Annotated in this window: 55 protein-coding genes (1 of these 55 running past the window's edge); 29 read left to right on the forward strand and 26 right to left on the reverse strand. The window is 67.8% G+C overall.

What is annotated here, in order from left to right; genetic code table 11:
- The 7 genes from RTO53_RS00005 to proC form a co-directional block, all read left to right on the forward strand.
- Positions 1–1,410, forward strand: a 1,410-nt coding sequence (locus RTO53_RS00005; RefSeq protein WP_312235860.1) for a TonB-dependent receptor, incomplete at its 5' end; no start/stop codon positions are given.
- 22 nt (positions 1,411–1,432) lie between these two features.
- The gene (locus RTO53_RS00010) at positions 1,433–2,968 is read left to right on the forward strand and encodes an amino acid permease (RefSeq protein ID WP_312235861.1); all 1,536 of its coding nucleotides are present in this window, start codon (positions 1,433–1,435) and stop codon (positions 2,966–2,968) included.
- Positions 2,965–4,404, forward strand: a complete 1,440-nt coding sequence (locus RTO53_RS00015; protein ID WP_312235862.1) for an amidase family protein — start codon at positions 2,965–2,967, stop codon at positions 4,402–4,404. The genes RTO53_RS00010 and RTO53_RS00015 overlap by 4 nt, the downstream gene beginning before the upstream one ends.
- Positions 4,404–5,033 carry an FMN-binding negative transcriptional regulator gene (locus RTO53_RS00020; protein WP_312235863.1) on the forward strand — a complete coding sequence of 210 codons (630 nt, stop codon included), beginning with the start codon at positions 4,404–4,406 and terminating at the stop codon, positions 5,031–5,033. Before RTO53_RS00015 ends, RTO53_RS00020 begins: the two co-directional genes overlap by 1 nt.
- Positions 5,030–6,022 (forward strand): alpha/beta hydrolase, encoded by a 993-nt coding sequence (locus tag RTO53_RS00025; RefSeq protein ID WP_312235864.1) that lies wholly within the window; start codon positions 5,030–5,032, stop codon positions 6,020–6,022. The genes RTO53_RS00020 and RTO53_RS00025 overlap by 4 nt, the downstream gene beginning before the upstream one ends.
- Complete coding sequence (locus RTO53_RS00030; protein WP_312235865.1) at positions 6,019–8,019, forward strand: S9 family peptidase; 2,001 nt, start codon at positions 6,019–6,021, stop codon at positions 8,017–8,019. The genes RTO53_RS00025 and RTO53_RS00030 overlap by 4 nt, the downstream gene beginning before the upstream one ends.
- Positions 8,016–8,837, forward strand: a complete 822-nt coding sequence (proC, locus tag RTO53_RS00035) for a pyrroline-5-carboxylate reductase (protein ID WP_312235866.1) — start codon at positions 8,016–8,018, stop codon at positions 8,835–8,837. Before RTO53_RS00030 ends, proC begins: the two co-directional genes overlap by 4 nt.
- A 6-nt stretch (positions 8,838–8,843) precedes the next feature.
- On the opposite strand, the gene RTO53_RS00040 is transcribed toward proC, so the two are convergent.
- From RTO53_RS00040 to RTO53_RS00050, 3 genes are all read right to left on the reverse strand, one after another.
- The gene (locus RTO53_RS00040) at positions 8,844–9,845 is read right to left on the reverse strand and encodes an aldo/keto reductase (protein WP_312235867.1); all 1,002 of its coding nucleotides are present in this window, start codon (positions 9,843–9,845) and stop codon (positions 8,844–8,846) included.
- Positions 9,846–9,895: 50 nt separating this feature from the next.
- Positions 9,896–10,900 (reverse strand): TIGR03571 family LLM class oxidoreductase, encoded by a 1,005-nt coding sequence (locus RTO53_RS00045; RefSeq protein WP_312235868.1) that lies wholly within the window; start codon positions 10,898–10,900, stop codon positions 9,896–9,898.
- A gap of 117 nt (positions 10,901–11,017) precedes the next feature.
- Positions 11,018–12,526, reverse strand: a complete 1,509-nt coding sequence (locus RTO53_RS00050; RefSeq protein ID WP_312235869.1) for a YifB family Mg chelatase-like AAA ATPase — start codon at positions 12,524–12,526, stop codon at positions 11,018–11,020.
- A 235-nt stretch (positions 12,527–12,761) separates the two neighbouring features.
- On the opposite strand from RTO53_RS00050, the gene RTO53_RS00055 reads away from it, so the two are divergent.
- Together RTO53_RS00055 and yidA are read left to right on the forward strand one after the other, a co-directional pair.
- Positions 12,762–13,502 (forward strand): hypothetical protein, encoded by a 741-nt coding sequence (locus RTO53_RS00055; protein WP_312235870.1) that lies wholly within the window; start codon positions 12,762–12,764, stop codon positions 13,500–13,502.
- Between the two features lie 181 nt (positions 13,503–13,683).
- A complete protein-coding gene (gene yidA, locus RTO53_RS00060; RefSeq protein ID WP_312235871.1) occupies positions 13,684–14,523 on the forward strand; it encodes a sugar-phosphatase in 840 nt (279 codons plus the stop codon).
- Positions 14,524–14,530: 7 nt separating this feature from the next.
- On the opposite strand, the gene RTO53_RS00065 is transcribed toward yidA, so the two are convergent.
- Both RTO53_RS00065 and RTO53_RS00070 read right to left on the reverse strand, forming a co-directional pair.
- The gene (locus RTO53_RS00065) at positions 14,531–14,914 is read right to left on the reverse strand and encodes a hypothetical protein (protein ID WP_312235872.1); all 384 of its coding nucleotides are present in this window, start codon (positions 14,912–14,914) and stop codon (positions 14,531–14,533) included.
- A 70-nt stretch (positions 14,915–14,984) separates the two neighbouring features.
- Positions 14,985–15,263 carry an accessory factor UbiK family protein gene (locus RTO53_RS00070; protein ID WP_312235873.1) on the reverse strand — a complete coding sequence of 93 codons (279 nt, stop codon included), beginning with the start codon at positions 15,261–15,263 and terminating at the stop codon, positions 14,985–14,987.
- 124 nt (positions 15,264–15,387) lie between these two features.
- On the opposite strand from RTO53_RS00070, the gene RTO53_RS00075 reads away from it, so the two are divergent.
- On the forward strand, positions 15,388–15,726 hold the full coding sequence (locus RTO53_RS00075) for a P-II family nitrogen regulator (RefSeq protein ID WP_038685739.1): 339 nt from the start codon (positions 15,388–15,390) through the stop codon (positions 15,724–15,726).
- 20 nt (positions 15,727–15,746) lie between these two features.
- Here RTO53_RS00075 and RTO53_RS00080 read toward each other — a convergent pair whose 3' ends face one another.
- Complete coding sequence (locus tag RTO53_RS00080) at positions 15,747–16,400, reverse strand: RIO1 family regulatory kinase/ATPase (RefSeq protein WP_312235874.1); 654 nt, start codon at positions 16,398–16,400, stop codon at positions 15,747–15,749.
- 495 nt (positions 16,401–16,895) lie between these two features.
- Here RTO53_RS00080 and RTO53_RS00085 point away from each other — a divergent pair, with 495 nt between their 5' ends.
- Positions 16,896–17,801 carry an aspartyl/asparaginyl beta-hydroxylase domain-containing protein gene (locus RTO53_RS00085; protein WP_312235875.1) on the forward strand — a complete coding sequence of 302 codons (906 nt, stop codon included), beginning with the start codon at positions 16,896–16,898 and terminating at the stop codon, positions 17,799–17,801.
- 195 nt (positions 17,802–17,996) lie between these two features.
- Here RTO53_RS00085 and speE read toward each other — a convergent pair whose 3' ends face one another.
- Positions 17,997–18,851: a polyamine aminopropyltransferase gene (speE, locus tag RTO53_RS00090; RefSeq protein ID WP_312235876.1), complete on the reverse strand. Its 855-nt coding sequence runs from the start codon at positions 18,849–18,851 to the stop codon at positions 17,997–17,999.
- A 191-nt stretch (positions 18,852–19,042) separates the two neighbouring features.
- Here speE and speA point away from each other — a divergent pair, with 191 nt between their 5' ends.
- Both speA and RTO53_RS00100 read left to right on the forward strand, forming a co-directional pair.
- A complete protein-coding gene (gene speA, locus RTO53_RS00095; protein ID WP_312235877.1) occupies positions 19,043–20,932 on the forward strand; it encodes an arginine decarboxylase in 1,890 nt (629 codons plus the stop codon).
- Between the two features lie 187 nt (positions 20,933–21,119).
- On the forward strand, positions 21,120–21,443 hold the full coding sequence (locus tag RTO53_RS00100) for a DUF6122 family protein (RefSeq protein WP_312235878.1): 324 nt from the start codon (positions 21,120–21,122) through the stop codon (positions 21,441–21,443).
- 86 nt (positions 21,444–21,529) lie between these two features.
- Here RTO53_RS00100 and RTO53_RS00105 read toward each other — a convergent pair whose 3' ends face one another.
- From RTO53_RS00105 to RTO53_RS00115, 3 genes are read right to left on the reverse strand one after another with little or no spacing between them, the layout of a single operon-like run.
- The gene (locus RTO53_RS00105) at positions 21,530–22,855 is read right to left on the reverse strand and encodes a HAMP domain-containing sensor histidine kinase (protein WP_312235879.1); all 1,326 of its coding nucleotides are present in this window, start codon (positions 22,853–22,855) and stop codon (positions 21,530–21,532) included.
- Positions 22,852–23,514 carry a response regulator transcription factor gene (locus tag RTO53_RS00110; protein ID WP_312235880.1) on the reverse strand — a complete coding sequence of 221 codons (663 nt, stop codon included), beginning with the start codon at positions 23,512–23,514 and terminating at the stop codon, positions 22,852–22,854. The genes RTO53_RS00105 and RTO53_RS00110 overlap by 4 nt, the downstream gene beginning before the upstream one ends.
- On the reverse strand, positions 23,514–23,756 hold the full coding sequence (locus RTO53_RS00115; protein ID WP_312235946.1) for a PepSY domain-containing protein: 243 nt from the start codon (positions 23,754–23,756) through the stop codon (positions 23,514–23,516). The genes RTO53_RS00110 and RTO53_RS00115 overlap by 1 nt, the downstream gene beginning before the upstream one ends.
- A gap of 178 nt (positions 23,757–23,934) precedes the next feature.
- Between RTO53_RS00115 and RTO53_RS00120 the strand changes: the two genes are divergently transcribed.
- Positions 23,935–24,369, forward strand: a complete 435-nt coding sequence (locus tag RTO53_RS00120; RefSeq protein WP_312235881.1) for a PepSY domain-containing protein — start codon at positions 23,935–23,937, stop codon at positions 24,367–24,369.
- A gap of 76 nt (positions 24,370–24,445) precedes the next feature.
- On the opposite strand, the gene RTO53_RS00125 is transcribed toward RTO53_RS00120, so the two are convergent.
- The 3 genes from RTO53_RS00125 to RTO53_RS00135 form a co-directional block, all read right to left on the reverse strand.
- A complete protein-coding gene (locus RTO53_RS00125; RefSeq protein WP_312235882.1) occupies positions 24,446–24,952 on the reverse strand; it encodes a hypothetical protein in 507 nt (168 codons plus the stop codon).
- Between the two features lie 105 nt (positions 24,953–25,057).
- Positions 25,058–26,269, reverse strand: a complete 1,212-nt coding sequence (locus RTO53_RS00130; protein ID WP_312235883.1) for an FAD-dependent oxidoreductase — start codon at positions 26,267–26,269, stop codon at positions 25,058–25,060.
- Between the two features lie 4 nt (positions 26,270–26,273).
- Positions 26,274–26,768 (reverse strand): lipocalin family protein, encoded by a 495-nt coding sequence (locus tag RTO53_RS00135; RefSeq protein ID WP_312235884.1) that lies wholly within the window; start codon positions 26,766–26,768, stop codon positions 26,274–26,276.
- A gap of 179 nt (positions 26,769–26,947) precedes the next feature.
- Here RTO53_RS00135 and RTO53_RS00140 point away from each other — a divergent pair, with 179 nt between their 5' ends.
- Together RTO53_RS00140 and RTO53_RS00145 are read left to right on the forward strand one after the other, a co-directional pair.
- The gene (locus RTO53_RS00140; protein WP_312235885.1) at positions 26,948–27,196 is read left to right on the forward strand and encodes a hypothetical protein; all 249 of its coding nucleotides are present in this window, start codon (positions 26,948–26,950) and stop codon (positions 27,194–27,196) included.
- A 144-nt stretch (positions 27,197–27,340) separates the two neighbouring features.
- Positions 27,341–29,737, forward strand: a complete 2,397-nt coding sequence (locus tag RTO53_RS00145) for a DUF3772 domain-containing protein (RefSeq protein ID WP_312235886.1) — start codon at positions 27,341–27,343, stop codon at positions 29,735–29,737.
- Between the two features lie 82 nt (positions 29,738–29,819).
- Here RTO53_RS00145 and RTO53_RS00150 read toward each other — a convergent pair whose 3' ends face one another.
- Complete coding sequence (locus RTO53_RS00150; RefSeq protein ID WP_312235887.1) at positions 29,820–31,922, reverse strand: phosphoglycerol transferase I; 2,103 nt, start codon at positions 31,920–31,922, stop codon at positions 29,820–29,822.
- A gap of 265 nt (positions 31,923–32,187) precedes the next feature.
- Positions 32,188–33,876 (reverse strand): AarF/UbiB family protein, encoded by a 1,689-nt coding sequence (locus RTO53_RS00155; RefSeq protein WP_312235888.1) that lies wholly within the window; start codon positions 33,874–33,876, stop codon positions 32,188–32,190.
- Positions 33,877–34,009: 133 nt separating this feature from the next.
- On the opposite strand from RTO53_RS00155, the gene RTO53_RS00160 reads away from it, so the two are divergent.
- The gene (locus RTO53_RS00160) at positions 34,010–34,948 is read left to right on the forward strand and encodes a DUF808 domain-containing protein (RefSeq protein ID WP_312235947.1); all 939 of its coding nucleotides are present in this window, start codon (positions 34,010–34,012) and stop codon (positions 34,946–34,948) included.
- 237 nt (positions 34,949–35,185) lie between these two features.
- Here the strand turns inward: RTO53_RS00160 and RTO53_RS00165 are convergent, their stop codons facing one another.
- The 3 genes from RTO53_RS00165 to RTO53_RS00175 all read right to left on the reverse strand — a co-directional run bounded on the left by RTO53_RS00165 (position 35,186) and on the right by RTO53_RS00175 (position 38,006).
- Positions 35,186–35,854, reverse strand: a complete 669-nt coding sequence (locus RTO53_RS00165; RefSeq protein WP_312235889.1) for a hypothetical protein — start codon at positions 35,852–35,854, stop codon at positions 35,186–35,188.
- 10 nt (positions 35,855–35,864) lie between these two features.
- A complete protein-coding gene (locus RTO53_RS00170) occupies positions 35,865–36,380 on the reverse strand; it encodes a sigma-70 family RNA polymerase sigma factor (protein WP_312235890.1) in 516 nt (171 codons plus the stop codon).
- Between the two features lie 63 nt (positions 36,381–36,443).
- Positions 36,444–38,006, reverse strand: a complete 1,563-nt coding sequence (locus RTO53_RS00175) for a GGDEF domain-containing protein (RefSeq protein WP_312235891.1) — start codon at positions 38,004–38,006, stop codon at positions 36,444–36,446.
- A gap of 150 nt (positions 38,007–38,156) precedes the next feature.
- Between RTO53_RS00175 and RTO53_RS00180 the strand changes: the two genes are divergently transcribed.
- From RTO53_RS00180 to RTO53_RS00210, 7 genes are all read left to right on the forward strand, one after another.
- Positions 38,157–38,789: an NAD(P)H-binding protein gene (locus RTO53_RS00180; protein WP_312235892.1), complete on the forward strand. Its 633-nt coding sequence runs from the start codon at positions 38,157–38,159 to the stop codon at positions 38,787–38,789.
- Positions 38,790–38,799: 10 nt separating this feature from the next.
- A complete protein-coding gene (locus tag RTO53_RS00185; RefSeq protein WP_312235893.1) occupies positions 38,800–39,507 on the forward strand; it encodes a YafY family protein in 708 nt (235 codons plus the stop codon).
- A gap of 56 nt (positions 39,508–39,563) precedes the next feature.
- Complete coding sequence (locus RTO53_RS00190; protein WP_312235894.1) at positions 39,564–39,950, forward strand: VOC family protein; 387 nt, start codon at positions 39,564–39,566, stop codon at positions 39,948–39,950.
- A 200-nt stretch (positions 39,951–40,150) separates the two neighbouring features.
- Positions 40,151–41,029, forward strand: a complete 879-nt coding sequence (locus RTO53_RS00195; RefSeq protein WP_256777584.1) for a tryptophan 2,3-dioxygenase family protein — start codon at positions 40,151–40,153, stop codon at positions 41,027–41,029.
- Between the two features lie 242 nt (positions 41,030–41,271).
- On the forward strand, positions 41,272–42,774 hold the full coding sequence (locus RTO53_RS00200) for an oligopeptide:H+ symporter (RefSeq protein ID WP_312235895.1): 1,503 nt from the start codon (positions 41,272–41,274) through the stop codon (positions 42,772–42,774).
- 8 nt (positions 42,775–42,782) lie between these two features.
- On the forward strand, positions 42,783–43,391 hold the full coding sequence (locus RTO53_RS00205; RefSeq protein ID WP_312235896.1) for a thioredoxin family protein: 609 nt from the start codon (positions 42,783–42,785) through the stop codon (positions 43,389–43,391).
- Positions 43,392–43,974: 583 nt separating this feature from the next.
- Positions 43,975–45,111, forward strand: coding sequence for a hypothetical protein (locus tag RTO53_RS00210; RefSeq protein WP_312235897.1), 1,137 nt, complete (start codon positions 43,975–43,977; stop codon positions 45,109–45,111).
- A 30-nt stretch (positions 45,112–45,141) separates the two neighbouring features.
- On the opposite strand, the gene RTO53_RS00215 is transcribed toward RTO53_RS00210, so the two are convergent.
- Positions 45,142–45,633: a MarR family winged helix-turn-helix transcriptional regulator gene (locus RTO53_RS00215; RefSeq protein ID WP_312235898.1), complete on the reverse strand. Its 492-nt coding sequence runs from the start codon at positions 45,631–45,633 to the stop codon at positions 45,142–45,144.
- Positions 45,634–45,761: 128 nt separating this feature from the next.
- Between RTO53_RS00215 and hppD the strand changes: the two genes are divergently transcribed.
- The 3 genes from hppD (at position 45,762) to RTO53_RS00230 (ending at position 49,031) form a co-directional block, all read left to right on the forward strand.
- Positions 45,762–46,877, forward strand: coding sequence for a 4-hydroxyphenylpyruvate dioxygenase (hppD, locus tag RTO53_RS00220; RefSeq protein WP_312235899.1), 1,116 nt, complete (start codon positions 45,762–45,764; stop codon positions 46,875–46,877).
- Positions 46,878–46,965: 88 nt separating this feature from the next.
- A complete protein-coding gene (gene hmgA, locus RTO53_RS00225; protein WP_312235900.1) occupies positions 46,966–48,267 on the forward strand; it encodes a homogentisate 1,2-dioxygenase in 1,302 nt (433 codons plus the stop codon).
- Entirely contained in the window at positions 48,231–49,031 is an 801-nt protein-coding gene (locus tag RTO53_RS00230) for a pentapeptide repeat-containing protein (RefSeq protein WP_312235901.1), read from the forward strand. Before hmgA ends, RTO53_RS00230 begins: the two co-directional genes overlap by 37 nt.
- A gap of 33 nt (positions 49,032–49,064) precedes the next feature.
- Here the strand turns inward: RTO53_RS00230 and RTO53_RS00235 are convergent, their stop codons facing one another.
- A complete protein-coding gene (locus tag RTO53_RS00235) occupies positions 49,065–49,598 on the reverse strand; it encodes a hypothetical protein (RefSeq protein ID WP_312235902.1) in 534 nt (177 codons plus the stop codon).
- 132 nt (positions 49,599–49,730) lie between these two features.
- Between RTO53_RS00235 and RTO53_RS00240 the strand changes: the two genes are divergently transcribed.
- Positions 49,731–50,351: a hypothetical protein gene (locus RTO53_RS00240; RefSeq protein ID WP_312235903.1), complete on the forward strand. Its 621-nt coding sequence runs from the start codon at positions 49,731–49,733 to the stop codon at positions 50,349–50,351.
- A gap of 120 nt (positions 50,352–50,471) precedes the next feature.
- Positions 50,472–51,428 (forward strand): sodium:calcium antiporter, encoded by a 957-nt coding sequence (locus RTO53_RS00245; protein WP_312235904.1) that lies wholly within the window; start codon positions 50,472–50,474, stop codon positions 51,426–51,428.
- Positions 51,429–51,543: 115 nt separating this feature from the next.
- Here the strand turns inward: RTO53_RS00245 and RTO53_RS00250 are convergent, their stop codons facing one another.
- The 6 genes in view from RTO53_RS00250 to RTO53_RS00275 are tightly spaced (each overlapping or abutting the next) and all read right to left on the reverse strand, a layout consistent with a single transcriptional unit that may run on beyond the window.
- Complete coding sequence (locus RTO53_RS00250) at positions 51,544–51,921, reverse strand: Na+/H+ antiporter subunit G (protein ID WP_256776541.1); 378 nt, start codon at positions 51,919–51,921, stop codon at positions 51,544–51,546.
- Positions 51,918–52,202 (reverse strand): K+/H+ antiporter subunit F, encoded by a 285-nt coding sequence (locus RTO53_RS00255; RefSeq protein ID WP_312235905.1) that lies wholly within the window; start codon positions 52,200–52,202, stop codon positions 51,918–51,920. Before RTO53_RS00255 ends, RTO53_RS00250 begins: the two co-directional genes overlap by 4 nt.
- Positions 52,199–52,705, reverse strand: a complete 507-nt coding sequence (locus tag RTO53_RS00260) for a Na+/H+ antiporter subunit E (RefSeq protein ID WP_312235906.1) — start codon at positions 52,703–52,705, stop codon at positions 52,199–52,201. Before RTO53_RS00260 ends, RTO53_RS00255 begins: the two co-directional genes overlap by 4 nt.
- Complete coding sequence (locus tag RTO53_RS00265) at positions 52,702–54,237, reverse strand: monovalent cation/H+ antiporter subunit D (protein ID WP_312235907.1); 1,536 nt, start codon at positions 54,235–54,237, stop codon at positions 52,702–52,704. The genes RTO53_RS00260 and RTO53_RS00265 overlap by 4 nt, the downstream gene beginning before the upstream one ends.
- Positions 54,234–54,623: a Na+/H+ antiporter subunit C gene (locus tag RTO53_RS00270; protein ID WP_312235908.1), complete on the reverse strand. Its 390-nt coding sequence runs from the start codon at positions 54,621–54,623 to the stop codon at positions 54,234–54,236. The genes RTO53_RS00265 and RTO53_RS00270 overlap by 4 nt, the downstream gene beginning before the upstream one ends.
- A protein-coding gene (locus RTO53_RS00275; protein ID WP_312235909.1) for a monovalent cation/H+ antiporter subunit A crosses the window boundary here: on the reverse strand, positions 54,623–55,685 show its final stretch. Its footprint extends 1,766 nt past the window's final position; 1,063 of the gene's 2,829 nt are visible here — the last part of the coding sequence; its start codon lies beyond the right edge, outside the window; it ends in the stop codon at positions 54,623–54,625. The genes RTO53_RS00270 and RTO53_RS00275 overlap by 1 nt, the downstream gene beginning before the upstream one ends.

The following is a 55,685-nucleotide window of genomic DNA, read 5'->3' on the forward strand; positions in this document are numbered from 1 at the left end:
ATCGTTGGCCTGGGTGACCTGGAGCGCAAGACCGCGCTGCCCGAATTCACCAACACCAAGGTGGCCGTGCACAGCCTGCGCCTGGACCAGGACCTGGGCTTTGCCGACCTCACCGCGTTGCTGTCCTACCAGAAGAAGCAGCAGGACTGGCGCTTCGACTACACCCCGGTGCGTGGCGCCTACAACGCCGATCTCGGCCTGGACCTGACCGCACCGCTGTACATCGCCTCCGGTGGCGAGAGCCATGGCAAGAGCATCGAACTGCGCCTGTCGTCCAAGCCGGGTGGCCGCATCGACTGGCTGGTGGGCGGCATGTATTTCGATTCGGACAAGCGCCTGTACGAGAAGCTCGGCGCGCAGGGCGCGGCCGCTGCCTTCGACCGCTCGCCGCTGTATGGCCCGGGCAGCGGTGCGGTAATTGCGCCGGACGGGGAGATTTTCAACGCGTTCGGCACGCAGTTGAGTGGCTCGGAGGCGGCGCTGTTCGGTGAAGCCAGCCTGCACTTCAACCAACAGTGGAAGCTGACCGTGGGTGGTCGCCTGTTCCGCAACAAGGTGCGCACGACCACGACGCAGGAAGGTTTCTCGACCTATCCGGGCGCGCCCATCGTGTCCACCCAGCAGACCGAGGAAGACGGGTTCAATCCCAAGGTGTCGCTGACCTGGCAGGCGAGCGATGATGTGATGGTGTATGGCCTGGTGTCGGAGGGCTTCCGCTTCGGCGAGCCGAACACGGCCGGCCTGAGTACCTACCCGGTGCCGTCGGGCTCGAAGAGTGACAGTCTGATCAACTACGAGCTGGGCACGCGCACCCGCTGGGCCGGTGGCCGCCTGCTGCTGGACGCCACGCTGTTCTACGTGGACTGGAAGGACATCCAGCTGCGACTGCAGACGCCGGACTTCTTCAACTACGCCAGCAACGGCGGCAAGGCCTACAGCCGTGGCGTCGAGCTCTCCGCGACCTGGCGCCCGGTGGACGCGTTCGACTGGCAGGCCTCGGCAACGTGGCAGCACGCGCGGCTGGATGAAGACCTGCTGATTCTCTATTACGGCACCGCGCCGGCCGGTTCGCAGCTGCCGGGCTCGGCCGACTGGACGGTGAGCAACCTGCTCACCTACCACTTCGACGCGCGCTTCGATCCCACGCTGTCGCTGTCCCACCAGTACGTGGGCGGTGGTATCAGCGATCTGAACTCGGCCGTTCCGGGCGTAACGCCGAACCGGCAGGGCAACTACAACCTGTTCGACCTGCGCTACCGGATGACCTTCGGTACCACGGACGTAACCCTGTTCGGCAGCAACCTCACCGACAAGCGCGGCATCACCCGCAGCGTGACTGAAACCAACGGCGTCGGCGAAGGCCTGGTGCGGCCGCGTACCTACGGCGTCACCGTGCATTGGCGTTACTGACACCATGGACGGGAGGGTTCGGGTGGACGAACGTTCGATCGGACGCTGGCAGCTTGCGGCCCGTCGCAAGACGCTGGAGTCGGTGGTGGCCGATGGCGAGCGCGCCGGCCTGCACCGTCGGCTCGGCGCGGGCAGCCTGCTGGTGCTGGGGGTGGCCAATATCCTGGGGGCGGGCATCTACGTGGTGACCGGGACGGCGGCGGCCAGTTTCGCCGGCCCGGCGGTGCTGCTGGCGTTCGTGCTGGCGGCGCTGGCCTGTGGATTCACCGGGTTGTGCTACGCCGAGCTGGCCTCGGTGATTCCGGTGTCCGGCTCGGCGTACTCGTACTGCTATGTCACCCTGGGCGAAGGCGCGGCATGGGCGCTGGCCTGGATGGTGATCCTGGAATACCTGCTGGCCGCCGCCGCGGTGGCGGCGGGGTTCTCCGGCTATCTGACCAGCCTGCTCGGCGATCTGCACGTGCAGGTCCCCATGGCCCTGGCCACCTCCAGCGTGATTGCCAGCCAGCTGGGCGGGCACACGCAGTTGTCGTTCAGTGGTGGCGCTAATGTGGTAGCCGCGCTGGCCGTGCTGGCGGCTGCGGCGGTGCAGATCGCCGGGGTAGGGCGCTCGGCGTTCGCCAACCTGGTGCTGGTGCTGATCAAGATCGCGGTGCTGCTGGCCTTCATCGGGGTCGGCGCGCAGTTCATCGACACCGCCAACTGGCATCCGTTCCTGCCGGTCAATGAAGGCGGGTTCGCCTACGGCTGGCCCGGGGTGATGCGCGCGGCGGCGATGCTGTTCTTTGCCTATCTCGGCTTCGAGACGGTGTCGATGGCAGCGGCCGAAGCACGCAATCCGCGTCGGGATGTGCCGGTGGGCATTCTGGGCTCGCTGGTGGTGTGCACGGTGCTGTACATCGCCGCCGGTGCGGTACTGACCGGGTTGGTGCCGTTCCGCGAACTCGGCGTGCCCGATCCGGTCGCGCTGGCGGTGGACCGCATCGGCTGGCCGGGCTTTGCGGTGCTGATCAAGGTGGGGGCGCTGACCGGGTTGGGCTCGGTGCTGCTGGCCAACGCGTATGGGGCATCGCGGATCAGCCTGAGCATTGCCCGCGATGGGCTGCTGCCGGCCTTTTTCACCCGCGTGCATCCGCGCCTGGGTACACCGTGGCTGGCCAGCGTGGTGTTCGGCACGGCCAGCGCGCTGCTGGCTGCGTTGCTGCCGATCGGCATCCTCGGCGACCTGATCTGCCTGGGCATCGCCTCGGCCTTCATCGTGGTGTGCATCGCGGTGATGTGGCTGCGCTCGACCCGCCCGGACCTGCGCGGTGGCTTCCGCGTGCCGTTGGGCGGGGTGTGGATCGGGCGCACCTGGATCGGCGTGGTGCCGGTGCTGGGCATCGTGATGTGCCTGGCGATGATGGCCCCGGTCCTGGGTGACATGGCCGCGCAGGTGCGCCGTGGCGACACGTTGCCGGCCACCATTCTGCTGGTCTACGTATTGACCGGCGCCTTCCTCTATCTCGGTTACGGCCAGCGCCGCGCGCGCCGGCATGTGCAGGACGCCAACGCATGACGCTTGATGATTTTCCCCTGACCCACGCGCTGCAGCTGGGTCGGCTGGACGCGCTCGACCAGCACGCGTTGGTGCGCCGTGGCGAACTCTCGCCCGCCGAACTTGCCGCTGCCGGCATCGTCCGCGCCCGCCATCTGGACCCGGCGCTGGGTGCGCTCAGCCATGCGGATTTCGATGCGGCGCTGATGCGTGCCGCGCAGGTGGATCGCAATGCGCCGATGGCCGGTGTGCCGTGGCTTCCGAAGGATTCGCTGCGCTATCCGGGCATGCCCACGCGGGGCGGCTCGCGCTCGCGCAGCGGCGTGGCGGCTACCGATGCCTCGCCGTTCGTGCAGCGCTTCGATGCGGCCGGCCTGGTAGCCATCGGCAAGAGCTGCATGCCGGAGTTCGGCTTGATGGGCTCGACCGAACCGCTGCTGGGCCCGGTCACACGCAATCCCTGGGTGCCCGCGCACTCGCCGGGCGGTTCCAGCGGCGGTGCCGGTGCGGCGCTGGCGGCGGGTATCGTGCCGCTGGCACATGGCAGTGATGGCGCCGGTTCGATCCGGATTCCGGCCTCGGCCTGCGGGGTGGTCGGATTGAAACCCGGCCGTGGCACCACCGTGGCGGTGCGTGGACGGCACGCGATCGAAGACCTGATCGTGGCCGACAGCCTGATGTCGCGCAGCGTGCGCGATACCGCCTGGGCGTTCGCCGCCGCGCATCCGCTGGGCGGCCTGGATCTGGATGCAGTGGCACGACCGCCCGCACGCCTGCGGATCGGCGTGGTGAGCGGCGCGCTGCCCGGGCTTGCACCCGATCCGGCGGTGGCCGCGGTGCTCGCCGACGTGGTCGAGCTGTGCACGTCGCTGGGCCACCAGGTGCAGGCCACCGACTATCCGCTGCCGGGCGAAGCGGTGTGGCAGGCGCTGTACACGCTGTGGTCGCGGCTTGGACAGGACGCGGTGGAACTGGCTGTCGCGCAGGGGGGCGAGGACTTCGCTGCGCTGGCGCTGGAGCCGTGGACGCACGGGCTGGCGCGCTACCACCGCACCCACTGCGATGTGGTCGCGCTGGAGCAGGCGTACGCGGTGCTGGCGGCACTGCCAGGGGCGTTCAATCGCTTCCACCAGCGTTTCGATGTGCTGCTGACGCCCACGCTGCGCACGCCACCGCCATTGCTGGGCGAACTGGCGCCGGACCGCGATTTCGACGCGCTGATGCCGGCGGTGTTCGAGTGGATCAGCTACACGCCGTTGCAGAACCTGGCCGGCACGCCGGCGATCTCACTGCCGCTGGGCCAGGCCGGCGCCCTGCCGATCGGCGTGCAGTTTGCCGCCGACCGCGGGCAGGAGCCGCTGCTGCTGCAGCTGGCGGCCGAACTTGAACAGGCCGCGCCCTGGCGCGACCGCTGGCCGATGGTTTCCGTGGCCACCGCATTGAAGGAGATGGACTGATGGGACACGCCCGCGACAGCCGCTACGCCGCACGCAGCCAGGATGACGTACTGCGCCTGCTTGCCGCCCAACCCTTCGCCTGGCTGGTGTCGGCCGGTGGCGACGATGCCGCTTCCACGCCCTTGCCGCTGCGCGCCGAATGCGATGCCAACGGCCAGCTGGTCGCCTTGCGCGGGCATCTGGCGCGGCGCAACCCGCACGTGGCGCGGCTGCAGCGCGACGGTCGTGCGCAGGCGCTGGTGATGGGGCCGCATGCCTATGTGTCGCCCAGCTGGCTGGACGACCGTACCCAGGCGCCGAGCTGGAACTATGCCGCCGCCGTGTTCGACCTGGACGTGGCGGTCAGCGAGGAGGCGCAGGACGTCCGCGCCGAGTTGGATGCGCTGGTCAGCCAGATGGAAGCCGGCCGCGCGCGCGCCTGGGCGCTGGACGAGATGGGCGAACGCTATGCGCGGCTGGCCACCGGAGTGAGTTCGCTGCGCGGGGTGGTGCGCGAGGTGCGCGCCACCTTCAAGCTGGGCCAGGACGAGGCGCCGTTCGATTTCGCGCAGTTGTTGCTGGGCCTGCAGGCCGATGGCGAACATGCGCTGGTGGACTGGATGCGCGATTTCGCCGGGGAGCGCGCATGAGCCGCAGCCTGGATGCGCTGGACCCGCAGATTCGCGGCTTCATCGAGAGCGTCTGCCGCGAAGGCGCGCGCCTGCGTGGCGGACGCGAACTGGGGTGGCCCGAGCGCCGGGTGATCGCTGCACAGGCCCGCGAGCCCTGGCGCACCGGCGGGCCGCAGATGCGCGAGGTCATCGATGTGCGGCTGGCCTCCGCGCATGGGCCGTTTGGCGTGCGCGTGTTGTTTCCGCAGGAGGTGGCCGCCACGCCCTCGCCCACGCTGGTGTATCTGCACGGTGGCGGCTGGTGCCTGTTCGGGCTGGATACGCACGACCGCCTGCTGCGCGAATATGCCGCCGCTGCCCGCATGCCGGTAGTGGCGATCGACTACAGCCTGGCACCCGAGCATCCGTACCCGGCGGCACTGGACCAGGCGCTGATCGCGCTGGATTGGTTGCGCAGCCACGGCGCGGGCATCGGGATCGATCCCGATCGGCTGGCGCTGGGCGGCGACTCGGCCGGTGCGAATCTCGCCGTCGCCACTACGCTGCGCCTGCGCGAGCGCGATGAGCACACTCGGGTGCGGGCGCTGGTGCTCAACTACGGCGCATGGACGCCGACGCTGTCCGACACCGCGCGGCAGACCCTGGGTGGGCCGGACGACATGCTCAGCGGCGCAGAGATGGATGAGTTCTGGACCGCCTATCTCGGGCCGGACGCCGCACACGCAACCGATGCGCTGATGGCGCCGCTGCACGCGCCGCTGCACGCGCTGCCGCCGGCGCTGCTGCTGTGGGGCGATCGCGATGTGCTGGCCGAGCAGAATGCTGCGATGGCGCAGCGTCTGGCCGAGGCCGGTGTGCAGACGCGCGCGCGGGTGTATGCGGGCGCGCCGCACAGCTTCATCGAAGCGATGGCCGTCTCCGACACGGCGCGCGATGCCATCGCCCGCGGCGCAGAATGGGTGCGCCAGCATCTGCTGCTGCCCACCCTGCAAGGACATCCCGCATGACGCCGACGCTGCATCGGACGCTCGCCGCCTTCCTGTGCCTCGCCGCCTGGCTGCCGGCCCTGGCCGCCGCGAAAGGGACACCACTGGCGCCGACCCCGGCCCAGATCATGGCGCTGCACACGGTTGCCGACCCGCAGATCGACCGCGATGGCGCGTGGATTGCCTACACGGTGGGCACGCCGCAGGCCGAGGGCAAGCCGCCGCGCAGCCGGATCTGGCGGGTCGCGGCAAGCGGCAAGGCGCCCGCGCACGAACTGATCGCCCCCGACGCTGTGAGCGACGAGCATCCGCGCTGGAGTGCCGACGGGCATCTGGATTTCATCTCGAACCGGCCGCTGCCGCCCGCCGACGCACATCCCGGCCTGGCCGATACGCAGGTGTGGCGCATCGATGCGCGCGGCGACACGGCCACACCGATCACCCGCGCCAGTGGTGCGGTGAGCGCCTTCGAGGTATCGCGCGACGGCACCCGGGTGGCCTACCTGGCGGCGGACGCGGACGATGCCGCCACTGTCGCCGCCCGCGCCGCCAAGGACGATGCGACGGTGGTCGAGCGCCCCACAGCGTTCACCCGGGTGTGGCTGCGCGACCTGCGCAGCGGCGACACCCGCGCACTGACCGCACCCGGCCTGCAGGTCCACGACCTGGCCTGGTCACCGGATGGGCGCACGCTTGCGCTGCGGGTGTCCGATGGCACCACCCTCAACGACTACTGGTACCGCTCACGCGTGGTGCGGGTCGATGCCGCCACCGGCACGCTGGGGCAGGTGCTGGAACCGCGCGCTTCGGCCCATCCGCTGCAGTGGTCGCCCGATGGCAGCCGCCTGCTTTACGGGCATCTGGGCGAGCACGGCATGGTCGCCGACGTGACCGTGCACGAGATCGCCACGGGCAAGCGCGTGGTGCTTGGCGCGGACTGGAAAGGCACGTTGTGGCTGGCGCGCTGGCAGGATGATCGCCACCTGCTCGGCCTGGGCCAACGCGGCGTGCGCGGCGCGTTCCTGCGCCTGGATGCGGCGACGGGGCACTGGCGGGAAATGGCGCGCCCGCAGATTCCGTACGCCGCGTTCACCACCACCGTCAGCGGCCGCAGCGCATACATCGGCATCGGCGATGCGCAGCCGGCGGAGGTGTGGGTGCAGAACGGCGACACGTTGGCCGTACGCACCGATCACCATCCGGAGGTGGCCGGCTGGGCGCATGGACAGGTGCGCGAGCTGGCCTGGACATCCTCGCGCGACGGCCTGCCCATCACCGGCCTGCTGGTCACTCCGCCGGGCTGGAAACGGGGCACGCCGCTGCCCACCCTCGTGCAGGGGCATGGCGGCCCGGCGTGGGCGTGGTGGTCGGGCTGGCTGGGCTCGTGGCACGACTGGGCACAGCTGCTGGCCACGCACGGCTACGCCGTGTTCCTGCCCAACCCGCGTGGCTCCGAAGGCGCCGGCCATGCGTTCACCGAGATGGCGCGCAACGATTGGGGCGGCGGCGATTTCCAGGACATCCTGGATGGCGTGGACATGCTGGAAAAGGACGGCGTGGTCGACCCGCAACGGCTGGCCATCGGCGGCTGGAGCTACGGCGGCTACATGGCCGCGTGGGCAGTCACCCACAGCGACCGCTTCAAGACCGCGATCGTTGGCGCCGGCGTGATCGACATCGGCGCGATGGCGCTGACCACCGATACCCCCGACTACCTGCCCGGTTACTTCGGCGACCCGCTGGCCAACCGCGCCGCCTATGACGCGCACTCGCCGATCCGCTACGCCGACCGGGTCAAGGTGCCGGTGCTGATCCTGCACGGCGAGCAGGACCGGCGCGTGCCGCTCTCGCAGGGGCAGATGTTCCATAGCGCGCTGCGTTTCAACGGCACGCCGGTGGAGATGGTGACCTATCCGCGCGGGCCGCACTGGTTCTTTGAAACCGCGCATGGGCGCGATGTGCAGCAACGCGTGCTGGACTGGCTGGATACGCAGCTGGGCGCGGAGCGGCCGCAGTGACTGCCGCCGTGGAGATCGCCTTCATCGGTGGCGGGCACATGGCGCGCTGCCTGATCGAGGGTTTGCTTGCGCAGGGGCGTGCGCCGTTGCAGATCGCAGTCGCCGATCCCGTACCGGGCATCCGTCAGTCGCTGGCGGAGGATCTGGGCGTGCGCGTCTTCGAGCACGGCGGAGAAGCTGCGGCGGTCGCACCGTTGTGGGTGCTGGCGGTGAAGCCGCAGGTGGCGTGCGCGGTCTGCGAAGCGCTGGCTGGGGTGGCCGCGCAGGTGCGCCCGCTGGTCGTCTCCATCATGGCCGGCATCACCCACGCACAGCTGCAGCAGTGGCTGGGCATCGATACGCTCGTGCGCAGCATGCCCAACCAACCGGCCGCGATCGGCGCGGGCATCACCGGGCTGCATGCGGCAGCAGCGCTCGGCGACGAACAGCGCGCGCAGACCGAAGCGGTGTTCATCGGTGCAGGCGCCACCGTGTGGCTGGAGCACGAGTCGCAGATGGACACCGTCACCGCCGTGGCCGGGAGTGGCCCGGCGTATCTGTATCTGCTTGCCGAAGCGCTGGAGCAGGCCGCCTGCGCGCGTGATCTTTCGCCCGCGGTCGCCCGCGCCCTGGTGGTGCAGACGTTGCTGGGGGCCGCGCGCATGCTGCAGGTGTCCGCGGAGGCTCCTGCGCAGCTGCGGCAGCGCGTAACCTCGCCGGGAGGCACGACGCAGGCGGCGATCGAGGCGCTTGAAGCGGGTGGATGGCACGGCTTGGTGGACGCGGCGGTGGAGGCCGCCAATGCACGTGGCAGGGCACTGGCGGTCCAGCCTGGCTGAGGCCCGTCAGCCTCCCTGCGGCAGCGGCGCGTCCTGTGCGATCAATCCCCGCTTGCGCAGTTCCTGCCAAAATCCGGCCGGAATCACCGCAGCGGCCAGCGCCAGGTTCTCGGCGATGCGGCTGGGCTGGCTCGCCCCGGGAATGACCGCCGCCACGGCCGGATGGGCCAGCGAGAACTGCAGTGCGGCCGCGCGGATGTCCACTTCGTATTCGGAACAGACCTGGCGCAGTGCTTCCACGCGGGCGAGGATGTCCGGCGTGGCCTGCTGGTACTCGTAATGTGCACCGCCGGCGAGGATGCCCGAGTTGTACGGCCCGCCCACGACGATCCCCAGCCCCCGCGCGGCGCTGGCCGGCATCAGCGTCCTGAGGGCGTCGGCATGGTCGAGCAGCGTGTAACGCCCGGCGATCAGGAAGCCGTCGGGATCGGACTGCTCCAGCGCCATCTCGCACGGCTCGACCCGGTTCACGCCCAGGCCCCAGGCCTTGATGACGCCTTCCTCGCGCAGGCGGGTCAGTGCCTTGGCGGCGCCGTTCATTGCAACGTCGAACACCTCACGCCAGGCCTCGCCGTGGAAATCCCTGGCCGGGTCGTGGATCCAGACGATATCCAGGCGATCGGTCTGCAACCGCTTCAGGCTGGCCTCGATCGCGCGCAGGGTACCGTCGGCGGTGTAGTCGTAGACGATCTTGTTGGGCAGCCCGTATTTAAACAGGCCGCCCTTCTCGCCGAGGTCGCGCTGGGTGGTGTCTTCCACCTCGTCCAGGATCAGGCGACCGACCTTGGTGCTCAGCGCATAGGCGTCGCGCGGATGCTGCGCCAGCGCCTGCCCGAGGCGGATCTCGGCCAGGCCGGCGCCGTACATGGGCGCGGCATCGAAGTAGCGGATGCCCTGCTGCCAGGCGGCTTCTACGGTATCCAGCGCTTCCTCGGTGGGGATGTTGCGGTACATGTTGCCCAGCGGGGCGGTGCCAAACCCCATCGGGGTGGGAACGGAAATGCGCATGTGGGATCTCGATAGGGGGGAAAGAGGGAAAGACGCGCTGGCGCGCTGGATTACGCTGCTGTCGGCGACGCGCTCGGTGCGTCGACTGCTTGGCAGGTTGCAGCCGGGGTATGGAAGATCGGCAGCACGACCTCGGCGATTTCGTGCAGCGTCTCCTCGAGCGGGCGCTGGTTGCGGCGCAGGTGCAGGCCGATGTGATCGACGCCGGCGGCACGCATCGCCTGCAGCTCGGCGATCAGCGCGTGGCGACCACCACTGAAACCGAACCGCCAGCGCTGCATCGGCGCATCCGGACGCGCGTCCAGCTCCAGATGGATGAAGCTGGCGTAGGGCTTGTTCCCGGCGACGGCACGCCATGCGGCGACGCGCTGCGCGTGGGTTTCCGGCGTGCCGGGAAACGCCAGGCTCCCGTCCATGTGCTGGCCGATCCACGCGGGCGTCTGCTGGGCCAGGCCGGCCACCAGCAGCGGCAGCGATGATGCCTGTCGGGGCAGCAGATCAAGCGACTCGGGCAGGCGCGCACGCGCGTGGTCGCGCAGCATCACGACCTGATCGCGGAAGTTGCTGCCGCGGTTGGCAAAGTCGCGTCCGAAAAGCGGGTATTCCACCGGCCGGTCACCGCTGGCCACGCCGAGCAGAAGACGGTTGCCACTGAGCTGCTGCACGGTCGCGGCCGCCTTGAGGGTGAGCAGCGGTTCGCGGATCGGCAGGACCACCGCGGCGGTGCCAAGCAGGATGTCGCGGGTGGTCCCGGCGAGATAGCCGAGATAGGCGAACACCTCGAACACCTGCGCCGCATCGCCGAAGGACGGGTCGTAGACCGGCACGTCGCGGATCCACAGCGCACGGAAGCCCAGCCGGTCCACCAGGCGGGCGAGCTCGGCATGCCGTTGCATGTCCGGCTCGCCGGGAAGGCGGCCGCTATTGCGGCGTGCCACCTCGCCGCCGGGTGTCCAGTCATTGTCCAGCGGCGCTTCCAGGCCGATGCTGAAGCCACCGGCGGTAAGGCGGGCAAGGGCAGGGGGCGTGTCGAGGTGCAAGGGCGCGATGCTCAAAGGGAAATCCAGTCGGGGGAGACGGCGGCAGGTGCCGGTCTTACGGCAGGCGCACAGTCTGTTCCGTGGACTCATGCGGAGTAATGGGCCCATCCACAAATTTCCTTTGCCGCTGGATCAACAATGGAGCCCAGTCCCCCTATCCAATTGGCGATAGCCGATCGCCTCGGCCACATGGGAGGTGGCGATGTCTGCCTGTCCATCCAGATCGGCCACGGTGCGGGCGACGCGCAGGATGCGGTGCATCGAGCGGGCTGACAGCTGCAGGCGTTCGACCGCCTCTTCCAGCAGCGCCCTGTCGCTTCTGGACAGACGGCAGTGCTGCGCAAGCTCGGCCGGAAGCAGCTGCGCATTCGGTTTCCCGCTGCGGGCCAGCTGCACCCTGCGCGCGGCAACCACGCGCGCACGCACGGCCTTGCTGTCCTCGCCGTGCGGTTGCTCATCGCGCAGTTCATGAGGGTCCAGTCGTGGCACCTCCACGTGCAGGTCGATGCGGTCCAGCAGCGGGCCGGAGACGCGGCTGCGATAGCGCTGGATGCTGTCCGCCGCACAGCGGCAACGTCCGCTTCTGTCGCCGGCCCAACCGCAGGGGCACGGATTCATGGCCGCAACCAACTGGAAGCGTGCCGGGAATACCTCGGTGCGCGATGCCCTTGCGACGACGACCTGCCCGCTTTCAAGCGGTTCACGCAGGACCTCCAGCGTGTGTCGGCTCCACTCGGGCAGTTCGTCCAGGAACAGCACGCCGTTGTGGGCCAGCGATATTTCTCCGGGGCGCGGGTAGGTGCCGCCCCCCACCAGTGACGCAGCGCTGGCGGTGTGGTGAGGCGACCGGTAGGGCCGCTGCCGCCAACGCGCGGCGTCGATGCCATGCCCACTGCAGGCGCTCACGGTGGCCGTCTCCAGCGCTTCGGCATCGGTGGCATCAGGCAGGATGCCGGGCAGCCGCGACGCCAACAGGGTCTTGCCGCAGCCAGGCGTGCCGATCAGCAGCAGATGGTGGCCACCGGCTGCGGCCACTTCCAATGCGCGCCTGGCCAGCGGCTGGCCGCGTACATCGCGCAGGTCCGCCATCGGCGAACCGGCAATGTCCACCGGCATGGCGCGCGGGAGCTCGCGTTCGCCCAACCCGGCGCACACTTCCAGCAGGGTACGCGCCACGCGCACGTCGGCATGCCCGGCCAGCCCGGCTTCGGCTGCGTTCTCCGGCGGCACGATCAGCGTGCGGTCCAGGCGTGCAGCGGCCAGCGCGGCGGGCAGCACGCCGTTGACCCCTCGCAGTTCACCGGTGAGGGCCAGCTCACCCAGGAACTCATAGCGCGACAACACCTGCGCATCGATCTGCCCGCTGGCGGCGAGGATGCCCAGTGCGATGGCGAGATCGAAACGGCCACCTTCCTTGGGCAGGTCAGCCGGCGCCAGGTTGATGGTGATGCGCCGCTGCGGGAACTCGAACTGCGAGCAGACGATGGCCGCGCGCACCCGGTCGCGCGATTCGCGCACGGCGGTTTCCGGCAGGCCCACCATCTGCGTGTGCGGCAGCCCGCCGGAGAGCAGCACTTCGATACGGACCGCGGGCGCGTTGACGCCGGCGCGGGCACGGCTGTGGACGAGCGCCAGGCTCATGCGGTTTCCAAGGTGACTGATGGAGCTGCCAATGATGGGCGCTGATCTCATCGGGGTATGTAGGTGTAACCCGTCCCTGCCGTGGGTGCTCCACCTCCATCGATCACCAGCAGATGCCGCGCGCTCTGAGCGCTCAAGGTGTCAACTCCTCCCAACTTTCTTTCTATGGTGGTAGGTTTGCCGGCAATCGACAGGCAGGATCGCCTGGTGAATGTTTGCCACAGGGGAAAAAACCATGAAACGCGTTGTAGCCACCGCTGTCGTCTGCCTGATGCTGGCAGCCTGCTCGAATCCGAAGAACACCGAAGTTCCGCAGGATCCCGCCCAGTTGGAATCCATCAAGCCGGCCTTGGACAAGCTCACACCTGAAGAGCGCGCCTTGGCAACTGGCTACATCGTGCGACACACGGTTGGTGCCAAAATGGCCGGGATGTTCGGCGGAAAGGAAGGGCCGGGTATTCCGCAGGGAATGACCTTGGGCAAGGCGATCGAAGAACAGGGCAAGTTCCTGGCGGACCGAAAGGCGGAAGAGTCGCGTCAGGCCGCTCTGAAGGCGCAGTTGGAAGCGCAGCGTGAGGCCGCCATCAAGCCCATGCGCGAGGCCGTCACCGTAACGCTGTTGTCCAAATCCATCGAGGAAGAACGCGGCATGAGTGGCATGTTGCTCGATGAGAACCTGCATGTGGTGTTCGGTTACAAGAACAACACCACCAAGGACATCTCAGGCGTCAAAGGATACGTCTCCGCGCGCGATCTTTTCGGCGATGAGCTCTCTGGATTTGCCATCTCCAACGACACGTCAATCCCGGCTGGCCAGAGCGTTACCTGGGCCGGCAGCCGTTCGGTAAAGTTCTCCATCGGCGATAATAAGGACCGCAAGCTGGCGGAGCTGGACGATAGCAAGTACAAGGTTGTCTGGGAGCCGCAGGTGATCGTGTTTGCTGATGGCACCAAATTGGAGCTGCCGAAGGAATAGTTCGATGGGTCGAGCCGCCAACAATGCGGCGGTTCGATTGTGCACGGGCTGATACCTGACACCGCTCTCCGACCCAATGGTGGAGGAGACGACCGATAGGCGACTTGCGGGCCCTCCGGGTTGTTTCGACTCGGCTACCGCTAGACTGGACGCCCCACGCGCACGCCCTCTGCTCAACGCCATGGATATTCAACACCCCCACGCTCCGGTCGAACTCATCGCCATCGACATGGACGGCACCCTGCTCAACCCCGCGCACAAGCTCACGCCTCGGGTGAAGCAGGCCATCGCCGATGCACGCGCGCGCGGGGTGCAGGTCGTGCTGGCCAGCGGTCGCCCGGTGTCGGGGCTGGCACCGTTCCTGGACGAGCTGGGCATCGATGGCGATCAGGAATTCTGCATCGCCTGCAATGGCGCGGTGGTGGAGAACCTCGGTACCGGCCAGCGCGTGGTCGAGTATCCGCTGAGCTTTGACGACTTCCTGTTCTGCGAGCGTGTCGCGCGCGAACTGGGCGTCCATTTCCAGGCGCTGGATGGTCGGCGCATGTACACGCCCAACCAGGACATCAGCATCTATACCGTGTCCGACTCGCATCTGTCGCACGTGCCGCTGTCCTACCGGCGGGTGGAGGACATGGACCCGGCCATGCAGTTCATCAAGCTGATGATGATCGACGCGCCGGAGCTGCTGGATGCGGCCATCCAGCGCCTGCCGTTCGAGCTGACCGAGCGTTTCGCGGTGCTCAAGAGCGCGCCATTCTTCCTGGAGGTGTTCGACCACCGTGCGGGCAAGGGGCCGAGCCTGCAGAAACTGGCCGAGCACCTGGGCGTGGATGCGGCCAATGTGATGGCGCTGGGCGACCAGGAAAACGACCTGAGCATGCTGCAGTTCGCCGGCACCAGCGTGGCGATGGGCAATGCGATCGAGGCGGTGAAGCAGACCGCGCGCTTTGAAACCGCGACCAATGCAGAGGACGGCGTGGCGTTGGCGATTGAACGGTTCGTGCTACGGGACGCCTAGGGGCGCTCTATCCGATTGCGCGGGTGAGGCGACGCTTCGCGCGCGACAAGGGCAATGCCAACATCAACGCGAACGCGAGCAGGCTTGGCAGGGTGAAGACCCACATGTAACCGCCGCCGAGGTTGGTACCGACGGCGAGCAGGCCGTACCCGCCCAGCTCCAGCGCGGCAATGGACGTCGTGTTGTACGCGAGCACCGGCACGCAGGCGATGAACGGGACGGGCAGCACGCCGTGGCCAGCGACAATCAGCGTCGGCGCGAGCAGTCCAGCCAGCACGGAGAAGATGACGCGGTACACGCTGCGGCCAAGCGCACCGTCGATCCGGATGAAGCGCATCAGGCACAGGGCGACGATCACTGCCACGAGGCTGATACCGGCGATCGCCAGCATATGGGCATCATGTTGACGCATTGGACATCCTTTTCGCCCCACGGGGGAGAGGCCGGCAGCTACCGACCTGTCAGGTCTGCGGTACTGCCGGCTCGCCAGGCGTGTTGTTCCCGCGTGCTTCCAGCTCGGCCACCACCTTCTCCAACGCCTCCAGCTTCTCGCGGGTCTTGAGCAGCACCGCGCGCTGCACGTCGAACTCCTCGCGCGTCACCAGGTCCAGCTTGCCCAGGCCAGCCTGCAAGGCGGTCTTGAAGGTGGCCTGCAGTTCTTCGCGTGACTGGCGCAGGCCCGGCGGAACCATGTCGCTCAGGCGGCGGGCCAGGTCATCCAGGTGGTTGAGGTCGATCATGCTGTGCTCCGCGGGGTATACGCTAAGGATAATCCCCGGCGCGGCTGCCGGCACGGGCCGGGTGCATCGCGTTCACCGGCCGACAGGCGTTATCCTCGCTCGCGCGATTACAGGAGCCAAGCAGATGAAGATGGTCATGGCGGTGCTCAAGCCGTTCAAGCTCGACGACGTGCGCGAAGCACTGGCCGAGCGCGGCGTCACCGGGATCACGGTGACCGAGGTCAAGGGCTTCGGGCGGCAGAAGGGTCATACCGAGCTGTATCGGGGGGCCGAATACGTGGTCGACTTCCTGCCCAAGGTGAAGATCGAAGTGGCCGTTACCGATGGCCAGGTCGAGGAAGTGGTGGAAGCCATCGTCAAGGCCGCCGGTACCGGCAAGATTGGCGACGGCAAGGTGTTTGTGTACGACCTGGGCAGCGTGGTGCGCATCCGCACCGGTGAACTGGACGCCGACGCGCTGTAGGCGCGCCGGCGTGGCCACGCTCAGGCGTGGCCCTTGAACCAGCGGTAGAAGCGCTTCCAGCCCACGCGCACGGCCGCCACCCAGCGCGGGTCGGCCACCTGCGCGGCCTCCGATGCGCTGGGGCGCTCGCCGGTCAGGCGCTGGCGCATCTTGAGCAGGTTCTTCATGTCGCTGCGGCGCAGCTGGCGCGAGACCGGGTGCACCGGCAGCCAGCGCGGGCTGCGCCAGGCCGAGGTGAAGTCCACCAGCACCGGCACCCCGCCGCTGACCATCACGTTGGTGCCGTGCAGGTCGTTGTGGGTGATGCCGGCCGCATGCAGGCGAGTGAGCGCGTACTGCAGCTGTTCGAACACCTCCACGCCAACCGACTGGGCCGCGCTGAGGGTCTGGCCGGGAATGAATTCCATGCCCAGGGCGAGCCCGCCGATGGTGCCGAGCAGTGCAGGCGCGTGCTTCCAGCCGCTCAGGCGCTCCAGGATGCGCGCTTCGCGGCGGACCAGCAGGCGCGCGAGCGGCGACAGCGGGGTGCCGCGGTAACGGGTGTAATCCTTGACCACCGCCGGCTGGCCGTTGAGGCAGGTGCGGTAGACATCGGGTTCAAGCAGGCGTTCGCCGCGCTTGAGCAGCTCGGCGGGGGCGGTGTCATCGACACACGGGGCAACGATAGTGTTCATAGGGGTCTGTGCGACCCGGCGGTCGGCGCAATGCGTCAGGCGTACCGGTGCTGCTGATAGGTGATTACTAAGATTTCGTTAATTTTAGTACTCGCCGGTACACCAATCCAGAGTTTGTCGGAGAAATGTCGTAACCGGCCGTGGAACAGTTCGTCACAAATAATCGGACAATCCTGTCTCACTCGATATGATTTCGTAGAGAATCAGGCGGTTGCGTAGCCTTTCCAGGGGCGGTGGCCCTTGCGGAGCGGCGGTCCCATCATCGGACGGCCCCCGGTCGGTACCGGTCACCATCGCCCCTGGACGCCATTCGGCAATGAACATGACCGGATGCGCGCTTGACCCCGGCGCGGGCGCTGCCGACCATACGCTGTTGATCGCGACATCGGCGGCCGCCCCCTTCGGCACGTCCCCGCCCCCTGCCGCCCTACCGATGCCGGTCCGTGCCGTGCATCGCCCCCACCACTCGGGTCCGGCGCTGCCGGAGGAAGACTGATGACCAAGATCGTGCTGGCAGTGCTGTTCATCGCCTGCGTGCTGTACATCCATTACCGCGGCAAGGTGCGCGCGCGCTGGTCGCGCCAGTTGCTGGACCACTCCAGCTTCATGGCCCCGATCAACGTGATCATGTACGCCTTCTCCAAGGTGCCGACCACGCCGTTCCTGGACCCGGGCAAGGAATTCCCGCAGCTGGAGCCGCTGCGCCAGAACTGGCAGATGATCCGCGACGAGGCCCTGGCCCTGCGCGATGCGGACAAGATCGCCGCGTCCAGCACGTTCAACGATGCCGGCTTCAACTCGTTCTTCCGCCGCGGCTGGAAGCGCTTCTACCTGAAGTGGTACGGCCCCTCGCACCCGTCGGCCAAGGCACTGTGCCCGCAGACCACCGCGCTGCTGGAGTCGTTGCCGGACGTGCGCGCGGCGATGTTCGCCCAGTTGCCCTCGGGCAGCGAGCTGCGCCCGCACCGCGATCCGTTCGCCGGTTCGCTGCGCCTGCACCTGGGCCTGGCCACGCCGAACGATGATGCCTGCTACATCGAAGTGGACGGCATCCGGAAGAGTTGGCGCGATGGCCAGTGGATGATGTTCGATGAGACCTATATCCACCATGCGCACAACGAGACCCCGGACGACCGGGTGATCCTGTTCTGCGACATCGCCCGCCCGCTGCGCTTTGGCCTGCCGAGCCTGTTCAACCGCGCGGTGGCGTCCACGCTGCTGGCTGGCGGCGCCTCGCCGAACCTGCCGGGCGATCCCACCGGTGGGGTCAACAAGGCCTTCGGCAGCGTCTACAAGGTGCGGTTGAAGGCCAAGGCGCTGCGCGAGCGCAGCGTGGTGGCCTATCAGGTGATCAAGTGGGGCCTGGTGCTGGCGGTGATCGCGGGTATCTGGGCGCTGTGAGCCGGGGTACATGAGGTTGCCGGCCAGCGGCCGGCACTACCGGAACAAAGAAAACCCGCGCTGTTGCCAGCGCGGGTTTTTCTTGGCTGCAAGGTGGCGCCGAGCCTTGCTCGGCTGCGGCGCTCGCGATGCACCTTGCGCAAGGCAGCCGAGCATGGCTCGGCTCTACCTGGTACGCGCCGTACGGTTACCCGCTCAGCCCTTCAGGGCTGCCGCCACGAACGGCGGGGTCACCAGCACGCCGGTGTGCAGGGCGGCGGTGTAGTACAGGGTGTCGAAGGACTTGGCGGCCGAATCGGCCTGGCGGAAGTCGAAGCTGCTCTCGCCCTTGCGGGCCAGGGTCACGCTCCACCAGCCGGTCGGGTAGCACGGCTGCGGGAACGGCAGGGTCTTGAACGCGCCGAAGCCGGCCTTGCCCATCTCGGTGCGCATTTCGTTGATCAGGTCCAGCTGCATCAGCGGCGATTCGGACTGCTGCACCAGGATGCCGTCGTCCTTGAGCGCCTTGAAGCAGCTCTCGTAGAACGCCTTGTTGAACAGGCCTTCGCCGGGGCCGACCGGGTCGGTCGAGTCGACGATCACCACGTCCACGCTGCCGGCCGGGCAGTTGGCCATGTAGGCCACGCCGTCATCGAACATCAGCTCGGCGCGCGGGTCGTCGTTGGACTCGCACAGTTCCGGGAAGTGCTTGCGCGCCATCACGGTGACCTGCTCGTCGATGTCGCACTGGGTGACGCTCTCCACGCCCGGGTGCTTGAGTACTTCGCGCAGGGTGCCGCAGTCGCCGCCACCGATGATCACCACGCGCTTGGGCGCGGCGTGGGTGAACAGCACCGGGTGGCTGATCATCTCGTGATAGAAGAAGTTGTCCTTGCTGGTCAGCATGATGGCGCCATCGATGGTCATCAGGTTGCCCCAGTCGGTGGTCGCGAAGATCTCGATCTTCTGGAACGGCGACTGCACTTCGTCGAGCTTGCCCTTCAGGCGGTAGCCGATGGCCGAGCCGGTGCGCTCGAAATGCTCGATGTACCAGTTGTTGTTGTCAGTCATGGAATAACGATCCTGTTCGGAGGGTGTTGGAGCCGGGCTGGCGGCGGTGCCGCGTGGCGCAAGCCACGTCCGGACGGGTTGGCCCGTTCAGGTTTCAAGCCTGAGCACGGGCGCGGGCGCGCATGATAACGGAGCTGTCGCCACATAGGCGTTATCATGCACCCCCTTTTTTACCAACCAGGCCCACTGCAATGACCGATTGGTCCCTCGACCAAGCCCGCAAGACCTACTCGATTCCGCATTGGGCGGATGGCTACTTCGACGTGGATCAGGCAGGACACATGGTGGTGAGACCGACTGGCCAGGACGGCCCGGTGGTGTCCTTGCCCAAGATCGTCGACGCCGCCCGCGCGGCGGGCGCCAAGCTGCCGCTGCTGGTGCGCTTCCCGGACATCCTGGGCCAGCGCCTGGGCAAGCTGCAGGCCGCGTTCGCGCAGGCGCAGACCGACTGGGAGTACCCGGGTGGCTACACCGCCGTGTATCCGATCAAGGTCAACCAGCATCGTGGCGTGGCCGGCACCCTGGCCAGCCACCACGGCGAAGGCTTCGGCCTGGAAGCAGGCAGCAAGCCGGAGCTGATGGCGGTGCTGGCGCTGTCGCGCCCGGGCGGGCTGATCGTCTGCAACGGTTACAAGGACCGCGAGTACATCCGCCTGGCCCTGATCGGGCGCAAGCTGGGCCTGCAGACCTTCATCGTCATCGAAAAGCCCTCCGAGCTGAAGCTGGTGCTGGAAGAATCCAAGGCGCTGGACGTCAAGCCGGGCCTGGGCGTACGCATGCGCCTGGCCTCGCTGGGCGCGGGCAAGTGGCAGAACAGCGGCGGCGACAAGGCCAAGTTCGGCCTGTCCCCGCGCCAGCTGCTGGACCTGTGGAAGTCGCTGCGCGACACCGAGTACGCCGACTGCCTGAGCCTGCTGCATTTCCACATGGGCTCGCAGATCTCCAACGTGCGCGACATCGCCAACGGCATGCGCGAGGCCACGCGTTACTTCGTGGAGCTGTCCCAGCTGGGCGCGAAGATCACCCACGTCGATGTGGGCGGTGGCCTGGGCGTGGATTACGAAGGCACCCGTTCGCGCAGCTTCTGCTCGATCAACTACGGGCTGGCCTCCTACGCCAGCAACATCGTGCAGCCGCTGGCCAACGCCTGCGAGGAACACGGCCTGACCCCGCCGCGCATCGTCACCGAGTGCGGCCGCGCGATGACCGCCCACCACGCGGTGCTGATCGCCAACGTGTCCGAGGTGGAGCAGGCCCAGGAAGGCCGCGTGCCGGACCAGCATGACGACGAGCCGGCGGCGATCCGCCACCTGCGCGAGATCCATGCCGAGCTGGACGAGCGCCCGGCGGTGGAGCTGTTCCAGGAAGCGCAGCACTTCCATGCCGAAGGCCTGTCCAGCTACGCGCTGGGCCAGATCGACCTGCCGCAGCGTGCGCGCATCGATGACCTGTTCTACGCCATCGCCCACGCCGTGCGTGCGCGCCTGAGCTATGACGAGAAGAGCCATCGCCCGGCGCTGGATGAATTGAACGAGCGGCTGGTGGACAAGTATTTCGTCAACTTCAGCGTGTTCGAATCGATCCCCGATGCCTGGGCGATCGACCAGGTGTTCCCGATCGTGCCGATCGAGCGCCTGAACGAGCAGCCAGAGCGTCGCGGCATCATCGCCGACATGACCTGCGACTCGGACGGCATGGTCAAGACCTATGTCGAGAACGAAAGCCTGGACAGCTCGCTGCCGCTGCATGCGCTCAACCACGGCGAGAGCTACCGGATCGGCTTCTTCATGGTCGGTGCGTACCAGGAGATCCTGGGCGACATCCACAACCTGTTTGGCGATACCGACGCAGTGGAAGTGCTGGCCGATGCCGATGGCTATGCCATCACCCAGCAGCGTCGCGGTGATACCACCGATGTGATGCTCGATTACGTGGGTTACAGCCTGGCCGATCTGCGCAAGAGCTACGCCGAGCGCGTGGCGGCGGCCGATCTGTCGCCGGCGCGCGCGCAGGAGTTGTCCGACGCGCTGGAAGCCGGGTTGACGGGGTACACGTACCTGTCCGACGAGCCGCTGGCGTGAGGGGCGGGCAGGTGACGGAAGCGACGGCGGCTGCCGTCGCCGAGGTTGCCTGCCGTGTTGCGAGGGATGTCCGCTGGAAAGGTGGGCATTCATCGCGGCCTGACGTGTTGTCGGACGTGGCATCCATTGCGTTGCCGGGCATGGCTCGGCACTACCGGTCGGTTGTGCTTCGGCGTTCCCTGTCGGCATGAGCGCGCGTGCGGTGTTCCATCTCGTGTTGCATGCGGCCGTGCCGGCGCTGCTGGCAGGGATGTTCTGGCGCAAGCGGTTCCTGTCGGCCTGGGGGTTGCTGCTGCTGGGCTGGGTGATCGATCTGGATCATCTGCTCGCCGACCCGATCTATGTCCCCAACCGCTGCAGCATCGGGTTCCATCCGCTGCATACCGCGCCGGCGATTGCCGTGTACGCGGGGCTGTGCGTGCCGAAGAAGACGCGGCTGTTCGGCATCGGGCTGATGGTGCACATCGCGCTGGATGCCATCGATTGCTGGTGGATGCACCACGCCCGGTAGAGCCGACCGTTGGTCGGCTGCCGTTGGCGAAAACCAGACACGCTGTGCGTGCCAGCCGACCAACGGTCGGCTCTACCGGTCGTTTGTCATCCTGCCGGCAACGTCAACGTCGCCCGCAGTCCCGGACCGGCATTGGCCAGCACCAGCGTGCCACCGTAGCTGTCGGCGATATCGGCCACGATCGCCAGCCCCAGCCCACTGCCTGCCGCGCGCTGGTCCAGCCGCACGCCACGTTCCAGCACGCGTTGCAGGTCCGCCTGGGGCAGCCCCGGGCCATCGTCCTCCACTTCGATCCGCAGCGTGCTGTCGATGTGCCGCAGGCGGATCGCCACGCGGTGCGCGGCCCACTTGCCGGCATTGTCGAGCAGGTTGCCCAGCATCTCCTCCAGATCCTCGCGGGCACCGGCAAACAGGCCGTGGGTGTCCGGGTCCTGTTCGAACACCAGGCCGCGTTCGTTGTGCACGCGCTGCATCAGCGTGCACAGCGCATCGATCACCGGTGCCACCACGGTGCGCTGCTGGCTGTCGGCACCGATGCCGGCGGCGAGGTAGCGGTCGATGCTGAGCTGCATGCGCGCGGTTTCGCTGCGCAGGGTCTGGCGCCAGTCGCTGCCATCGCCCTCGGCTTCGGTCACCAGCACGGTCAGCGGAGTCTTCAGCGCATGGGCCAGGTCTTCGGCACTGCGGCGCGCGCGCACCACCATGCGCTGGTGATGGTCGAGCAGGTCGTTTAGCTGCGCGGCCAGCGGTGCCACTTCCTTGACCAGTCCGCGCTGCGGAAAGCGCACGTCCTGGCCGTTGCGGACCTGGCCGGCGATGCGGCCCAGCTCGGCCAGCGGGCGCAGGCCGTAATGCACCTGGGTGACCAGGACGGCGAACCACAACGCGATGAGGATTGCCAAGGCGATCGCGGTGCACTGGCGGAACGCGCTGACCTGCGCGTCCAGGTCGCTGCGGTCGGAGGCCACCACCACGCGCAGCGGCGCGGGCACGCGCGGCAGCGTCACCTGCTGGGCCAGCGCACGCAGCGGTGCCTGCAGCGGGCCGGTGGTGTCGAAGGCCTGGGCCGGCCCGGTGCGCAGCGACGCCGGGGTGGGCAATGTTTCATCCCACAACGACCGCGATTGCCCCAGCGCCTGGCCGTGGGTGTCCTGCACCTGCCAGTAGGTACCGGAGAACACGCGCTGGTAGCGCTCGTCGAACAGCTCGCGGCGCAGCTGCAGGCGGCCTTGGGCATCGCTTTCGGCCAGCGCCAGCACCGCGATCAGTTCATTGCCCAGGCGCTGGTCCATCGCTGCACGTGCGGAGCGCTCGTACATCGCGCCCAGCCACCAGGTGGCCAGCGCCGACACCAGCACCAGCCCGACGCCACCGGCGAGCAGCAGGCGGGTGCGCAGCGAGCCGGTGTTCATGGCTGCGCCGACAGGCGGAAGCCCTGTCCGCGATGGGTGTGGATGAGGTCGCTGCCGAGCTTGCGGCGGATCCGGCCGATCAGTACGTCCAACGTGTTGGAGTCCGGATCGAAACCAGCCTCGTAGACGTGTTCGCCCAGCCGCGCGCGGCTGATCACGATGTTCGGGTGGTGCATGAAGTAGCTCAGGATCCGGTACTCCTGCGGGCTCAGGTGCAGCAGTTCGCCGTCCAGTTCCACGCGGCCGGCGTTGACGTCCAGCAGCAGCGGGCCGCACTGCAGGCGGGGACTGGCATGGCCGGCGCTGCGCCGGATCAGCGCGCGCAGGCGCAGCAGCAGTTCTTCGGGCTGGAAGGGCTTGGTCAGGTAATCGTCGGCACCGGCATCGAACCCGGCCAGCTTGTCGTGCCAGCGTGCGCGGGCGGTCAGCACCAGCACCGGAAAGTCGCGTCCGGCCTGGCGCCAACGCTCGATGATGCTGAGCCCGTCCAGGCCGGGCAGGCCCAGATCCACCACGGCGGCGGCGATGTCCTCGATCTGGCCCAGCGCCTCGGCGGCGCGGCCTTCGGCGCTGTGCAGCACTACATAGCCAGCCTCTTCGAGCAGGGTCTGCAGGCGGCTGGCGAGCAGCGCATCGTCTTCGGCGAGCAGGATCCGCATCAGTCTTCTTCTATCTTCAGCAGGCGCCCGGTGACTGCATCGTAATCCAGCTCCATCACCACGCCGTTGGCGCCGAGGATCTCGATCTCGTACTTGCCGTCATCCAGCTCCACCTCCACCAGCTTGCCGGGGTAACGGCGCAGCGCGTCGGCCACCACCTGCTGCAATGGCACCAGCCTGCCCTGCCGGACGGCCTGGCGCACGGCGTCCTGCTGGTGGCTGCCGCCATCGAGGACGCGCATGGGGTCCTGCGGGGCGAGCGCCAGCAGCACGGGCAACAACAGGGAAGCGGCGAAGGTCATGGCAACGGTATACGGGACGTGTCTAAACATTGTCTAACAGCCGGGCTCATGGTCCGCTTAAGCGCGCTTGCCAGACTGGCGGTGCCGGAATCGACCGGTGTCCTTCTGGAGTCTCCCGATGAACAAGCTGATCCTTGCCGCCGCCCTGGCCACTACGCTGGTATCCACCCCGGCCATGGCCGCCGAACTCACCGCCGCCGATGTACAGGCCAAGCTGCGCGCCGCCGGCTACACCCAGGTGCACGAACTGGAGCGCGATGACGGCCTGTGGGAAGCGGACGTGACCCGTGCCGATGGCACCTTCGAAGAGGTGATCGTGGACCCGGCCACGGGTGAGATCTTCGACCCGCGCGGCAGCCGCGCGCTGCTCGACGCCGGGCAGATCCTGGACTTGGCCGGGAAGGCCGGTTTCACCCGGATCGAGTCGTTCGAACGCGATGGCGCCACCTGGACACTGGAAGCCCGCAACGCACGCAACCAGCGCGTGGACGTGCGCATGAGCGGGCATGACGGCCGGGTGTTGTCGAGCAAGCGCGACGGCTGGTGGGACTAAGCCGCCGGTCACCCCTGCAGCGGATACGCGAACGGCCGGTTGCCCGGCCGTTTCGGCATGCCCGTGACGCGGGCGCTTACCAGCCGCCGCGCGGCGGGTAATCCCAGTAGCCCGGGCCCGGACCGTAGCCGTACCCGCCATACCCACCGTACGGACCATACAACCCCGGGCCCTTGCCTTCGCTGACCCGGATGTTGAGGTTCATGTTGTGGGTCTTGCCCTCATCGGTGGTGTAGTTCTTGTTGAGGTTCAGTTCGGCGGCGTTGTAGTGCGAATTGCCGCCCTCCTTGGAATAGCCGATGCCGGTGGTGACGCTGCCGTTGACCCGCAGCTTGTCGTCGGTGACGTTGGCAATGCCATTGCCCGCGCCGGGATCGCTCAGGCGGCGGCCGCTCTTGTCGCCGTAAAACGTGCCGGGCGGGTCGCCGCGCAGCGAGCCATCGCCGAGGTACTGCATCGGCGCGGACGGCACGGCCAGATTGAGATCGGTGGCCGACTGCGGCCCGGTCGCACCTGCCGCGGACTGGGCCAGGACAACGCCGGGGGCAAGCAGGCACAGCAGCAGCGATAGCGAGCGGATCATGGTGGGGCTCCGGAACGGGCGGGCAGCAGGCAGGCCGCCGACAGCGCTGACGCTAGCACCGGCTGCTTGAACGATGCCTGTCATGGCACCGGCTGCCCGGGAACTTTACTCCAGCCGTCCAAACCCGAACAGCGTGGCCAGCGGGTGCCGGCGGCGCTCGATCCGGGCGCGGAGCAGGCCGGCGCCGATCATCGAGTAGGTGATGCCGTTGCCGCCGTACGCCATGGCGAACAGGACCCGCGGCCCCCACTGCGGGTGCGCGCCGAAGAACGGCAGCCCGTCCTTGGTCTCGGCGAAGGTGCCGCCCCAGGAGAAGGCAGGCTGCAGTGGCAGGTGCGGGAACAGCTTGGCCACCTGTTTGAGCAGGGTGCCGGTCTTGGACGCGACGCGGCGGTCGCGCCGGGCCGGGATGTCGATCGCATCGTCCTCGCCGCCGACCAGCAACCGATGGTCGCCGGTGGCACGCAGGTACAGGTAGGGCCGTGCCGACTCCCAGACCATGGTCTGGGCCAGCGGGCCGAGCAGTTCGGGGTCGATCGGGTCGGTGATGAAGGCGTAGCTGCTTCGGTTGCGCGCGACCGATGGCTTGAGCCAGCGTTGGCTGGCGTAACCGGCGGCCATCACCACGTGCCTGCAGTGGATCTGCATGCCGTCGACGGTGCGCGCGGTGACGCCGCGGCTGGTGGGTGTGAGCGTATCCAGCACGGTGCGGTCGTACACCCCGCAGCCGCGCTTCTGCAGCCGCATCAGCAGCCGGTAGGCGAGCCGGTACGGGTCCACGCGCGCGGCCAGTCCGCTGAGAATCGCCCCCGGCGCGCGGATGCCGAATTCGTGCTCCACCGCGTCCTGTTCCAGCCAACGCACATCGAAGCCATGCTTCCTGCGCAGCAGGTATTCCTCGTGCAGCACCGCGTGGTGGCGCCGCTTGCTGGCGTAGTACAGGCTCTGCATGCGATGGCAGTCGACACCGGTGAACGCACCGGCCACCTCGCGCAGTGCCGGGATCGCATCGGCGCAGGCCTGGTAGGCCAGCACCGCCGCCTTTTCGCCGTACTGTTCGGCCAGGTCGACCATGTGGGTGTCGATCTCGTACTGCAGCAATGCGGTACTGGCCGCCGTGCTGCCCCAGCCGACATCGCGCTGCTCGATCACCGCCACGTCGTGGCCGTGCGCGCACAGCTCATCGGCGATCAGCGCACCGCTGATGCCGCCGCCGACCACCAGCACCTCGCACGTCAGGTCCTGCTCCAGCGGCGGGAAGGCGTGCATCAGCCCGTTACGGACCGCCCAGAAGGGGTACCCGCTCTTGAGATCCATGCGCTCAGGCCGTCGGTCGGCCGGTGTGCGGGGTGTGGATCAGCGGGGCAAGGTCGAAACCCTGCTGGCGCGCCTGGGCCAGGTAGTGTTCCTGGGTGGTGGTATCCAGCGTGGGCGTGCGCGAGAGCAGCCACAGGAACTTGCGGTCCGGGCTGCCGACCAGCGCCACGCTGTAATCAGGGGCCACCTGGATGACCCAGTAGTCGCCCTTGGTGAAGGGGATCCAGCGCAGCCCCTTGGGCAGGAAGCTCACTTCCAGCCGCGCGCTGTCGTTGTCGACCGGGCAGGCCTCACCCTCGGCTTCCTCGATCTCGTTGCCGAGCCGGCAGCGGTTGAGCACGGCCACGTGGCCGTTTTCCTTCAGGCTGTAATGCGCCGACACATCGGTGCAGTCCTCCGGCTCGTGCTTCATCGGCAGGCGGGCGATTTCATACCAGGTGCCGAGGTAGCGCGGCAGCTTGAGGTCGGGGACGGTCTTGAGGTCGGCGTGAGTGTTCATCGAGGGCAGGTTGTGAAGGTCGCCGCCACGATGCCGCGCCCGCTGCCACGGCCGGGTGAAGCCCGGGCGAGTGCGGCGTGGAGAACGCTGCGTTGCCGTCGCGTCATGCATCGCTGCCGGCGACGGCGCTATGGTGTGGGTCGGCACAACGCCGGTTTTTCCATGCATGGGAGGTGCGGATGTATCAGGTGATCCTGCTCACGAGCGACAGCAGTTTTACGCGCGGGCACTGGGAGGCGGTTGACGATGTGGTCGACCATGAGGGCGTGACCTACTCGCTGCGCGCCGGCCCACGCCAGCCCCTGCCCACCGACCACGCGTGGGACCCGGTGGCGGTGTACGCACCGGAGGAAATCAGCGAAGAGGAATTCCAGGACTGGTACCTCCAGCTGCAGCCGCAGGTCGAGGAACTGCGCCTGAAGTACTGAAGGCGGGGCCCAGCGGGCCTCTACCCGTTGTGAACAGGGCCCGGTTTATAGTTCGCGCAGGCGCGGTGGTCCGCGCGAACCTTGCGGTGTACCGGTTTGTCTTCCCGTCTTTTCCGATCTTTGCGGCGGCCGCTGGCCTGGCTGATGGTGTGCACCTGGCTGAGCATGGCGCCGCTGGCCATGGCCCAGGCCGATGATGCCGCCGAGGCCGATCCCATCGCCCAGCTGGCGCAGGCCGACAAGGATCTCAAGCAGATCCAGGCCTCGCTGGACGATGCCGATACCCGCGACACGCTCAAGACCCTGTCCGACCGCGCGCTGGCCGTGCAGCGCGATGCCGATGCCGCACGCAATACGCTGCAGCCGCAGCTGGATCAGATGGACGCGCGCGTTGCCCAGCTTGGCGTTGTGCCGGAAGGCACCGTCGAGGCACGCGACATCGCGTTGCAGCGCAAGGCCCTGAACCAGCAGCGCAGCGACATCGCCTCGGCGATCGCGCGGGCCAAGCTGCTGGCGGGTGATGCCAAGCAGCTGGGCACGGATATCGAGAAAATGCGGGTCAGCCAGTTCAGCGAGGAACTGGCGCGCAAGGTCAATTCGCCGCTGTCGCCTTCGCTGTGGAAGCAGTTCGCCACCCATGTGCCGGCCGACTATGGGCGGCTGGTGTCGTTGTACCGGCAGGGCGAAAGCACCCCGCGCAAGGCCATCGCCGAGCATGGCTGGGCGGCGCCGGTGACCGGACTGGTGCTGGCGCTGTTGATGTTCTTCCCGTTGCGCTTGTGGCTGCGTGCTGCCGGGCGTCGTTACGCCGCTTCCGAGCGCGCGCCGGACGGGCGCCTGCGCCGGTCCGGGCTGGCGGTGTGGCTGCTGGCGGTCGGAACGCTGCTGCCCGGCTTTGCCGCCGTGGTGCTGGTGGCCGCACTGGCCTCCATCGGGGCCATCCCGCCGCGGCTGGAGCAGCTGGCGCAGCACTTCCAGGTGGCCACCTTCGTGGCGGCCTTCATCGCCGCGCTCAGCGCCTGCCTGCTGGTGCCCAAGCGGCCTTCGTGGCGCCTGCTCACCCTGGATGACACGGCGGCGTGGCGCCTGCGCAAGTACGCCTGGGGCGCGGCCGGCCTGACCTGGCTGAGCATCCTTCTGGTGGAGATCAACCGCGCTTCGCGCACCAGTGCCATCACCACGGTCGCCGTGGACGGACTGATCGCGATCACCTACATGGCGTTGATCATCGCCATCCTGGTGTCGCTGGCGCGCCTGCATCGGCGCCAGACCGACGAAGCCCAGGCCAAGCTGGATGCGCAGGCCGATTCGGGCGCCAAACCCAAAGCGCCGCCTCGGCGCAGCGGCTGGATCGTGATCGCGCGGCTGGCCGGGCATGTGGTGGTGGCTGCAGCAGTGATCGCCACGCTGCTGGGCTACCTCAATTTCGCCCTGTTCGTGGCCCAGCAACTGGTGTGGGGCTCCGTGGTGCTGCTGGCGGCCTCGTTGCTGCTCAAGTTTGCCGACGACCTGTCCACCTGGGTGCTCTCGCCCACCAGCCGGGTCGGGCAGGGCATCGTGCTCACCACCGGGCTGACCGAATCGCGCGTCGAACAGGCCGGCGTGCTGCTGTCGGCGGTGCTGCGCGTCGGCGTGATCGTGCTGGCGGTGCTGGCGCTGGCCGCGCCGTTCGGCAATCTCAATGCGTTCTACAGCGGGCTGGATTCGCTGTCGGGTGGTTTGAAGATCGGCGAAACCGTGCTCAAGCCCAGCAGCGTGCTCTACGCGGTGCTGGCCTTCCTGGCGGTCTGGGCGGTGATGCAGGCCTTCCAGAACTGGCTGACCGAGACCTACCTGCCCAAGACCGAACTGGATGCCGGCGCGCGCAATTCGATCAGCACCGTCACCCGCTACCTGGGCATCATCACCGCCGTGCTGTGGGGCCTGACCGCCCTCGGGATCGGCTTTGAGAAGCTGGCACTGGTGGTCAGCGCGCTGTCGGTGGGTATCGGCTTCGGCCTGCAGGCGATCACCCAGAACTTCGTCTCCGGCCTGATCCTGCTGGCCGAGCGGCCGGTGAAGATCGGCGACTGGGTCAAGCTGGGCGACCAGGAAGGCGACATCAAGCGCATCAGCGTGCGCTCCACCGAGATCCAGGTAGGCGACAAGTCGACGCTGATCGTGCCCAACTCCGAACTGATCACCAAGACCATCCGCAACATGACGATGGGCAATGCGCAGGGCCGGATCCAGATCCAGTTCTCGTTGCCGCTCAGCACCGACGTGGCTGCCGTGCGGCAGATCCTGCTGGACAGCTATGCCGAGCACGTGGCCGTGCTGTCCGATCCGGCGCCGTCGGTGTTCATCGATTCGATCGCCAACGGGCAGATCGCGATCAACAGCTTCGCCTACGTGTCCGGCCCGCGCGCGGTGTACGGGGTGCGCAGCGATCTGTACTTCGCGATGCTGCAGAAGTTCGCCGCCGCCGGCATCGCGTTGTCCTCGCCGACCGATATCCATCTGGTCCGCGACCCCACCGCGCCGCCGCAACCAGAGGCGTAAGCGGAACACGGGCACTGCCGGCCACTGGCCGGCAACCGGGTGGTGCGGTGGGTCGGGAGCCGGCCAGCGGCCGGCATTACCGTCAGCCGCGGTTGCCGCGGCGCGAGGGGACCAGCGCGACGTTGTCCACGGCGAGCTTCTCGGCGTGGTTCAACCATGCGCGGATCTCCAGATCATCCACTTCGTGATCCAGGCCGAACGGCACGCTGATGCGGCCCTGCGCATCGGGCTGTACCCACTGCTGGGCCACTACCACCTTGCGTTGCGAGGACACGGCCTCGACCCAGAAACCGCGGTCCGGCGACTGCCTGGCCACGAACTGCAGCATGTACTGGCCGGCGCGGGTGCGGCGGCCCTTCTGGGTGATCATGTGCGCCTGGCGGATGCTCGGGCGCGGGCCATTGAACGGCTCCAGCGGGCCATCCACGGCGAAGCCGCTGCGCAGCGCGTCATCGCGATACAGCTTGATGCCCTTGTCGCGGTTGACCAGCATCGCGCACCAGTCGCCATCGGCCGAACCGTCCTCGAAGGCGGTACAGCGATCCACGTAGGCCAGGGTGTTGGTCGGGTCGGCCTGGTCGAACTGCTTGGACGTGTTTTCCAGGTACACCGATTTCAGGTCGAACTGCTTGTCGTATTCCAGCAGCACCGGCGGCTGCACGTGCTGCAGGCCGATCACCACCTGGTTGTCCTCGTCGATGCGCAGCTGGCGGGTCTTGTCGCCCAGCCACAGCGAGCGCGAGAACGCCAGATAGCGCGGATAGTCCTTGCCGTTGTCGCGCACCGCCGCTGCGCTGGCGCTGTCGGTGCGCTTGGGGTCCAGCAGCGAGCGGCCGAAGCCGATGGCGTTGATGTCCGGCTGGACCAGGCTGAGCAGGGTGGCACCGGAATCCAGCGTGGAACCGGGCGCGGCCGCCAGCTGGCGCGGGGCGATGCCCTTGCCGAGGAACAGCAGCAGGTTCTCGCGCTTCTGCTTGGCCAGGATGTGGCTGAGGTCGTTGGGCATGGCCAGGTGATCGGAGGCGATCACGATCAGCGTGTCCTCGCCATACGGGCTGGCCTGGATGCGGTCGACCAGCCTGGAGATCAGCCCGTCGGTGCACTTGAGCGCGTTGAGCATGCCGATGTTGCCGTACTCGCTCTGGTAGCGGGTGCGCTTGCATGCCACCGGCAGATGCCCGGCCGGGTGGTGGGTGTCCATGGTCAGCGTGGTCAGCATGAACGGCTGGCCCTGCCTGGACAGCTGCACGAAGCGATCGTAGGCCTTGTCCAGCAGCACATCGTCATGCACGCCCCACGGTGAGAAGTGCGAACGCGCCACCTTCTGTTTCTTGAACCACGCCAGGTCGTCGACGGTGTCGAAGCCATGCGTGGCCAGGAACTGCCCCTTGCCGGCGAACTGCCCGTTGGCGCCGCCCATGTAGTGGTTGGTATAGCCCTGCTGCTTGAGGTAATCGCCCAGGCAGACCGCTTCGGGCAGGAAGCTGCCCATGCGGCCCATGCTGTTCTCGTCTTCCTTGGCGGTGGTCAGCGGTACGCCGCACATCGAGGAGACCAGGCCGGCGATGGTCCAGCCACCGCCTTCGGCCGACACCAGCCCGCGCACGTCCAGCGCCTGGCCCGCGAGGCGGTTGAGGTTGGGCATCAGGTCGGGGAAGGTGGTCTCGTCCAGATACGTGCGCTCCAGGCTCTCGCCGTAGATCCACACGATGTTGCGTGGCTTGGTCACTGCCTGCTGCGGAATGCGATATTCGGGGGCAATGACGGTGTAATCCACCGGGCGCATCTGCAGGTACAGGCGCTGGCCGTCGCTGTAGAGCGGGCTGACCAGGATCGCCAGCAGCCACATCGCGACGAACCCGCCGAACACCGCCTTGCCGTGCGCGATGCCGCGCCCGCGCTGGAGGCGGGGCACCGCCAGCGGTAGCAGCGAGAGCAGGGCCAGTGCGATGAAGCCCGCGATGTAACCCTTGAAATCGGCGACGCCGGCGCCTTCCATGTCCGCGCCCAGGTGGTACAGCGTGGCCGCATTGAGCCCATCACCGGACAGCTTGTTGATCAACCACCATGCGCTGAGCGTGAGCAGCAGCAGCGACATCAGACCGGCCTTCCACCATACCCCCGTGCGTGATGCGAGCAGCAACCAGGTGAGCAGCAACAGGGACAGCAGCAGGATCCAGATCATGGGCAGCTTCGGCAGTGGAGACAGGTGGTGATGGACGTCATGACGACGTGATTTCCCATCCGACCGGCTGTCCAACCACACCTGCATGACAGACCGATGACTCGATCATGCCTGCACGAACCTGACTGAAATGTTTGTTGAAAACGACATGCGCAGCGTTAGCGCGCATCGTGTTTCAGCGTGTAAAACAAGTGTGAAATCTGCGGCGCGATATCGCTGCGCGCACGCCCCCTCCATTGGACCGATGAATGCGTGCAACGCGGGTTCAACGATGCCCGCGCTCTTCCTTCGAGCGTGCGCGACGGTCGAAAATCAGCGCACTGAGGATGATGCCAAGGCCCAGCACCACGCCGATGAACATCAGCGTGAATGCGATGGCCGGGTAGCCGAACAGATGCCAGCCGGTATCCACCTTCATCATCATCGCCGCAGCCAGAATCAGCGCGGCGGTGACGATACCGGCCGATACACGGTTGGCGATCTTCTGCAGGTTCTCCATCAGGCGCGATTCTTCCAGCCCGGTCACCTTCATCTGCAGCCGGTTCTCGGCGAGCAGCGCGAGGATGTCGGACATCTTGCGCGGGCCTTCGCGCAGCAGCTGCTGCATCTCCATCGCTTCGCTGGCCAGATTGGCCGCCGACAGCGACTTCTTCAGGCGCGCACGCATTACATGCTGCAGCTGCTTTTCCACGATGCGGCGGGTATCCAGATCCGGGGAGAGCAGGCGGCACACCGTTTCCAGGTTCAGCAGCGCCTTGCCGAGCAGGCTCAGCTCCGGCGGGGTGCGCAGGCCACTGGCGGTGGCGATGCGGACCAGGTCGAGCACCACGCGGCCCTCGGAGTAGCTGGTGTTGGCCGCGTAGCGCGCGATCATCTGCCCGGTCTCGCGCAGGTAGCGTTCCTCGTCGAAGGATTCCAGCCGCGTACTGATGCCGATGATCTCATCGGCCACTTCCTCGCCGCGGCCATCCACGGCGGCGAACAACAGCTTGAGCAGGCGCTCGCGCAACCGCGGCGGCATGTGCGCGACCATGCCCAGGTCGAAGATCGCCAGCCGGCCTTCCGGGGTCACGCGCAGGTTGCCCGGATGCGGATCGGCGTGGATCTCGCCATGCACGAAGATCTGGTCTACATAGCCGCGGATCAGCGCGGCCGCCAGGGGCGCCATCGGCTGCTCGGTGCGGCGCACGTCGGGAATCATGTCCACGCGCACGCCGTGGGCCAGTTCCATGGTCAGCACGCGGTGGCTGCAGTAGTCCCACACCGGTTGCGGCACCCATAGCGGCTTGAACGGCTTGAGGTGCTGGCCGAATCGCTGCAGGTTTTCCGCCTCGGCCTGGTAATCCAGTTCCTGCATCAGTGTCTTGGCGAATTCGTTGAGCCAGTCGCGCAGGCGCACGCGACGACCGACCTGGGTGAGGTGGTCGGCGGCCAGCGCGAAGCTGCGCAGCACCTCCAGGTCCGAGCGCAGCTGCGCGGCCACTTCCGGCTTCTGCACCTTGACGGCTACCTCGCGACCGTCGTGCAGCTGCGCGCGGTGCACCTGGGCGATCGAGGCGCAGCCCAACGGCACCGGATCGAAGCTGGCAAACAGTTTGGACACCGGCGCGCCCAGTTCCTGCTCGATGATGCTGGCGATGCGCTCGACCGGGATCGGCGCGACCTTCTCCTGCATGCGCTCCAGCGCGGTGGCGAACTCCACCGGCACCATGTCCGGGCGGGTGGAGAGCATCTGGCCGAGCTTGACGAAGGTGGGTCCGAGCGATTCCAGGTCGGTGACGAACTGCTCCGGGTTGCCCTCCGGCGGCAGGTCGTGCATTGCCCGCGCATCCAGGTTCATGCCCGAAAACACCCCTGAATGCCGGTAACGCAGCAGCAGGCGCAGGATCTGGCTGCGGCGGTTCATGCCCTTGACCAGCGACGGCGTACCAGGGGCGACAGGCGTGGTATTCAAGCAGGGCTCCAGCAGGGGGATCACCGGCAGTGTCGCCGGGACGGGGTGGTGAGCCGGTGAATCCGCCGCCCGCTACCGCCCCGCGCCCCGGATCGGGCAGAATCCACGCTCCCGCTTGATCTATTGGATTGCCATGGCCGGTGCCAGCCTGTTCGCGTTGCTCGATGACATTGCCGCGCTGTTGGACGATGTGTCGGTCCTGACCAAGGTCGCGGCCAAAAAGACCGCCGGCGTACTCGGCGACGACCTGGCGCTGAACGCGCAGCAGGTGACCGGGGTCAACGCCAACCGCGAACTGCCGGTGGTATGGGCAGTGGCCAAGGGCTCGCTGGTCAACAAGGCGATCCTGGTGCCGGCCGCGCTGGCGATCAGCGCGCTGGAGGCCTGGCTGCGCGGCAAGGGCTACCCGGTGCCGATCGTGGTGCCGCTGATGATGATCGGCGGCGCGTTCCTCTGCTACGAGGGCGTTGAGAAGCTGGCGCACCGCTTCCTGCATTCGCAGGAGGAAGATGCCCAGCAGAAAGCCGAGCGGGTCAAGGCGCTGGCCGATGAAAAGGTGGACATGGTGGCGTGGGAGAAGGACAAGGTGAAGGGCGCGGTACGCACCGACTTCATCCTTTCGGCGGAGATCATCGTGCTGTCACTCGGTGTGGTGTCCGCTGCGCCGTTCCTCAACCAGGTCACCGCGCTGGTGATCATCGCCCTGGCGATGACGGTGTTCGTGTACGGCCTGGTGGCCGGCATCGTGAAGCTGGACGACGTCGGCCTGTACCTGTCGCGCAAGGGCGCGGCGCTGGCGGCGATCGGCCGCGGCTTGCTGGTGACGGCCCCGTGGCTGATGAAGTTCCTGTCGGTGGCCGGTACTGCCGCGATGTTCCTGGTCGGCGGCGGCATCCTGGTGCACAACGTGCCGGCGCTGCATCACCTGGTGCAGGCGCTCGGTGGCGAAGGCCGCTGGGGCTGGCTGGTCACTGCGCTGGGCAACATGGTGGTTGGCGTGATCGCCGGCGCCATCGTGCTGGCGGTGGTGATGGGGTTCCAGAAGCTGCGCGGGAAGAAAGCGGCGCATTGAGGGGATGCCGCCCAGCATGGCTCGGCGCTACCGGTGGGCGGGCGTAGGCAGGATCTGCCGAGCGTGGCTCGGCGCTACCGGTGGGGCGGGCGCAGGCAGGATCTGCCGAGCTTGGCTCGGCGCTGCCGGTGGGGCGGGCGCAGGCAGGATCTGCCGCGCCCGGCTGGGTGTCCGCGGGCATGGCGATGCGATGAACGACCCGCGCCGTCGGTCATGCGGCGCGACCCGATGAGACCGTCAGCCGGTGCTCCAGTCGCGTACGGCCGCCAGCTCGGCGCGTGCCTGGGCCAGGCGGCGGCCGGACAGCGCATCGATCGCCCGTTGCAGGCGGGGCGACTGCGGCGCGCGCTGCAGCCAGCGGCGCGCCAGCACCAGCAGGGCGACCATCATCGCCGTCCCCGCCAGCAGCGATACCAGCAGCCAGCGTGCGGCGAACACCGACAGGTCCAGGCCCCACGCCTGCCACGCGATCAGCACCGGCACTGCCAGCCACAACCAGCACCACGGCACGCCCAGCAGCAGTTCGCCGAGCGCGGTCTGCATGCGCAACAGGGCCAGCTGCCGGGACTGCTGCACCACCGGCTGGTCGGGCTGCAGCTGCCCGCGCAGATGCAGCCGCGCGGCGCTGACGATGATCACTCCCACGCTGTAGGCGTGCAGCGCCACTGCACTCAGCATCACTGCCAGCGGCGGCTGCTGCCACCAGATGCTGCCGCAGTAGATCGACAGCGCCAGCCAGAACAGCAGTTGCATCACCTGAACCGCACTGAACGCCGACAGCTGGCGCTGCGCGGCGTACTGCCGGTGGCGGCGCCAGGCATTCATCGCGGCGCTCGCCTCGCCGTCGTCGGCGTCGGCCTCGCTGCCGGGCTGGTTCCACAGCTGCTTGAGTGGGTCGGTATGCATGGCGGTGGCCTCAGGCAATGGGGTCGAAGCGCGCGCGAAGCTGCTGGCGCAGGCGGTGCAGGCGGGTGGAGACGTTGGCGCTGCTGATGCCGAGGATGTCCGCGATCTGACGATGATCGTGGTCGTCCAGGTGCAACAGCATCAGTGCCCGATCCAGCGGCGGAAGCGCGCGTATGGCCACCTCCAGCTGCTGCACGGCGTGCTGTTGCTCGGCCGGTGCGGTGTCATCCAACGGCAGGGCATCCTCGTCCAGCACCGCGTGGTGGCGCTGGCGCAGTTGCTGGCGGCGCAGCTGCGAGATGGCCACGTTGAGCGCCACCCGGTACAGCCACGTGGAGAAGCGGGCGCGGGCCGGGTCGAAGCTGCCGAACGCATCCCAGGCCTGCACGCTGATGTCCTGGATCAGGTCGAGCCGGTCTTCCTGGTGCGCGCAGTAGCCGCGTGCGATCTTCAGCACGATGCCACGGTGCTGGTCCAGCAATGTGGCGAAGCGAAGGCGCGGGTCGCGCGCGGCAGCGGTGTTCATGTCCATACCCGGATGATTCGCACGGGCGCGCCGGTTATCACAGCACGTGGTGGGTGACGTGGCTCATCGGGGCGCGTCGGCGGCCTGCACGCGGTTCTTGCCGACCCGCTTGGCCGCGTAAAGCGCCGCGTCGGCCCGCCGCAGCAGGGCCTCGGCGGGTTCACCGGCCTGCCATTGCGCCACCCCCGCGCTGAAATGCACGGGTACGCGGGCCTGGTCCAGCTGCAGTGGGCGCTGGGCCAGCGAGCGCTGCAGTCGCAACAGGGTGGACATGCTGTCCGCGGCCGGGGTTTCCGGCAACAGCAGCACGAACTCGTCGCCGCCGATGCGGGCGAGCGCGTCGGTGCTGCGCAGGTGCAACTGGCAGACCGCGACCAGGTGGCGCAACACCGCATCGCCGCCGGCGTGGCCGTGCGCGGTATTGGTCTGGTGGAAATCATCCAGGTCGATCAGCGCCAGCGCCAGCGGATGGTCGTGGCGACCGGCACGGGCCAGCTCGCGTTCGATCAATTCCTCGAAGCCACGGCGGTTCAGTGCACCGGTGAGGGGATCGGTGCGGATCAGCCCGGACACATCGCGCAGCTCCTGCTCCAGCTCGGCAATGCGCTGTTCGGCCTGCTCGACCTCGCGGCGTGCGTTGCCGAGATGGTCGCGCGCCTGCAGCGCCTGCGCCTGGACCCGGCCGGTGTCCTGCAGCACGTCCTGCAGCAGCTGGTTGAGATCGGCGATGCTGCGCGCCTCCTTCAAGGCCAGCGCATAGCTGCTGATCCGGTCGTGGTACTCGCCGGTGCTCACCGCCATCCCGTCCAGGCGCTCGATGAAGCCGCCCATCAGTCCCTTCATGGCCGCCTTGGATTCGCTGATGCCCTGCTTGAGCAGGCCCTGCTTGTAGATCACCTCGCGCAGGTTGATGCGCGCCTGCTCGACCGAGTCGCGGTCCAGGGGGCCGCCGATCAGCTCACGCACGGCGTGGATCTGGCCGTGGAGCCAGCTGCTGTCGTCGAGCAGCTCGCCGATGTTGTCCAGCAGCAGGTCGAACAGGCTCAGCAGCAGTTCCTGCTGTTCCTGCCAGCCATCGCTGCGTACGCCGATCTGGTGTGACAGCTCGCGCAGGCGGAGTTCGATCGGCTGCAGCGGCTGGCCGGGATGCCAGTGGCGCAGGTCGGCGGCGATCTGCGCCGGCTCCTCCTTCAGCTCGGGCATGTTCTGCAGCAGGCTGGCCACGGTCACGCCCAGCGTGTGCCGCAGCAGCTCGCGCAGGCGGAGGCTGTCGGGCTGGCCGTCGGGCGTCTCCTGCTCGATGGTGCGGATGTACTTGTCGATCAGCTGGCGCATCGCCCGGCCATAGCTGACCCAGTCGGCACTGCGCTGCGCCGACTGCAGGCGCAGGCCCATGTCGCCCAGTTCGCCGGGCAGGGTGGACATGCCGTTGGCGAAGGCGGCCAGCAGCGGCTCGGGACTGTCGATGCCGGCGAACAGGCGCTGCAGCATCGCGCTGCTGCCCCCCTTCGGGCCGGGTGCGTCACCGCTGGCGGCGTCGATCACGCGGGTCTCGGCCTGGCGCCGCGACAGCAGCCGGCCCACGGCGGTGCCGGGGCTGGGAGGAGCGTCGTGCGGGTCGGTCATGCGGCAGGTCCTTGGCGGATGACCGGCGGGGGGGGCGCCGGGGCGAGGGGAGGTGGGAACAGTATCGGCGCGCGGCACGCCGGCTTGAACGCCGGGGTCACCACGCCCGGTATGCCACGATGGTAGGCAATCTGACGGCAGGAGCGTGCGATGAAGGTGATGCTGGTAGGCGCGACGGGGCTGGTCGGTGGGCAGGTGCTGCAGCAACTGATCGAGGATCCACGCTGCGATGCCGTCGTGGCCCCGACCCGGCGCGCGCTGGCGCTGTCGGACCCGGCGCTGCACAACCCGGTGGTGGACTTCGACCGGCTGCCGGTCGATGCATCCTGGTGGGCAGTGGATGCGGTGATCTGCGCGCTCGGCAGCACGATCAAGCAGGCTGGCAGCCGCGAGGTATTTGCGCGCATCGACCACGACTACCCGCTGCAGGTAGCCACGCTGGCGCAGGCGCATGGCGCGCATGCCTTCGTGCTGAATTCGGCGATGGGCGCGGATGCGGATTCGCGGATCTTCTACAACCAGGTCAAGGGCCGGCTGGAACAGGACCTGCGCGGCCTGGGCTACCCCTCGCTGACGCTGGTGCGGCCGGGACTGATCGGCGGCGAGCGCGCCGAACGACGCACCGGCGAACACCTGGCCAGCGTGGTGTTGGGAACACTCGGCCCGGTATTGCCGAAGGCCTGGCGGATAAACCCCGCGCAGAACATCGCCGCCGCCATGGTCGAGGCCGCGCTGGCACCGCGTGCTGGTCTGCAGGTCATCGGTTCGGCGCAGCTGGCCTGAGTCGGCGTCCATGTCCCGTCCGATCCGCCTGAATCACCTGCTGCAGCTGCTGAGACGACATCGTCGCCCGGTCAGTGGCCAGACCCTGGCCGACGCACTGGGGATCAGCCTGCGCACGCTGTACCGCGATATCGCCACGTTGCAGCAGCAGGGTGCGGACCTGCGTGGCGAGGCGGGTGTTGGCTACGTGCTGGCACCGGGCGATACGTTGCCACCGTTGACCCTGCCGCCGGCCGAGATCGACGCCCTGGTCCTCGGCCTGCGCTGGGTGGCGTCACGTACCGATGCGGCACTGGCCGAGGCCGCGCGCGATGCACTCGCCCGGATCGGGCATGCGTTGCCGGCAGAGCGACGGCTGCAACTGCAGACCAGCGGGCTGCGCGTAGGCCCGGCGCGGCCACTGGAGGCCACGCTCTCGTCGGTGATGCAGGGCGTACGCGAAGCGATCGGCGCGCAGCAGCGGTTGCACATCCATTACCGCGACCAGGCCGGTCGCTGCAGCCAGCGCACGGTGTGGCCGTTCGCGCTGGGCTATTTCGACGAGGTGCCGATGCTGGCCGCATGGTGCGAGACGCGCGGGGATTTCCGGCATTTCCGGTTGGACCGTATCGATGGCGCGCAGGCGCAGGAACGTCGCTACCCGACCGCGCGCAGCACGCTGCTCAAGCGTTGGCAGCGTCAGCGGGGCATCAGCCCGGACTGGCTGGACCGCTGCTGACCGGAACTGTCAGCAGGGTGGCAGCAGGATAGGGGCTCTTCCCAAGGAGTACGCCCATGTTCCAACCCGATACCCTGCTTCAGTACGTCGGCGACGTCGACGTCAGCGTCGGTTTTTATGCCGGCATCATCGGCCGCCCGCCGGTGGAGCACTCGCCGGGCTTCGCCTTGTTCGTTTTCCCCGGCGGTCGCGCGTTGGGCCTGTGGCGACGCGACGCCGTGCAACCGACTGTGTACGGCAATGCCGGAGCCAACGAGTTGGCGATGGTGGTAGACAGTCCTGCGGAGGTCGAGCGCGTGTACCAGGCCTGGCAGTCGCTCGGCGTGGTGATCGCGCAGGCACCGGTCAAGCTGGAGTTCGGCCACACCTTCGTCGGCCTGGACCCGGACGGACACCGGCTGCGGGTGTACAGCCGCAGCGAAGACCTGCCGCCGCGCACGTGAGGTGAGGCATGGCGGGATCCGACGCCGAGTCATCCAAGCATCGCACGCAGGAACCGCGCGTCGCGGCGGGTAGGCCTCGCCCGGCGGCCCACGCGCGCGAAACCCCGGCCTGCGGCCGTACCAGACGCCGGCGTAGGGTGCCGCGCGCCCGGGAGCGCATGCTGTGCGCTACCCTTTGACCCCCTCATTTGGCCCACGCCATGTCCGTCGAGAAGAACCAACGCGACCTCGAAGCCGGTATCCACACCGATCTGGAGGGACGCCTGACCTATGGCGGCTACCTGCGGCTGGACCAGCTGCTGAGCGCCCAGCAGCCGCTGTCCAACCCGCCGCACCATGACGAGATGCTGTTCATCATCCAGCACCAGACCTCCGAGCTGTGGCTGAAGCTGCTGGCGCACGAACTGCGTGCGGCGATCGGCTTCCTGCAGCGCGACCAGGTCTGGCAATGCCGCAAGGTGCTGGCACGCAGCAAGCAGGTGCTGCGCCAGCTTACCGAACAGTGGTCGGTGCTGGAGACCCTGACCCCGTCGGAGTACATGGGCTTCCGCGACGTCCTCGGCCCGTCCTCGGGCTTCCAGTCGCTGCAGTATCGCTACATCGAGTTCCTGCTGGGCAACAAGAACGCGCAGATGCTGCAGGTGTTTTCACACGATCCGGCCGGGCAGGCGCAGTTGCAGGAGGTGCTGGACGCACCGAGCCTGTACGAGGAATTCCTGCGCTACCTGGCGCGTTTCGGCCATCCGGTCCCCGCTGCCTACCAGGGCCGCGACTGGCAGCAGCCACACGTGGCCGACGATGCCCTGCACCCGGTGTTCGAACGGATCTACCAGAACACCGACCGCTTCTGGCGCGAGTATTCGCTGTGCGAGGACCTGGTGGACCTGGAGACCGCCTTCCAGCTCTGGCGCTTCCGGCACATGCGCACGGTGATGCGGATCATCGGCTTCAAGCGCGGCACCGGTGGTTCCAGCGGGGTGGGTTTCCTGCGCCAGGCGCTGGAGCTGACCTTCTTCCCGGAGCTGTTCCAGGTGCGCACCACGATCCGCAACGACGATCCGATGCCGCCGGACGCCTGATCCGACATCCCCGCCAATAAGCCTATTCATATTTACCGGCCGCATCCGCCGTAGGGTGCGGCAGCCCCCGCCGTTGCTGCGCTGGCGGGGCAAGGCCGGTGGTTGCAGATGCAAGTTCAGCGACCGTGCCGGCAGTTGCACGAATCGGCGTGTATTTGACGTGAACGCCGTTGTTCTGGGATTCTCCCGCGCTGTTTCGCACATCGGACGTGCATGTCTTCCACCGAACCCAGGAATCCCGCATGAGCGTAGACGCCGCCGCGAAATCCGTCCCCGATCCGGCGTTGCCGGAGTTCAAGACCACCCTGGGCCATCCGCGCCCATTGTGGATGCTGTTCATGACCGAATTCTGGGAGCGCTTTGCGTTCTACGGCATCCGCTGGGCGCTGGTGCTGTACATCGTGTCGCAGTTCTTCGAAGGCGATTCGGCCGGCCAGGCCGCCGCCAGCCGCACCTACGGCGCCTACCTGGCGCTGGTCTATGCCGCGGCCATCTTCGGTGGCTATGTCGCCGACCGGGTGCTGGGGTACCAGCGCTCCATCCTGACCGGTGCGGTGATCATGGCCGCCGGCCTGTTCATGGTCGCCATGCCGAACAAGGAAGTGTTCGAGCTGGGCCTGGCCACGATCATCATCGGTAACGGCCTGTTCAAGCCCAACATCTCCACGATGGTCGGCAAGCTGTACGGCCTGAAGGATGAGCGTCGCGACTCGGGCTTCACCATCTTCTACATGGGCATCAACATCGGCGCGATGATCGCCCCGGTGCTGACCCAGTACCTGGCCGAGCAGGTCTTCGGTACCCAGGCGATGCCGTCCTACAAGATGGTCTTCATCGCGTCGGGCTTCGGCATGCTGATCAGCCTGGTGTGGTTCTACATCGGTCGTGCCGGCCTGAAGGGCATCGGCGCACCGCCGGTGGGTGCCGAAGGGTTTGGCCGCGTGATCATGGTGCTGGTCGGCGCCGTCGTCGCCATCCCGGTCGCCTACTTCCTGCTGTCCACCGGCGCCACCGCGCTGGCCTGGATCCTGGGCGTGATGTTCATCGCGCTGGGCGTGCTGCTGCTGGTCGAAGGCATCCGCGAGGGCAAGGTGCAGCGCGATCGTGTGATCGCCATGCTGATCATCTTCACCTTCAACGTGATGTTCTGGATGTTCTTCGAGCAGGCCGGCAGCTCCTTCACCTTCCTGGCCGACAACATCGTCAACCGCAACCTCGGCGGCTGGACCTTCCCGACCGCGTGGTTCCAGTCGGTCAACTCGGTGGCGATCATCACCCTGGCCCCCATCATTGCCTGGATCTGGATCAAGCTGGGTCGCGCCAATCCGTCGATTCCGCGCAAGTTCGGCCTGGGCCTGCTGTTCAACGGCGCGGCGTTCGCGCTGCTGATGCTGGCGCTGTCGAGCATGGTGGTGGACGGCAAGATCCCGTTCTGGACGCTGTTCATGGTCTACGTCATCCAGTCGGTCGGTGAGCTGTGCCTGTCGCCGATCGGCCTGTCGATGGTGACCAAGCTGGCCCCGGTGCGCCTGGTCGGCTTCGGCATGGGCGGCTGGTTCCTGTCCACCGGCATCGGCAACAACCTGTCGGGCATCTTTGCCGGTGCGGTCAGTGGCGAAGGCGGCATGACCGTGGCGTCGGCGCTGAAGGGCTACACCTTCGGTTTCTGGGCGTTGATGATCTCCGGCGCGGTGCTGTTCCTGCTCGCCCCGCTGATCAACAAGCTGATGCACGGCGTCAAGTGAGGTCGCTGATGCGCATGAAGATGGGGTGTGTGGCGATGATCGTGGCTGGCCTGCTGAGCGCGTGCTCGCCGTCGTCGGCGCCCACCGCCGGTCCTGCGCAGCCACTGGATACCCGCGAGCAGAAGCCGCCGGTCGCCGATCCCAGCGCACCGGTGGCCTCGGGCAACACGCCGGCCGCGGCCGATGTGGCGGCCATCGCCGCGCTCAACGCGCAGTTCGATCCGGGCCGCGATCCGGTCGCCGACCTGGCCACGGCCAAGGTCGAGGCCAAGCGCGGTGGCAAGCGGATCGTGCTGGACGTGGGCGGGGAGTGGTGCTCGTGGTGCCACCTGATGGATGCCTTCATCGAGGGCGATGCGGAGATCCGCAGCTTCCGCGATGCCAACTTCGTGTGGATGAAGGTGAACTACAGCGAAGACAACGAGAACGCGGCGTTCCTGTCGCAGTTCCCGGCGATCAAGGGCTATCCGCACCTGTTCGTGCTCGACGCCGACGGCACGCTGCTGCATTCGCAGTTCACCGGTGAGCTGGAGGCCGACAAGGGCCAGCCCAAGGGCTACAACCGCACGCGGTTCTTCGCCTTCATGAAGGACTGGGCGCCACCCAAGGCGCCATGACCGAAAGAAGCCGCGGATTCCGCGGCTTTTTTTTGGTTTTTCTCCCAACCGCGTGGCAGGCACGACGCGCGGGCGCGGGCGTGGCTGTCGGTGGGTCGGGCGCTGGGTCCCCATACCCTTTCCGGCGACGCCCCCGGCCGCAGAGCGGCCTCCTCCTTTATTTCGCCGCCAAGGGGATGGGGACCCTGCACCCATCCCACCGACCCGCTTGGCTCCTACCTGCTTTCCGCAGCCGAGCCCCTTAGCGGCCGGTAGGCTCCTGGGCAAAATCAAGGAGGAGGCCGCCCCGCGGCCGGGGGACACTACGCCAGGGGCCGACCGGCCGCCAAGGGTCCTCACGCTCGCGACAGACTTGAGCGAAGACACAGCCCGAACACACGTCGCCGGCACTGCCCGTCGTTGCGTCGCGCTCACTCTGCGACGGCCCTCGCAACAAAGACGCTTCCCCCAGATGGGACAGGATTTTTTCGTCTGGCGTGGATCCACCCACCTGGGCGCCCCTTCATTTCCTGCCGCCCCTGCCGCTACCTCCAAGGACCTCATGCCGCGCTGCTCGTGGCGCACAACCGACGGATCGATACGCATGCAGACAGGCACCGGCGACAGCACCTCCGACATCACCCTCCAGGCCCCGGCCGGCGTGAGCCTGCCGCCGGTCGATGTGCTGCTTGACGATCATGGCGCTGGCGACGCTCCCGAGGCGGACACGCCCGCACCCGGCGCGATCCGCTACCGGCTGCCGCTGGTGGCGGTGCCGGACAACGTCCTGCTGAAGGCGGCGGTGCAGAAGCTGGTCGAACAGAAAGCCCAGCTCGACGCGCTCGCGCGCAACCCGGCCCTGGCCGGCCTGCTCCCGGCCGAATGGCAGGGCAGCGGCGTGCGCGCGGTGGACCTCCAGGGCTTCGTGCTGTCGGTGCTGCCGTTCCTGCAGAACGCTGCCAAGGCCGAGACCGCGCCGGCGCGGTTGCCGCTCAAGCACGTGCTCGGCGACGCCGGACGCTGGGACAGCGGCGACGTCGATGAGCCCAAGTCCCTGGCGTTCTTCCTGGCCAGCGACGACCGCGCCAGTGCCGGCGCCAAGGATCCGGCCGAAGCCTACCTGGTCGCCGCGCTGGGCCTGGCCTGGGCCCACGAGGGGCGCACCCGCCCCGGTTTCCTGCGCCAGATGGGCTACGACAGCATGGCCGCGCGCGTGCACCTGCTGCCGTATCCCGAACCGGGCCAGCTGGCCCTGTATGGCGTGGTGGCCAACGGCGTCAGCCAGCTCTGGTGCGTGCTCGACCGGCGCAAGCTGCGCCCGTTGCTGGCGCCGTGGATCAGCGTGCCGCTGTTGACCGCCTACGGCGTGAGCGCGCCGGGCACATGGCCGACCTCGTTCCCGCCGGTCGAGGAGGTGGCGCAGATGCTGGCCACCGCGCGTACCGGCAAGGGCCCGGTGGAAGTGGACCTGACCCGGGTTGCGGCCAAGGTCCAGCAGGACGCCTCGGCCGAAACCTGGATGCCGGTCAGCCTGCTCCAGGTGGGCACGTGGGCGCCGCGCTGGGGCTACTTCATGGCCACCTTCATCGGCTTGCCTTCGGCGCTTCTCGTGCTGGCCGCGCTGGCCCTGCCCAATGCGATCGAAGCGGCCGTGGTGGCTGCTTCGCTGGCGTTTGCCGGGGGAGCCATCGGCGCGCTGGCCGCGCCGTGGGTGCATGCCAGGCGCAAGCACCTGAGTTGACGCGCAACGCCCCGGAGGCGTTGCCCGCCCTCAACCCTGGTCCATCTTCTGCAGGCCTTCCCCAGCCAGGCGCAGGATCAGCGACTCCAGCATCTGCTCCTCCTCTTCGCTGAGCACGGACATCAGCTTGCGGGTGATCTCGATCACCAGCGGGGCGATGGTCTCGTACACCTCGAACCCGGCCGCCGACAGCGCCAGCACCGAGCGACGGCGATCGTCCCCATGGGTTTCACGCTTGATGAAGCCACGCTCGAGCAGTCTGGCCACGGCCCGGCTCACGGCCACCTTGTCCATCGCCGTGCGGTCGGAGACCTCGCTGGCCGATGAGCCGGGGTACAGCGCCAGGATGGTGATGACCCGCCATTCCGGGATCGCCAGACCGTAACGGTCCCCATACAGCTTGGCGATGTTGCCGCTGACCCGGTTGGACAGCACGCTGAGCCGGTACGGCAGGAACTGCTCCAGGTCGAGCAGGGCGTGCGAGGCGCGGATGCTGTGGCTGCTGGGATCGGGCGGGCTCATGCTGCGGTGCACCTTGATGGTGGTTTCATGTGAAACTATAACCTACGTTCCGGACACCGCATTCTCGCGGGTCTGCCGCCCCACCGCACCTGGTTTTTTCCGATGCGGACTTGCTTTGGAGCCACATCATGAGCAGCCAACTGAGCACCGCGTCCCACGCACCCGACCCGGGCATGCAGGTCACCACCTTCGAAAACCCGATGGGCATCGACGGTTTCGAGTTCGTCGAGTTCGCCGCGCCGGCCGGCCGTGGCGCCGAACTGCACGACTACTTCCGCAAGATGGGCTTCACCGCGGTGTTGCGCCACAAGCAGCGCGCGATCACCGTGTACCGCCAGGGCGACGTCAATTTCCTGGTCAACGAAGAACCCGATTCGTTCGCCTCGGACTTTGCCGACAAGCACGGCCCGTGCGCCTGCGGCTTTGCCATCCGCTTCAAGAAGCCGGGCGATGAGGTCTACCAGATGGCGCTGGGCAACGGCGCCGAAGCGATCGACTTCAAGCCGGAAACCCGCGCGGTGGCCGCGCCGATCATCAAGGGTATCGGCGACTGCATGCTGTACCTGGTGGACCGCTACGGCGCCAACGGCAGCATGTTCGACACCGACTACGCCCCGATCGAGGGTGTGGAGCAGCGTCCCAAGGGCTTCGGCCTGACCTTCATCGACCACCTGACCCACAACCTGTACTTCGGCAACATGCAGCAGTGGTCGGATTACTACGAGCGCCTGTTCAACTTCCGCGAGATCCGCTACTTCGACATCAAGGGCCTCAAGACCGGCCTGGTGTCCAAGGCGATGACCGCCCCGGACGGCATCGTGCGCATTCCGCTCAACGAGTCTTCCGATCCGAAGAGCCAGATCAACGAATACCTGGACGCCTACAAGGGCGAGGGCATCCAGCACATCGCCTGCTTCACCGAGAACATCTACGACACCGTGGAAGCGATGCGCGCCCAGGGCGTGGAGTTCCTCGACACGCCGGACACCTACTTCGACGTGATCGACATGCGCGTGCCCAACCACGGTGAAGACGTCGCGCGGCTGGCCAGGAACAAGATCCTGATCGATGCCGATCCGGAGACCAAGCAGCGCAAGCTGCTGCAGATCTTCACCACCAACTGCATCGGCCCGATCTTCTTCGAGATCATCCAGCGCAAGGGCAACGAAGGCTTCGGCGAAGGCAACTTCACCGCGCTGTTCGAGAGCATCGAGCGCGACCAGATGAAGCGCGGCGTGCTGTAAAGCCGTTACGCTTGCAGGACCGCAGCCCGCTGCACGGCGGGCGCGGTCGTTGGCGTCACCCCCCCACTCGCCTCGGCGGAGCAGCACCATGAACAACCCGATGTCAGCCCACGGTTACCAGACCGGTTTCGGCAATGAGTTCGCCACGGAAGCGGTGCCCGGCGCGTTGCCGGTGGGCCGCAACTCGCCGCAGCGGGTGGCGCATGGGCTGTATGCCGAACAGTTGTCGGGCACCGCGTTCACCGCACCGCGCGGCAGCAACCGGCGCAGCTGGCTGTACCGGATCCGCCCGGCGGTGTCGCACGGTGAGTTCAGCGCGTATGCGCAGCCGCACCTGCACGGCGATTTCGCGCATGGCGCGGTATCGCCTAACCAGTTGCGCTGGGACCCGCTGCCGCTGCCGAGCAGCCCCACCGATTTCATCGATGGCCTGTACACCATGGGCGGCAACGGCGCGCCCGATGCGCACCATGGCGTGGGCATCCACCTGTATGCGGCCAACGCCGACATGCAGGGCCGTTACTTCTACAACGCCGACGGCGAACTGCTGATCGTGCCGCAGCTGGGGCGCCTGCGCCTGCTCACCGAGCTGGGCGTGATCGAGATCGAACCGCAGCAGATCGCGGTGATCCCGCGCGGCGTGCGTTTCCGGGTCGAACTGCCCGATGGTGAGGCACGTGGCTACGTCTGCGAAAACTTCGGCGCGCTGCTGCGGCTGCCCGACCTGGGGCCGATCGGCTCCAACGGCCTGGCCAATCCGCGCGATTTCGAAACCCCGCAGGCCGCGTTCGAAAACGTCGAAGGCACGTTCGAGCTGATCGCCAAGTTCGGCGGCCAGCTGTGGCGTGCCGACATCGACCATTCGCCGCTGGACGTAGTCGCCTGGCACGGCAACTACGCGCCGTACCGCTACGACCTGCGCCGCTTCAACACCATCGGCTCGATCAGCCACGACCACCCGGACCCGTCGATCTTCCTGGTGCTGCATTCGCCCAGCGATACCGCCGGCACCAGCAACATGGACTTCGCCATCTTCCCGCCGCGCTGGCTGGTGGCGCAGGACACGTTCCGCCCGCCGTGGTTCCACCGCAACATCGCCAGCGAATTCATGGGCCTCATCCACGGTGCCTACGATGCCAAGGCCGAAGGCTTCGTCCCCGGCGGCGCCTCGCTGCACAACTGCATGAGTGGCCACGGGCCGGATGCGGCCACCTTCGACAAGGCCTCGGCGGCCGACCTGAGCAAGCCGGACGTGATCAAGGACACCATGGCCTTCATGTTCGAAACCCGTGGCGTGATCCGCCCCACCGCGCAGGCGATGGACGCCGCGCACCGGCAGCGTGGTTACCAGCAGTGCTGGAAGGGGTTGAAGGCGAACTTCGTCCCGTGACGTCGGCGTTGCCGAAGGCCGACTTGGCGATGTTGCGCGCGGCGGGGGCATCGCTGCCGTTGCCGTCCCGTTCGCGTTTCGTGGACGAGCAGATCGACGACCTGGCGCTGCAGGGCGTGAACCTGGCAGCGCCGATCTTCGAGGGGTGCCGGGTGCAGCGGGGAACGTTCGCGCACTGCGATTTCTCCGGTGTCCGCTTTTTCCACCGCAACCAGCTGGCCGGCTGCAGCTTTACCCGCGCGGACTTCCGCAACAGCGGGCTGAATGACACGGTGTTTCGCGAGTGCGTCTTCGACCGGTGCGACTTCCGGCAGAGCCGGTTCAATGATTGCGTGCTCGACCGCTGCACGTTCATCAATTGCCGGATCGTGGACACTGACATGCACGCGCAGGCTACCACCGGGTGTCGCTTCGAAGGCACATTGAAAGACGTGAGGTTCGTTGCCGCCGGTGCACCGGCTCAGCTGGACGCCGATTTCAGCCGGTGCATCCTGGACTACGTGTCCTTCGAAAACTGCCGGCTGGACGACGTCATCCCACCGCGTGATCCCCGCCATGCCTACCTGCCGGACATCGCGGTGCGCGCGCGGCGCGCATTGGATGCGTTGCCGGCCGCGCCGGACGATGCGGCTACCAAGGTCCTCATGCGCCGACTTCGCCGTTATGCGCAGATGCAGGGCACCGTTCTCAACCTGGACAACCTGTGTCGTGTGGAAGACCCCGCCTTGGCCGCGGCGTTGATTGCCGCGCTCGCGGTGGAGTGATCCCAGGTTCCGGCGACGGGTCGCGAACCCTGCTTAGGCCGTGGCGATCGCGGCATGGGCCAACCGCGCGGCGTGCGCGTCCGGCATGGCCTCCACCACCCGCTGCCGCACCCGCTCGGCGTACCCGGGCGAGGTCAGGCCAGGCAGTGCGGTCAGGGCGGTATGCAGCGAGGCGATGACGTCTTCGTCGCTGCGCGCGCGCTGCAGCGCGTGGAACAGCGCGGCGGCCTGCGGGTGGCGCTGCATTTCGAGGATGCCCAGCAGGTAGATGCGCGCGGCTACCAGCGAGCGACGACGTTCGGTGGGCGGGGGCGCAGCCGGTGCGGCTGTGGGCGCGCTGGCCGGCGCGTCCTGCGGGGCCGGTTCTGCAGGCGCGGCGGACACCAGGTAACCGGCCTGGATCAGCTGGATCACCATGGCCGACGCTTCCGCGCCGATCATGGCGCTGAGCTGGGGCAGGTCGCGCTGGCCGTCGCACAGGATCAGCAGGCGGCGCTGGCGCATGTCCAGCGGCGCGCGGTGGGCCTGCAGGGCGGTGCGGGCGAGGTCGGTCTTGCGCGGTTGCATGGGCGTGGGGTCGGTGCGGTGCAGGCCGAGCCTGAACGCGGCAGGTGAAACGACGATGACAATCGCGTCATCGCATGCAGCCGCTGCACGGGGATCGCGCTAGGCTTGCGGCCACCGACTGGAGGACACCACATGAAGCAGCTGGGAAGCGTTTTGGCACTGGGCGTCGTGCTGGCATTGGCAGGCTGCGGGCGCAGCCCGGAAACCCCGTCGACGGACGCCGCGGCGAGCGCGCCGGCGCCTGCCGTGCCGGCGGTTGGCGAGTCCGCCGACAACGCTCCGACCGCCGGCGCGGAGGCTGCCGCGGCCACCGGTCCGGCGCGACTGGACGGCTACGGCCCGATCGCCCTGGGCAGCACGCTGGAGCAGGTGCAGGCGGCCTGGAAGGAACCACTGCAGGGCGACGTTCCGGACGACTACTGCCACGCGCTGCGGCCGCAGGGCGCGCAGGCCGACGATGTGGTCTTCATGATCGAAGGCAAGCGGTTGGTCCGCTACGACGTGCGCAACGACCGCATCGTCGCGCCCGGCGGCGGCAAGGTCGGCATGTCGCTGGGCCAGTTGCAGACGCTGTATCCCGATCGGGGCGATGTCACCCCGCACAAGTACGACGAGAACGGCCATAACCTGCGTGTGCGCCCGGCCACCGAGGGCGGTGCGCTGATCAACTTCGAGATCGGCGGCGACGGCAATGTCACCGCCTGGCGGGTCGGCCAGACCCCGCAGGTCGACTACGTCGAAGGCTGCTCGTAAGCCGGCGGCGGCGCGTGCCCATGACGGGCCGCGCCGCTGCATCCCCGCTTCGGCGGTTTCCTCACCCCCTGCAAGCGCGCTGGCTCTAGAATCGGGCCATTGCTGCCTGGGGATGTGCCGATGATTGCTGCTACCGCGTGGTTCCTGCTGGGCCTGCTGCTGCTTGCGCTGGGCGGCGACTCGATCGTCAAGGCCGCCTCCGGCCTGGCCCAGCGCTTCGGCGCGTCGCCGTTCGTGGCCGGCCTGCTGCTGGTGGCCTTCGGCACCTCACTGCCCGAGCTGGTGGTCAACGCCCGCGCGTTCGTGGTCGGGGCCGAAGAACTGGCGTTGGGCAATGCGGTCGGCAGCAACATCGTCAACGTCGGGCTCACCCTCGGCCTTGCCGCGCTGGCCGCGCCCCTGCTGGTCCGCGCCCGGCTGCTCTCGCCCCTGCTGATCCTGCTTGCCGTGGCCAGCCTGGCGCTGATCGTGTTCGGCCTGGACGGGGTGGTGACGCGCTGGGAGGGTGGCCTGCTGCTGCTTGGTTTCGTTGCCGTGCTGGTGTTCGTGCTGCGGCGTGCGCGGCTGGAATCCGAACCGGTGCGCGAGGCCATCGCCGGCTACGCGATGACCCGCACCGGGCTGTTCCTCAATGTGCTGAGGCTGCTGTTCGCCGGGCTGTGCCTGTACTACGGCGCGCGCTGGATCGTACAGGCCGCGCCGGTGTTCGGTGCCGGACTGGGCTGGTCGCCGCTGCTGGTCGGCCTGCTGCCGGTGGCCATCGGCACCGCGTTGCCGGAAGTGGCGGCGGCGATCGCGGCGGCGCGCCGCGGGCAGGGCGACATGGTGCTCGGCCACGTGATCGGCTCGAGCCTGTTCAATCTGCTGGTCGTGGTAGGCGGGATGGCCGCGCTGCGGCCGCTGGCGGTGCCCGCGTCGTTCGTGAAGCTGGAGCTGCCGGCGGCGATCGCCTTCGTGCTGGTGTTGTACCCGATGCTGCGCGGCGACCTCACCATCAGCCGCCGCGAAGGCGGCGTGCTTGTGGTGGCGTTCCTGGCCTGGATCGGGTTGGAGCTGGCGCTGGTCCAGGGCGGCTGACGCCGCAACACGGTAGAGCCGACCGTTGGTCGGCTACGCGTAGCGTGCCGAAGTGCAGCCGACCAACGGTCGGCTCTACCCGTTTGGATTTGGTGCAGCCGACCAACGGTCGGCTCTACGGCGCTTGATCGCCTTCAGGGCGGGGCGGCGGCAACTGTTCTTCCTTGGCCGTTTCATGCCCTGGCAGGCTCGGGCGCTTTTCCATCATCAGCGACAGCGCCGCCTTGGCCATCATGTGCGCGCTGATCGGCGCGGTGATGAACAGGAACACGGTGATCAACAGTTCGCGCGGCTGCGGGTCCTGGCCCAGGAAGATGTGGTAACACACCGAACCCACCAGCACGCAGCCTACCCCCAGCGTGCTGGCCTTGGTCGGCGCATGCAGGCGCTTGAAGAAGGTCGACAGCTTCACCAGGCCCAGCGCGCCGACCAGGATGAAGAAACAGCCGAACAGCAGCAGGATCGACAGCACGATCTGGATGAAGGTGATCATTCGACGATGTCCCGGCGCAGCACGAACTTGCTCAGCACCGCCGTGCTGCCGAAGCCGAGCATGGCGATGATCAAGGCCGCCTCGAAGTACACCGCCGAGTTGAGGTACATGCCGAACAGCATCAGCTCGGCAATGGCCGTCACCGACAGCGTGTCCAGCGCGAGGATGCGGTCTGGCACGGTCGGGCCGCGCAGCAGGCGCCAGGTGGCCAGCAGCATGGCCAGCCCCACCACGTGCATGCACACGGCCATCGTGGTCTGGATGAAGGTGTAACCGGTCATGGGAAGATCTCCATCAGCGGGGCTTCGTAACGGCGCTTGATCTGCGCGATCAGTTCGTCCGGGTCGTCCAGGTGCAGCACGTGCACCAGCAGGTAGCGGCGGTCGTCGGACAACGCTGCCGATACCGTGCCCGGGGTCAGCGTGATCATGCTGGTCAGCGCGGCGATGCCGTGGATGTTGGCGATGTCCAGCGGCAGCCAGATGAAGCCGGGGTGGATGCGACGCTCCGGACCCAGCACCTGGATGGCCACGCGGATGTTGGACGCCAGGATGTCCCACAGCGTCACGAACAACAGCTTGGGCACCGGCCGCAGCGAGCCGATGCGGGCGAACTCGCGGTCCAGGCGCGCGGCGAACAGCGGCACCACCAGGCCCAGCAGCATGCCCAGCACGAACTGGCCGACGGTGAAGCTGTCGGACATCAGCAGCCAGAACGCCACCACCATCACGCTCAGCGAGGGCGAGGGAATCACGCGTTTGTACAGTGAAGGCCTGGGCGTCATGGCTGGCGGATCTCCGGCGTGGCGGCACGCAGCTCACCAACGTATTCCTTCGGCTGCAGCAGCTGCTGGGCCATCGCATCGGTGTGCTGCATCAGCGGGCCGGCGAATAGGCTCATCGCGATGCCGTAACTGAGCAGCAGCGCGGCGGCGAACAGTTCGACGGTGCGGGTGGGCGCCTTGCGCGGCGGCGGCACGCCTTCTTCCTGCACCGGCACCCGCCAGAACAGGCGGATGCCACCGCGGGTGAGGCCCACGATCACCATCAGGCTGCTGCCCAGCACTGCGGTCCAGACCACGCCGGTGTACTGCGCCGGCATCCCGGCCAACAGCGCGGCCTTGGCCAGGAAGCCGGACAGCGGCGGCAGCCCGGCCACCGCGACCGCGCCGATCAGGAACAGCACCGCCGGGGTCTGCTTGCCGGGCATCGGCGCGATGATTTCCTTTCTGTCGCTGGCACCGCCACGGCGGCGACGGATCAGGTCGGCGATCAGGAACAGCGCGGCGGCCACGAACGTACTGTGCGGCAGATAATACAACCCGGCCGACAGCACCTGCGGGGTACGCACGGCGAAGGCGATGAACAGGGTCGCAGCCGACACCACCACCAGGTAGGAGATCATCACCCTCAGGCGCGCCGCTGCCAGGACACCCAGCCCGCCCAGCACCAGCGTGACCACGCCGGCCCACAGCAGCCAGTCGCTGCCGTAGCCGGCCATCGCCCCGGCGTCCTCGCCGAACCACAGCGTGCTGACCCGCAGCACCGCATACAGGCCGACCTTGGTCATGATCGCAAACAGGGCGGCCACCGCGGCCGGTGCGCGCGCATACGCCTCGGGCAGCCACAGGTACAGTGGCATCAGCGCGGCCTTGCTGCAGAACACCAGCAGCAACAGGCCCATGGTGGCCTTGACCAGCACCAGATGCGAGGCCGGTACGTCGGCGATGCGCTGGGACAGCTCGGCCATGTTCAGCGACCCCAGCGAGGCATACAGCAGGCCGAGTGCGATCAGGAACAGGGTCGAGGCGGTGACGTTGAACACCACGTAATGCAGGCCGATGCGCATGCGCAGGCCGCGCCCACCGCTGAGCAGCAGGCCGTAGGAGGCGATCAGCATCACCTCGAAGAACACGAACAGGTTGAAGATGTCGCCGGTGAGGAAGGCACCGTTGAGACCGACCAGCTGGAACTGGAACAGCGCATGGAAATGCGGCGCGCGCCGGTCCCAGCCCGAACAGGCGTGCAGCAGGCACGGAATGGCCAGCAGCAGCGTGGTCACCAGCATCCACGCCGACAGCCGGTCGGCTACCAGCGCGATGCCCAGCCGTGCCGGCCAGTCGCCGAGCAGGTACACCGCGATGTTGCCATCGGCGGTCTGCGAGAACAGCAGTGCGACCGCCGCCGCCAGCGCAGTCAACGTGGTCCAGGCCACCGCGCGCTGCACCCGGGGGCCATAGCGGCGGTGCTCGACGAACAACGAACAGGCCGCGCCGAACAGCGGAATCAGGATCGGCAGGATCACCGCATGGTTCATGCGCCGCCCTCCCGGCCTGGCGCGGTATCGGCGGGGGCGTCGTCGGCCTCTTCTTCGTGCGCGTCGACGTGGTCGCTGTGGTTGTCGCTGCGGCTGCGCATCGCCAGCACGATGCTGACGGCGGTCATCGCGAAGGCAATCACGATCGCGGTCAGCACCAGCGCCTGTGGCAGCGGATCGGTGTAGTTGCCCAGGTCGCTGTCGATGCCCTCACGCAGCACCGGCGCCTTGCCCGACACCAGGCGACCCCCGGCGAAGATCAGCAGGTTGGTGGCGTAGGACAAGAAGGTCATCCCAAGGATGACGTCGAAGGTGCGCGCACGCAGCAGCAGGTAGATGCCGATCGCACTCAAGACGCCGATCGCGCTTGCCAGGGCCAGTTCCATCAGTGCATCTCCCCGGTTTCTGCCGAACGACGGTTGGGATCGATCTCACCCTTGCGGGCGTTGCGGGTACGCGATGGCTTGATCGTGCCCATCATCGACAGGATCAGCATCGCCCCGCCGAACACCACCAGGTACACGCCGGTATCGAACCCGATCGCGCTGGCCAGCGGCACCTCACCGATCAGCGGGATGTGCAGGTCCAGGTGGCCGCTGGTCAGGAACGGCACGCCGAACAGCATCGACGCACTGCCGCTGACAATGGCGATCAGCAGGCCGGCACCGATGCAGCGGATGTAGTCGAAACCGAACCGCGACTCCACCGAGGTGGTGCCCTGGATGACGTACTGGATCAACAGCGGCACGGCCAGCACCAGGCCGGCGATGAAGCCGCCACCGGGCGCGTTGTGGCCACGCAGGAACAGGAAGATCGATACGGTCAAGGTCAGCGGGAACATGATCTGGGCCAGATCGGCCGGCACCGGCAGCTTGATCGGCGGACCCGGCATGATCTGCTCCGGCGCCATCCGCGAGCGCCGCAGCATCGCGTGCACCACCAGCGCGGCGATGCCGAACACGGTGATCTCACCGAAGGTATCGAAGCCGCGGAAGTCGACCAGGATCACGTTGACCACGTTCTGCCCATAGGCCTCGGGCAGGGCGCGCGCGACCAGCTCGCCGGCCATGGTGTTGGGCGGCAGCGTCATTGCGGTGTACGCAAGCGCGGCCAGGCCGCCACCGCCGATCACCGCGATGAGCGCATCGCGGCGCTTGCGCCAGCGTGAATGCTCCGGCGGCGACTGGGTAGGCAGGTAGTTCATGCCCAGCAGCATCAGCACCAGCGTGACCATCTCCACCAGCAGCTGGGTCAGGGCCAGGTCCGGCGCGGACAGGAACACGAAGGTGAGCGATACCATCAGCCCGACCCCGCCCATCACCAGCACCGCCAGCAGACGCTGCCGATACACGAACAACGCACTCACCGCGCAGGCCATCATCACCAGCCACAGCGCCCAGCCCAGCAGCGGCAACGGCTGGGGCGAGGGCCAGTTGGGCGAGCCGGGG

The sequence above is a fragment of the Stenotrophomonas sp. genome (assembly GCF_031995405.1).
Classification (GTDB): domain Bacteria; phylum Pseudomonadota; class Gammaproteobacteria; order Xanthomonadales; family Xanthomonadaceae; genus Stenotrophomonas.

Coding starts and splice junctions, on each gene's coding strand:
- RTO53_RS00085 (WP_312235875.1), top strand. CDS start 16,896: ATGACCAAGATCGTGCTGGCAGTGCTGTTCATCGCCTGCGTGCTGTAC.
- RTO53_RS00025 (WP_312235864.1), top strand. CDS start 5,030: ATGAGCCGCAGCCTGGATGCGCTGGACCCGCAGATTCGCGGCTTCATC.
- RTO53_RS00100 (WP_312235878.1), top strand. CDS start 21,120: ATGAGCGCGCGTGCGGTGTTCCATCTCGTGTTGCATGCGGCCGTGCCG.
- RTO53_RS00015 (WP_312235862.1), top strand. CDS start 2,965: ATGACGCTTGATGATTTTCCCCTGACCCACGCGCTGCAGCTGGGTCGG.
- RTO53_RS00165 (WP_312235889.1), bottom strand. CDS start 35,854: ATGCATACCGACCCACTCAAGCAGCTGTGGAACCAGCCCGGCAGCGAG.
- RTO53_RS00135 (WP_312235884.1), bottom strand. CDS start 26,768: ATGAACACTCACGCCGACCTCAAGACCGTCCCCGACCTCAAGCTGCCG.
- RTO53_RS00140 (WP_312235885.1), top strand. CDS start 26,948: ATGTATCAGGTGATCCTGCTCACGAGCGACAGCAGTTTTACGCGCGGG.
- RTO53_RS00200 (WP_312235895.1), top strand. CDS start 41,272: ATGAGCGTAGACGCCGCCGCGAAATCCGTCCCCGATCCGGCGTTGCCG.
- RTO53_RS00040 (WP_312235867.1), bottom strand. CDS start 9,845: ATGCGCATTTCCGTTCCCACCCCGATGGGGTTTGGCACCGCCCCGCTG.
- RTO53_RS00260 (WP_312235906.1), bottom strand. CDS start 52,705: ATGACGCCCAGGCCTTCACTGTACAAACGCGTGATTCCCTCGCCCTCG.
- RTO53_RS00145 (WP_312235886.1), top strand. CDS start 27,341: ATGGTGTGCACCTGGCTGAGCATGGCGCCGCTGGCCATGGCCCAGGCC.
- speA (WP_312235877.1), top strand. CDS start 19,043: ATGACCGATTGGTCCCTCGACCAAGCCCGCAAGACCTACTCGATTCCG.
- RTO53_RS00065 (WP_312235872.1), bottom strand. CDS start 14,914: ATGCTGGCGATCGCCGGTATCAGCCTCGTGGCAGTGATCGTCGCCCTG.
- RTO53_RS00215 (WP_312235898.1), bottom strand. CDS start 45,633: ATGAGCCCGCCCGATCCCAGCAGCCACAGCATCCGCGCCTCGCACGCC.
- RTO53_RS00070 (WP_312235873.1), bottom strand. CDS start 15,263: ATGATCGACCTCAACCACCTGGATGACCTGGCCCGCCGCCTGAGCGAC.
- RTO53_RS00185 (WP_312235893.1), top strand. CDS start 38,800: ATGTCCCGTCCGATCCGCCTGAATCACCTGCTGCAGCTGCTGAGACGA.
- RTO53_RS00130 (WP_312235883.1), bottom strand. CDS start 26,269: ATGGATCTCAAGAGCGGGTACCCCTTCTGGGCGGTCCGTAACGGGCTG.
- RTO53_RS00235 (WP_312235902.1), bottom strand. CDS start 49,598: ATGCAACCGCGCAAGACCGACCTCGCCCGCACCGCCCTGCAGGCCCAC.
- RTO53_RS00075 (WP_038685739.1), top strand. CDS start 15,388: ATGAAGATGGTCATGGCGGTGCTCAAGCCGTTCAAGCTCGACGACGTG.
- RTO53_RS00110 (WP_312235880.1), bottom strand. CDS start 23,514: ATGCGGATCCTGCTCGCCGAAGACGATGCGCTGCTCGCCAGCCGCCTG.
- RTO53_RS00030 (WP_312235865.1), top strand. CDS start 6,019: ATGACGCCGACGCTGCATCGGACGCTCGCCGCCTTCCTGTGCCTCGCC.
- RTO53_RS00150 (WP_312235887.1), bottom strand. CDS start 31,922: ATGATCTGGATCCTGCTGCTGTCCCTGTTGCTGCTCACCTGGTTGCTG.
- RTO53_RS00080 (WP_312235874.1), bottom strand. CDS start 16,400: ATGAACACTATCGTTGCCCCGTGTGTCGATGACACCGCCCCCGCCGAG.
- RTO53_RS00115 (WP_312235946.1), bottom strand. CDS start 23,756: ATGCGCGTCCTCGATGGCGGCAGCCACCAGCAGGACGCCGTGCGCCAG.
- RTO53_RS00055 (WP_312235870.1), top strand. CDS start 12,762: ATGAAACGCGTTGTAGCCACCGCTGTCGTCTGCCTGATGCTGGCAGCC.
- hmgA (WP_312235900.1), top strand. CDS start 46,966: ATGAACAACCCGATGTCAGCCCACGGTTACCAGACCGGTTTCGGCAAT.
- speE (WP_312235876.1), bottom strand. CDS start 18,851: ATGACTGACAACAACAACTGGTACATCGAGCATTTCGAGCGCACCGGC.
- yidA (WP_312235871.1), top strand. CDS start 13,684: ATGGATATTCAACACCCCCACGCTCCGGTCGAACTCATCGCCATCGAC.
- RTO53_RS00125 (WP_312235882.1), bottom strand. CDS start 24,952: ATGATCCGCTCGCTATCGCTGCTGCTGTGCCTGCTTGCCCCCGGCGTT.
- RTO53_RS00265 (WP_312235907.1), bottom strand. CDS start 54,237: ATGAACCATGCGGTGATCCTGCCGATCCTGATTCCGCTGTTCGGCGCG.
- RTO53_RS00195 (WP_256777584.1), top strand. CDS start 40,151: ATGTCCGTCGAGAAGAACCAACGCGACCTCGAAGCCGGTATCCACACC.
- RTO53_RS00240 (WP_312235903.1), top strand. CDS start 49,731: ATGAAGCAGCTGGGAAGCGTTTTGGCACTGGGCGTCGTGCTGGCATTG.
- RTO53_RS00105 (WP_312235879.1), bottom strand. CDS start 22,855: ATGAACACCGGCTCGCTGCGCACCCGCCTGCTGCTCGCCGGTGGCGTC.
- RTO53_RS00270 (WP_312235908.1), bottom strand. CDS start 54,623: ATGGAACTGGCCCTGGCAAGCGCGATCGGCGTCTTGAGTGCGATCGGC.
- RTO53_RS00245 (WP_312235904.1), top strand. CDS start 50,472: ATGATTGCTGCTACCGCGTGGTTCCTGCTGGGCCTGCTGCTGCTTGCG.
- RTO53_RS00020 (WP_312235863.1), top strand. CDS start 4,404: ATGGGACACGCCCGCGACAGCCGCTACGCCGCACGCAGCCAGGATGAC.
- RTO53_RS00210 (WP_312235897.1), top strand. CDS start 43,975: ATGCAGACAGGCACCGGCGACAGCACCTCCGACATCACCCTCCAGGCC.
- RTO53_RS00160 (WP_312235947.1), top strand. CDS start 34,010: ATGGCCGGTGCCAGCCTGTTCGCGTTGCTCGATGACATTGCCGCGCTG.
- RTO53_RS00175 (WP_312235891.1), bottom strand. CDS start 38,006: ATGACCGACCCGCACGACGCTCCTCCCAGCCCCGGCACCGCCGTGGGC.
- RTO53_RS00170 (WP_312235890.1), bottom strand. CDS start 36,380: ATGAACACCGCTGCCGCGCGCGACCCGCGCCTTCGCTTCGCCACATTG.
- RTO53_RS00205 (WP_312235896.1), top strand. CDS start 42,783: ATGCGCATGAAGATGGGGTGTGTGGCGATGATCGTGGCTGGCCTGCTG.
- RTO53_RS00050 (WP_312235869.1), bottom strand. CDS start 12,526: ATGAGCCTGGCGCTCGTCCACAGCCGTGCCCGCGCCGGCGTCAACGCG.
- RTO53_RS00255 (WP_312235905.1), bottom strand. CDS start 52,202: ATGACCGGTTACACCTTCATCCAGACCACGATGGCCGTGTGCATGCAC.
- hppD (WP_312235899.1), top strand. CDS start 45,762: ATGAGCAGCCAACTGAGCACCGCGTCCCACGCACCCGACCCGGGCATG.
- RTO53_RS00190 (WP_312235894.1), top strand. CDS start 39,564: ATGTTCCAACCCGATACCCTGCTTCAGTACGTCGGCGACGTCGACGTC.
- RTO53_RS00180 (WP_312235892.1), top strand. CDS start 38,157: ATGAAGGTGATGCTGGTAGGCGCGACGGGGCTGGTCGGTGGGCAGGTG.
- RTO53_RS00250 (WP_256776541.1), bottom strand. CDS start 51,921: ATGATCACCTTCATCCAGATCGTGCTGTCGATCCTGCTGCTGTTCGGC.
- RTO53_RS00120 (WP_312235881.1), top strand. CDS start 23,935: ATGAACAAGCTGATCCTTGCCGCCGCCCTGGCCACTACGCTGGTATCC.